This window comes from Peptoclostridium sp. AF21-18 (assembly GCF_003478825.1).
Taxonomy (GTDB): Bacteria; Bacillota; Clostridia; order Peptostreptococcales; family Peptostreptococcaceae; genus Peptacetobacter.
On the sequence record NZ_QUGE01000009.1, the window covers coordinates 756 to 58,426 of the forward strand.

Here is a 57,671-nt window from a genome sequence, read left to right on the forward strand (position 1 = left end):
TTATTGGATAATGATGTTTTTCATGTACTTCTTTTATAGCTGTGTATATATAATTATTTCGTACTCTCTGCAAACTCACCTCCTCTCTATTTCCTGTATTTTTTTTAATAAAGCTATCTCCATTTCAGCCTGTCTTTTTTCATTTTCTAATCGTTTTATTTCTCTGCGAAGATGCTCTACTTCTGTTAATTGATCTTCAGATTTTCTTTTTCCTCTTTTATCTTTTAGAGCATCCTTGCCAGATTCTTTATATTTAAGAGCGTAGCTACGTGCTTGTGTATATGATATGTTATATTTTTCAGCAGCTTCGCTGTAACTATGTCCAAATTTAATGCAATATTGAGCAATTTCAACTCTTTCTTCAAAGCTAGTTTTTTTATTTTTAGTCATAATAGTTCCTCCAATAGATTTAGAAGATTTTAGTTCTTTATTACTATTATACTCCTTTATCCATTGTTCAAGTGGACTTCTTGAATTAAGTCCATAAATTCTACAAATTTCATTTTGTGAACCATCACCATTTAAATATGCTTTAACTGCTGCTTCTTTAACTTCCTTTGAATATTCAACTTTTTGAAATTTATCACTAAAAGCTTTTTCTCCTTTTATTTGATATTTTAAAATCCATTCTTCGACAGAAGAATGAGCTACACCATAAATCTGCCGAATATGTCTTCGACTTTCTTCGCCAGAAAGAATCTTTTTTACTGCATCTAATTTTTGTTTTGCGGTTACATTACTTCTAGGCATAAAAATTGCTCCCTTCTAAGTTTAAAGTGAATTTATTTATTTCACTTGTCCACTCAGAGGGGAGCAATTCATTCTATGGTTGTAGATTTAACAGCAAAAGATAAATTGAGCCGAAGAATTGAATTTTTTATAGGTTCAGGAATTGATATAAAAGAAATTATAAAAAATTATTCAATTCAGATTTTCCGTTTTTCAGGGCTTATACCTTTCTTTATTTTTATGAGTTGTTATTATTTCATAAATTGGAAAATTGACTTTGGAACTATTGTATTTGTTTATCTTAGTACTATTATTCTCAGCTTTTGTGAAATTTTAACTTTGAATATAATCGTCCTTGATGTAAAACGCGTAAAATTATTTAAAAATATTCTATTCTTCTGTAATTTTGCACTCGTTTATTTAATTTCTATGTTATCTGAAAAAATTATCTTATTTGTAAATCAGTATCATATCGGTGTTGAATATTTTATTATTGCAATAAACTTTATACTTTGCATAATATTTATAATAATTAGCTACCTAAAGCTTCACAATATAAACAACGAGACTATTATTAGGAGTGATAGCGAATGGATTTAATAGTTTTAAATATTAGAAAGATATTAAATTGGAATTTTATATTTATGAGTTTAATAGCAACTTTCTTTGGAACACTTTCTTTAATGAACTTAAATGATTTTTCAAAAGAAATTTTATTTAATATTAATATAGAATACCTTCTACTTGATGGATATATATGTTTATTTATATTCTTTGCCAGTGAAATAAGCAAATCTATGCTGCAAGAAGAAAAAATTACAAGGAGAATAGAATGGAAACTTGCCAATGGTATAAAACTTAAAAGTATAATAATTGAAAATACTCTATCTTTATTACTAGCAACTATTCTCCTTTTATTTCCACTTCTTTTTATAGTTTGTATTAACATGCCAAATATTATATTATTATTAAACACTTATTTCCTGATGCTTTGTATGTTATATTCTTTATTCATAAATATTATTATCCTTTGGATCAGAAATATGAATTGGTTTAAAACTATTCCTGTATTTGCAACACTAGTTCATATTCTTATAACTATTTTAAAATATATTTTATTTATAAAAACTGAAAATGCATTGGTCTTGCTATTATTTTCTTTAGTGAGTATAATATTTTTGACTATATGTATTTTATGTTTATTAAATAAAGAGCATATTGTATCATCATACTTTTAAACAACGAATTTTAGTAGAGAGGAGAAATATTAAATGAAAGATAAGCACTTTTATACATACTTATTTCTTCATGCAGGAATTATTACTTTATGGGTTATACTTGATAAAATGAATAAAGTAATTACACATGATGGAACGATTAATTTATTATCAATTGCTATATTACTTTATTATTTCAATTTACTCTACCTTCATGTAATGGCATCCAGACAAGAAACAACAATATTTGAATATAGTTGGAATGTTCTTTCTATATCATTTATTGCATCTTTAATGTATAGTAGCTTTTCTAATTTATATGCTTGTGTATTTCTATTTTTCGAATTACTTTTAGGTATAATGATAATAAAAACTAACTCAAGTAAAGGAAGGATAATTAGTTTTTTATTTGGAAGTTTGGCTATTACAATGTCATTTTTTAATCTAAAAATTCTTTCTACTATAACTATATTATTAGGCATATTCTTAGGAATTTTTATTGATTATAGATATATAAATCTTAAACAAATTAATATTCTTCCAATTACTCAAACAAAAGCAAAATATATTCTTGTTTTTATAATTCCATTATTCACAGTTGTATTCTTCTGCTTTGGTTTATCTACACTGCAAATCAATGTATTTTTTCAACTTATAATGCTGTTATTTGAAACTTTTGCTATTATTCATCTCGATGACATGGAGGATCATTATAATGAATTAACAAAGTACTATGAATTAACTAATTATATTGCAAATGAAAGGGATGATTTTTCAAGAATACTCCATAATGATGTTATTCAAGATATTTGCGCTGCCAAAAATCTTTTGTCACTTCGTTCACCAGATATTAATAATACAAAAGTTATATTATCTGATTTAGAGGTTAGAGTTAGAAACATGATGAATTTCTATTCTTCTAATATATTTGATGGGTACTCTTCATGGGAGCATATTGAATACATATTTACCTCTATAAAAAAACTATATCCAGATAAAAATATATTCCTAGATTTTAATATTGATAAGGAATCAATGATTGCTTTAAAAAAATATAATAACTTAAATCAAACTATGCAGATAATTAAGGAACTTGTAAATAATATTTATAAACACGCTAATGCAACTTTTATCTATTTAGAAATATCTCTAAATGAAGATGATAATATCGTAATTACTTGTGAAAATGATGGTGTAAAACCAGGTGATATTGAAAGCATCCGTTCTTCAAAAGGAGGTCTATTATTTTTAACGCTCTTAATAAAAGGTACTGGCGGTAATATTAATTACTTAGAAAATAATGGAATTCTAACCACAATAGTTGTTTTAGGAGGATAAAAAATGAAAATATTGTTATTTGATGATCACAAAATATTTGGAGAAAGTCTAAGTAGACTTTTAGAAGATAGTAATGAAATCTCTGTCTGCTACTATGTAAGTAATGAATCAGACTTTTGGGATATTCTTTCTAAAGATATGTGGGATATTTTATTGCTTGATGTCAATCTACGAGAAAAATCAAATTGTTCTGGTATTGATTTAATAGAAAGTATATATAATAAACAGCCAGATTTGAAAATTGTTATGCTTTCCTCATATGATATGCCAATTTATAAACAAGAAGCCATTAAAAAGGGTGCCGTAAGCTATATTGACAAATCCACTTCTTCTGACGATTTAATAAAAAAGCTTATTAATATTAATAGTGGTTATAAAACTACTTTATCCCCTCTAATAGATTCACTAACTGAGCGTGAAGTAGAAATTATTAAAGCCATTGGAACCGGAAAAAGTAGGCATGAAATAGCTAAAAATTTATATATTAGCGAAAGAACTCTTTATAATCACCTCCAAAATATTTATGAAAAGTTAGGAGCTACAAATTCTATTGAAGCTTATAATAAGGCTATTACTTTAGGATATATTGATCCTTTTATATAACTTTCTATTAAATTTTTCTAAATATTCTAAAGATAAAATAAATATTTCAGTATATTTATTGTCTACTGGATTATTTGTGATTATAATGTAAGTAAATAAAAATAATTTTTAACTTAGGAGGTGTTCCTAAATGAGTAAAAAAGATAGATTTGAAGTTATTTATCAAGAAACAGGTTTAAAAAGCGAAAAAACAATATTAGTTGACAAAGAAACAGGAGTAAACTATCTCTTCATCGCAAGTGGCTTTGGTGGAGGATTAACACCTCTATTGGATAAAGATGGCAAACCTATTATCACAAAATAAAGAAAATTTAATAAAATAGGCTATTGCATTTATATCAATTAATGTGATAGCCTATTTTTATACAAGTGTAATTCAAAATTTCATATTAAATATTATTTAATCATTAGATAATACACAAAATTGGAGGATATTTATGTCTAATTATAAAATTGATACAATAACTGAAATTGATATAGATAAAATTTTAGATATTTATAATTCTAATACACATTTTTTAGAAAATCATATGGGTATTACCGAAGTTTCTAGAGAATTTATAACTAATGAAATTAAAGAAATGAAAAATATTGGATTTAATTCTCTAGTTATAAAAGATTGTATGAGTAATATAATTGGAATATGTGATTTTAAAATATCAGAAGAAGTTTATTTATCTTTGCTAATGATTGATGCTAATCAACAAGGAAAAGGTCTTGGTAGTATAGTATATAATCAGTTAGAAAAGCTTTTTAAAGAGAATCATGCCAATAAAGTTAGAATTGATGTTGTGTATAATTATGATCATAACGCAGTTGATTTTTGGAAAAAACAAGGTTTTATCCCTTGTGAAAAAATAAAATTAGAATGGAATGGATATAAAACTAATGCTATCAAAATGTTAAAATTTATTTGATGCCTATTAGTAAAATATTTCAATAGGTTTTCCTTCAAAATTTGCGAGTGTAAATAAAAACTGATAAAAAGGGAGGATGTATATGCAGATATACTCCTCCCTTTCTGTGAGTAGTAAATATATGGAAAGATAAAAAAAAGACCATTTCCGTCAACAATCTGCAAGCGAAGGCAAAAAGCCGTAGCTGAAGCCTGTAGACGAAATGGTCTTTTTTATCTTTCCCCGTATTTACTTATCACTTATAATTTTCCCATCACTAATAGTCACTATTCTATCCGCAGTTTCCGCAATTTCCTGGTTATGAGTTATCATCACAAGTGTCCGACCAAAATCATTGACAGTATCTCTAAGCACCTGCATAACTTCATCAGTTGTCTTGCTATCAAGATTTCCAGTAGGCTCATCAGCAAATATAACTGATGGTCTATTAGAAAGTGCCCTAGCTATTGCAACCCTCTGCTGCTGACCACCTGAAAGCTCATTTGGAAACTTCTTCACCTGCTCCTCAAGTCCCATACTCTTGATAATACTATCAATATAGATTGGATCCTCCTTTGAGCCATCCAAAAGAATTGGTAACACAATATTGTCGTATACACTAAGCACAGGAATTAAGTTAAAACTCTGGAATATAAACCCAAATTCCTTTCTTCTTATCTTAGAAAGCTCGCTATCACTCAACTTGTATAAATCTTCATCCCCTAGAAAAACTTTCCCATCTGTAGGCTTATCAAGTCCAGCTATACAGTGAAGAAGTGTACTCTTTCCTGATCCAGATGTCCCTATTATCGCTGTAAATTTTCCATTTTCAATCTCTAAATCTATTCCGTCTACAGCTTTAACAAGGCTCTCATCTTTTCCGTAGTATTTTTTCAAACCTTCTATCTTTAACGTCTTTTTCATAAAATATCATCTCCTCTATATTCACCAAAATTTATTTAGCGAATAAAATTTATCTGCCATTTATTTACGATTAGATTAACATTTTAAATATTTACCTTCAATACATACTGCCTAAACGGTATAAAAATCGGTACAAATGGCAATATAAAGTCTAAAATCAATTTATTCTATCAAAATTTAATCATCTAAATCCCTAATTCCATCTGCTATTTCCTTATTTGCAAATTCTCTATTTGCTAGAGAAACTGCAACCAAACAAGCTATAATTGTAGTTATTACAAATACAAGCGCTCCTCCAGTTGGAAATGTAAAGTCCATAAAATGCTCTATTCCAAAGTTTACATACGCATCGTTGTGCCATTTAACCATTTTCAAAAGACTTACAACAGCTATTGCTATTCCCACAATTGAGCTAAGTACACCATAAGTTAATGCTTCAAACCTATTCATTTTCTTCATACCTGAAACATCCATTCCAAGTGCTCTCATTGTGAATATCTCTTTTCTTCTAATTATTAAATTAGCTCTAACTGTGCAGAATATATTTAAAATAGATATAAGAACGATAAGAATTAAACTTATTATCGCTTCTTTTCTCATTTCTAACTCTGCCATCCTTTGCTCTTTTTCAAAATTAAATCTATTACTTATCCGCGCTGGTATATTATCTTCAACATAGTCTATGACCTTTTTATTTTCTGCATCAGTATTTGAATCTTTAAGGTTTATTCCTATTTTATTAAATGTTTCTTTTCCAAATATAGCTTTCATATTTCTATCAGATGTTATCAGCTCCACCCTAGATGGAAGTAGCTGATCTCCATAACCTAACCAGCTTTGAGATATAAGCGCACCTACTCTGATATTTATTGTCTTTCTCTCTATTTTATCTCCATTGTGATAATTTACATTTATTGGGATTATATCGCCAACCTTAAGCCCTTTTATAACCTCGTGATATGTATGCGTGTCTATAGGATCATAGAAATAATTTAAAACTGCAACATTTACATATCCATCTTTTGTATGTTTTATACTGTCAAGAGATCCATCTTTTATATAATCCTTCATTCTTTCGTCAATTGCATCATTAGTGTAAAATCTCATGTGACTTAAAAGGTCTATGTTATCTGTTTCCTTTATTCCGTAGTATTTTAAAGCTCTCTTATTTGCACTTTCCTTTTTAAGCTGCACATTTGCCTCTCCGTCAAATCTTGCATTTATAGATTCTACCTCATTCATTCCATTCAAACTTTCGACATATTTCTTATCAATTCCAAAAGTATCTATATCGTTGCTTACTCCAGGAGTTGCTTCTATATCGTATTTATAATATATATCAGTTATATTATTGTCTATTTCTCCCATCATAGATGTGAATGTGTTCATTATCATATATCCGCCAAGTGCTATCGAGATAACAGAAATCAATGTTCTGCTTTTTTTAAGAGTTAGATTTCTCATTCCCATGTATCCATATATTCCAAATACTTTCTGTAAAAATCTACCAAATACACCCTGTTTTTCTCTTCTCTTATGTGTTGAAATATCTCTAACTGCATTTAAGCTAGATACTCTTCCTATTTTTATAATCGGCGGAATAGTTGCTATTACTACAGAAATCAGAGATACAACTACTGTCTGGACTAGTATTCCACTTTCTATGTATAGCTTAGGTTTTATTTTAAGTGCCGTTAAACTAGCATCCTTAAACACCATTAATCCAACTTTTGAAAATACTATTCCAACTAATATCCCAAGAATTGTTCCTATTACCGCAATTATCGCCGACTGATACATTATCATCATTCTAACTTTGTTCTTAGTAGCTCCAACCAGTCTAAGTAGGCTAACTTCTTTTATAATTTCTCCCCACATTATGTTGAATATATTAAATATAAGAAGTATTACAGTTAGTATTATAATCATATTATTTTTGTCGTACATATTTTCAAGTAAAAACTGTATATTTGAAAGTTCACTTATATAATTGCTGTTTGGATAGAATGTAGGTCTTCCTATTCCATTTCTCATAGCAACTTGTTCTACTTTGTTTCCAACTGCTATACTTTCTCTAAATGACTTAGCTTTATCAGTTTTAAATTTTACTATAGAGTCGTAAGTTACCGCCTCATCTGGAATTATTCTCTGATTTTTTGTAAATGAAATTCCCTGTAATTCATCGCTGCCATTTCCATAAGTGTACGCTATCCGGCGACTCATCTCTGCACCTACTTCAACAGCTCCTCTTATATTGTCCTCATATTTTCTTTTTACAATTCCCACAACCTTGAATTTTTTATTCTCTGTAAATAACTGCTCTTTCCCATTTTTATCTGTATATTCTTTTTTAAGAGTTACAGTTATTTCTTTTCCAAGCTTGTCCTTTATTCCAAAAATCTTTGCTGCTTCTTCATCTAGCACAATCTCATTGTTGTTTCTAGCCTTTCTCCCAACAAGCTCCTGAGATTTCATAGAGAAGTAGTATGGTGCTGAGACATATTTTCCTTCAAAAGACTTTAGCTCTGTTTTTAAACCATTGTCTGTTACTATCTCACCTAGGTTTTGAACATCGTCTATTGATGCAATATCTTCATCTCCCATTAGTTTATTCAACTGATCTAAAGTTATTCCAACGTATTCTGTGTGATAGCTTCCGTATACTTTTTTCAGTGCATTTGCTTTGTTCATACTCTGAGAAATTTTTACTGTGTTTAGCCCAAATATCAAAGCAATCGCAGCAATTACCCCTAAAAACATCATCACAGTTCTGTTCTTGTTTTTAGTAAGGTATTTGATTGATAGTTTAGAGTATATATTTTTCATGTTCTCACCTCTTTTTTCTTGTGTATACGGCGTAAATTATTTCAACTACAGCCAATATTGCCAGTATTACAATAATTATTTTTCCTTTATTGCACAATTTTTCTGAATCAATGCTTATTTTTGAAAGTTTATTTATGTAGTTACTATTTGGATATATTTTATCTTTTCCTATTTTACTTCTAGCACCTACCTGCTCAACTTTCTTTTCAAGATTTACATTTGAGCCAATATGATTTTCTTTTCCTGTTTTAAATCTTAATATCACATCGTATGTAACAGCCTCATCTGGAATTAGCTCTTGTCCTTTATTCCATATAAGACCTTGCACGTTTTCATTACCATTTCCGTAAGTGTAAGCTATCCGTCTATTTATGTTGGACTCAACTTTTGTATTGTCCTCGTATCTTTTCTTTACAAATCCGACAACTTTGAATTTCTTATTCTCTTTAAATGTCTTCTTTTCTCCGTTTTTATCTGTGTATTCTTTTTCAAGATTTACATTAATTTCTTTTCCAAGATCGTCACCTACTCCCAAAATCTTTGCTGCTTCTTCATCTAGTACAATCTCGTTGTTGTTTCTAGCCTGTTTCCCAACAAGCTTTTGAGATTTCATAGCAAAATACTGTGTAGTTGCGTAGTATCTTCCTTCAAATGACTTTAATTCAACTTTTGAACCATCAGCTGTAGAAATTTCTCCCAAGTTTTGAATGTTGTCTATTCTTTCAATATCTTTTTCTTTGAAAAGACTCAAAATCTGTTCCTCAGTTATACCAACATATTCTGTGTGGTAGATTCCATATGACTTTTGTATTTCATCTGCTTCATCTTTACTCTTTGAAATTTTTACCGCATCTACTCCAAGTATTAGTACAACCGCTATTAAAGCAAATATAAATACCATAAGCATTTTGCTTTTGGTAAGTTTTTTTAAGTTTGTATTTTTCATATTCTCACCTCTTTTTTAGAAAAATTTTTTATAATTTATTTGTGTGATTGATTAATTAAATAATATCATTTTATTTTTTATATATTATAAATTTGGTCTGAATGGTATAAAAATGTGCCTGAATGGTAGTTTTATATACCTTTTTTTATCATTTCATTTATCATTGAGTCAAACCCCGAACTATTAAACATAAACAATACTATATCTGCATCGCTCTCTTTTATAATCTCTGTATAATTTTTTTTGATATCTGATATATTTCTAGAATCAATTAACTCTGTTTCTTTGAAAAAATCTCTAAACAACCAAGTAGTCGCTCCTTGCATAGAATCTCTAATTACCAATATCTTTTTATCCGAAAATGCATCTTTATTCTTTATTTTTAATATATTCATCTGTGCTCCACGAGAATACGCTCCTCCATAATCCCATTCTTCTTCATGTCTACTCGTAGCAATTACATCTTCTTCCTTAACATTTTCTCCATTTAAAAAGTATTCAACATCGTTATTTTTATTTTCTTTAATAGTTAAATAATCTGGGTACTCTTTTTCTCTTACAACCATACATATATTTTTGTTATAACTTCCATTAAATTTTTTACTATCTACAGTTACTTCTTTATACTTACTAAAGATATTTTTTAAATTTTCTGAACTTATATCCAAATCCATCTCTTCTATAATTTTTTTAAATCCTTCAAATGCTCCTTTTCCATTCCAATGGTGATCAGTTTTAAAATACATACTTTCCAATTCTTTTTTACTAAATTTGTTCATCATATAATCATCCATCTCTATATAATTTATAACTTCCTTATTAAGTTTATCCTCAAATCCCTTAATATTCTTATCTATGCTGCTTGTTTCTATGTACTTTGGATAAATATGTTTAAGTACATTAGTTTTGTGCGGTGTCATAGCAAAATAAACATCCTTACCTTCACTTTTTCCAACCTTAGCCAATTTATTTATAGCATTTGAATATCTATTAAGTCGCTTTTCATTAAATACATTTGGAAATTTTCCCAAAATCCAGTTATTATCTACAACATAGTAATTCCCAACCTCTGTCTTGTTTAGAATATAGTCTGTAACTGTATTTACACCTATTAAAAAATCTCTAAATACAAATTGGTCATTATAATAGTCTTCATATTCTTTTGAAAAATTTTCTCCTCCTACTTTTTCTAAGCTAGGTCTTTTACTCAACGTTCTATTCTCTACTTTACTGTATTCTTTATCTGGAGAAATAGTATTAAATACAAAAAATGTAACTATTATAACCAAAAAAGGAATTATTATGTATCTATTCTTTTTCATTTTCTATTCTTCTCCCTTCAATATTTTTTAAAATCTAAAATATAGAAACGGATTGTATGTAGAACTACAAAGCATTATTGTAGATACTAATACACACATACTCAGACTTAGCCCGTATAAAATCTGTAAACTCTTACTTTCATTTACATCTATTTTTGAATTTATATATTCTTTTGCTATTTTTACTACTGGAGTTGATAGTATCATAGCTGCTATTATCACATACCAGTAGTCTATAATATATATGTATAATTGATTACTTACTATTGGATTATTTGATAATCCAAACATAACTTTATAAAAGTCTAGTGCATCTCCAATTGTTAAAGATCTAAATATTACAAACAATAATGTTACTGTAGATAATACGTATATATGTCTGAAAGCATTAGACCTCTTTTCCAGCCATTCATTCAAAAAGGCTCTCTCCATTGCTATTATCAATCCATATAAAAGTCCCCATATTACAAATGTCCATTCTGCTCCATGCCACATTCCTGTCAAGAACCAAACTATAAATATATTTCTATATATCTTTAACTTTGATACTCTACTTCCACCTAATGGTATATAAACATAATCTCTAAACCAACTTCCTAAAGATATATGCCATCTTCTCCAAAATTCTGAAATACTTTTAGATATGTATGGATAATTGAAGTTCTCTAAAAAATCAAATCCAAACATTTTCCCAAGACCGATAGCCATATCTGAATATCCACTAAAATCAAAATATATTTGTAATGTATAACAGATTATTCCTAACCACGATTCCAATACCGATATATTTCCAATAGCTGCATTAAACACTCCATCTGCCACAACAGCTAATTGATTAGACAATATGACTTTTTTTCCTAAACCTATACAAAATCTATTTACACCATCAGCAAATTTTTCTTCTGAGTGAATTCTTTGATTTATTTGGTCGGCTACAGTCTGATAGCGTACTATAGGACCTGCTACAAGCTGAGGGAATAGTGCAACATAAGTTCCAAAATCTATTATGCTTTTTTGAGCTTTTGCATCTCCTCTGTAAATATCTATTGTGTATGACATTGTCTGGAATGTATAGAAAGATATTCCTATTGGAAGAGGTAAATGAAGTAAAGGAATATTTGTATTGAATACAATATTTACATTAGATACTATAAAATCAGCATATTTGAAAAATCCAAGCAAACTTAGATTAATAATCGCCGAAGATATTACATATCTAAATGCTTTTTTTCTATTTCCTTTATTTAAATTTTCTTCTACTTTCATTCCATGTGTATAATCCACAATTGTTGAAAATATCATAAGTAAGACATACACAGGCTCTCCCCACGCATAAAAAAGTAAACTCATTATAAAAAGAACTATATTTTTCCACTTATCTTTTGCCCCATAATACATTAAAAGTGTTATCGGTAAAAATAAAAATATAAAAAGCAAGCTACTAAATACCATATTTATTCACACTCCTCATTTAACTATTCGATAAAATCATATTATCATTTTATTTTCTTAAATAATTAAATTGTGCGCGAATGGTATGAAAATGTGCCTAAACGGTAAAAAAACTGTATAAAATCAAATTTTATACGTTAATATCTCTCGGGGATTGAAGTCATAGACAAACTCCTCTCCAGGCAATCAAGTTGCATTGTCGAGTTCGTTTTGTCTATGACCTTCAATCTACCAAGTTAGCTATTATCCCTATAAATTTTGATTTTATACAGTTTTTATATAGTAAATTCATAAATAAACTTGATGTTGAACAATCTTGTAACTGTTATAGTATATTGTATTACAGTACATTTTTATTATTTAATCTTTTATAAATTTACTAACTAAAAAAGTGGATAAAATCAAAATTTGCTAAAACTATTAATGGTATCTAGCATATGAGTTATATAGACAAAACTCTCTCGACAATCTGCAAGCGTGTATTTTATTCACAACAATACATATTACTTACACGCACGCTGAAGCCTGGAGAGAAGTTTGTCTATATCTCATATGCTTTCATAATAACAAAGGATTAGCAAATTTTGATTTATCCACTCTTGCATATAGTAAATTTATAAAAGATTATAATAATAAAAAGACTGCTGCAATTTATGCAACAGTCCCTCTATTTCCATTAGTTTAAAGGTATTAATATTTTTATCATAAATTTATCATCATCATAGTCTATCACAACATCTCCATCATAAGCCTTTGCAGATGTTTCAATACTTCTAATTCCTATTCCATGGACAAAGTCGTCCTTTTTCTCCGTGATAAATCTACTTCCTGCTCTTTTTATCTTATTTGTTTTACTGTTTTCACAGTATATTACATAGTACCGCTTTATTTTATACACCTCAAGTTTAATATATTTCTCTCCATTCTCAATCTTTTGACAAGCTTCAATCGCATTGTTTAACACATTTGAGAAAATGTTAGATATATCTGCATTCTTCATAAAGCTCAATTCCTTAGAGTTTACATTGGTTTCAAAATCTATACCTTCTTTGATACAAACTTTTTTCTTTTCGTTTAAAATTATATCTACTATAGCATTTCCAGTGCTTTTTACATCGTTGCTATTATTTAATTGTTCCTTCAATTCATCTATATACTGCCTTGATTCTTCGCTGTTTTGATTGAGATTACTTATATTTTCAAGATGATTTTTCATATCGTGGTACAATTTTCTCACCTGCATCTGAGATTCTTCAAGGCTAGAATAGTATTCTTCTTGAAGTTTTAGTTTGCTATTCATCAAATCTTGCTTTGCTCTTTCATCATTTTCCTTTTTAATCATAATAACTAGATATATGGTCATTATTAGATTTAAGAAAATTAAATCTGGAAGTACCTGTATTTGTAGTAGATGCCTTTCTGATGTCAATAATTTTCCATATATAAAACCTATCTTCCCTATAGAAATTACGTTTAAAAACTCTAAAACGAATAATATTATTACGTTCATCAATAGTATATTTATCCCATACACATATACTCTATTATTGTTTACCAGTTTTTTTATAATCTTCACAATTCCAAGCATAAATAGAAATACAAGAAAAGCGATTAATATAACAGAAAAATCAAACCAGTTCCATTCTTGCAAGCTCAATTTTGTAACCATGTCTGAAGAAATAGAGTCCTTTTTCCAAATTATAAATAGTATTCTTGGAATTACCACATCGCATATTAGTGAAAGGTATTTTGTAGTCATTACGAATAAAAATGCTGATTTTATGCAACTTATATTGTATTCTTTCTTATATACTTTTGCTAAAAGTAGTAAAAATGGTATGTTGAACATCCACCTTACTACAATATATCCCTTAATTTCACCCATTGAAAGAAATCTTATCAAGAAATCTCTAAATACCATTTTTCTATACGGTATAAATCCACTTCCTGTATATATTTCCCATATTCTGATTTCCCTTACTAGTATGTATGTAATAGCTATCATAAAAAGCTGCACAGTTATATTTCTTTTTTTAGATATTTGCGCATCTCTTTTGTACTCGACTACGGTGTTAAATACAAAAAATACATTAACTACACTAAATAGATATATAAATTCTCTAAATATTTTTCCCACTAATTACCACCGCCTAAGCGCCAGAAGAATTTTTCTTTGAGATCTTTATATTTAGTTCTTCCAATAGGTATGTCTTCACCGTTGTCTAAAACAGCCGTATAACCTTTGATTTTGTTTATATAATCGAGATTTACAATGAAGCTCTTTTGACATTGGTAGAACATATCCAAATCTAGGCTGCTTTTTATCTCAGATAATGTCTGTCTCGTTTCGCTGTTTCCCTTTTCTGAATGTATGATTACTTTTCTGTTTAAAACTTCAATATAAAGTATATCTCGCTGATATATTTTCTTAATCCCATCATCAGATTTTACAACTAAATACTTTCCCTTGCTCTCCTCTACATCTTTGATACACGATTTTAAATGTTTTGCTACTATATCTTCATCTACTGGCTTTAATAGATACCTATACGCTCTCACTTCATAGCCATCAGATATATAATCAACTAAAGATGTGATAAAAATTATCTCCATATTTTTATCATTTTCTCTAATTTTTCTAGCGGTATCCATTCCATTTATATCGCCCATAATTATATCCAAAAATAGTATATCTATTTCACCGACATTCTCCTGTAGCAGCTCCTCACCAGAAGAAAATGTCTTTATTTTATAATCTCTGTCGTCGTCAAACATAGTCTTTTCGACGACATTTTTTATTTTTTCCCTTATTTCTTTTTCGTCATCGCAAATTCCTATCGTAAGCATAAAATCCTCCTTTCAATTTAAAGAATTCTATTATTACATTAACAAAAATTTTTCTATTTGCAAAGGTATCTTCTCTTTCCTACGCTTTTCTTTCCGTATTCTATAGCTTCAACAGGACAATTACAGATACATGCCATACAATGTGTGCAGTCACTTCCCCAAACTGGCTTATTATCCACTAATTTTATATTGTTTAGCATACAAAGTTTCTCGCATTTTCCACAACCTATACAATTATCTTTAGCATAGAATTTATCTGCCTTTACAAATTTTTTGTAGAATATATTATTTACAAATCCACTCTTTGCTTTGTCAAATACTCTTAGTTTTCTCTCTTCAAATTTTTTACATTCTTTTATCTCATCGCCTGCTTTTTCTATAATAGGATCAGCTTTTTGTATTATTGCTTTTGATTCTTCTTCGCTTGGAACTGGGAACATTGCTATGTAGTTTTCAGGCATTATAATTTCTTTGATACCCATAAATTCAAAACCTTTTTCTTTACATAATATTGATATTGTTTCTTCTGCGTTTCCTATATCGCTTCCACAGTTCATAACAAAGTATGCTTTTTTATTTCCTTCAAAGTTTGATTTTCTTATAAATTCATCAAATACCCTCGGAATTCTCCAACCGTACGTTGGACAGACAAATACAAGTGGTTTTTCTGAGCTAAAAGTAGGATTTTCGTTGTTTTTTATATATTTTGTAGAGTCTATCAGTTCATCTTCTGTTATTTTTGCTATTTTTTCTGCTATATATTTGCTATTTCCAGTACCTGTAAAGTATACTATCATTCCTCTTCCCCCTTTAGTTATAAATATGGTGCTGCCAAAGAATGTGTAAAACACTCTTAAAACAGCACCACTTTTTTATTTCATATTAAATTTTTTCGTTTATTCTTTATAAGATTTTTTATTTATCTTCGTAAGCTATTCTTCCGTTGCATATAGTGTATTTTACTTTACCTGTCATTTCCACTCCTGTAAATGGAGTGTTTTCTGCTTTTGAAGCGTAGTCACCTGCTATCCATTTTTCATTAGGATCAAAGATTACTATATCTGCTGGTTTTCCTTCTGCTATGTTTGCAGTATCTAAGTTGTATAATTCTGCTGGTTTTACAGACATTTTTTCCATTAACTGAAGGTATGTAAGATGTCCTGCATTTACTAAAGACATTATTCCTAATGCTAAAGAAGTTTCTAGTCCTATTATTCCACTTGGGCAATTCTGGAATTCGCCAGTTTTTTCCTCAGTTGTGTGAGGTGCGTGGTCTGTAGCTATTATTTCTATTGTGTTGTCTTTTAAACCTTCTATTATTTTATCTCTATCCCAAGCTGTTCTTAGAGGTGGGTTCATTTTTGCAAATGTTTTGTGCTCTCTAACAGCGTCTTCTGTTAATGTGAAGTGGTGTGGAGATGCTTCAGCGTACACTCTTGCACCATGCTGTTTTGCAAATCTAACCATATCAACAGAATTTCCTGAGCTTATATGCTGTATGTCTACTTTTGCTCCTGTTTTCATTGCCATCATACAATCTCTTGCAACCATTACGTCTTCTGCTACATTTGGAGCACCTACAAGTCCTAATTCTTTTGCAACTTCGCCTGCATTTACACCAGGGTTTCCTATTAATGAAGGATCTTCTTCATGGAAGCTTAGTGGCACATCTAATTCTTTTGCCATTTCCATAGCTTTCATTACAAGAGCTGTATCATTTATTGGAAGTCCATCATCAGTAAATCCTAGTGCTCCAGCTTCTTTAAGAGTTTTCATATCTACTAATTCTTTTCCTAAGAATCCTTTTGTTATTGCAGCAGCCTGAACTATATTTATCGGAACTAATTCCGCTTTGTTCTGTACATAGTTTAATACTTCTACACTATCTACAACAGGTTTAGTATTTGCCATGCATACAACTGTAGTAAATCCACCTTTTGCAGCTGATGCAGAACCTGTTAATAAGTCTTCTTTATGCTCAAATCCTGGATCTCTAAAGTGAACGTGAACATCTATAAGTCCTGGAGCAACTATTTTTCCAGTTGCATCTATTACTTTTTCAAATCCATTCTCTTCAATTCCTTTTCCTACTTTTAATATTTTTCCATTTTCTATTGCGACATCCATTACTTCATCTGTGTTTGTCGCTGGGTTTACAAGTCTACCATTCTTTATAAGTATCATCAAACCAATCCTTTCTGATTTAAAATTATCGCCAATATTATACAATTTTTATTTCAACTTTCATCGTCAATGAAGTATTAATTGTTAATTACAATTATACACTATTTTCGTTGACTTTATAGTAAAAATACGATAAACTTATACTTAGCTTTTGAAAGTTTTTTCAAAGGCTTTTTTAATGTAATTTAAATTTGTTTATTATAGTCTAAAAGAGATTTATTTTAAAAAGATAATATTACTTTTAGAATATTTATTAATAAAAATTAAATTTCATAAAAATATTTAAAATCTAAGTTCTTAGGAGGGATTATTTTGAGTAATAACACGAATGAAAAATCCATAACAGCTGCTGGATTTTTCAAATTCTTTATTCCGTCGCTATTTGGTATGATTCTTTTCATAATACCACTGCCATACGGAAGCATGTTCCCTATTGAAGGTCTTTCATCGGTAAATATAGGGATAGGTTTTTTAGCTGAACTTATAAAAATTTTACTTGCCGATTATATGAACTACATCGCACTTGTAGTAATCATAGCATCTGCTATTTTCTCAATTATGAGTAAATTTATAAAAGTTAAAAATGATTTTTTAAGAGGTGTTCTTGAGGTTTCACCATTCTGGTTAACATTTAGAATACTTGGTGCAATATTTATTTTCATGACAATATTCAAAGTAGGTCCAGAATTTATACATTCTGATGTGACAGGAGGTACTATGATAGGTGTGCTTCCAAGCTTACTTGCTATATTCTTAGTATCAGGTTTCTTACTTCCTTTAGTTGTTGACTTTGGGTTAATGGATTTATTTGGTACTTTAATATCTAAATTTATGTATAAGCTGTTCAAAGTTCCCGGAAGATCAGCAATAGACGCAATATCTTCTTGGCTTGGAGATGGTACACTTGGAATTATGATAACTGATACTCAGTACAAACAGGGATTCTACACTGCTAAAGAAGCGTCAATAATAGCAGTTTGTTTCTCACTTGTTTCACTTCCATTCTCTACAGTAATAGCTGACCAGCTTGGATTTATGGATATATTTGTTCCATTCTACGGTACAGTTTGTTTAGCTTCATTAGCTTGTGCACTTATAATGCCTAGAATATATCCTCTTAGCAAGTTTAAGGATACTACTTATATGGGTGTTGAACATCTTAAGGAAGAAGTTATACCTAAGGGAGAAAATGTTTTTGCATTCGGTCTTAAAAAAGCAGTTGAAAGAGCTGAAACTTCTCCTTCTTTTGGAGATATAATATTAAACGGATGTAAGACTGTTATAGATATGTACTTTGGATTACTTCCACTTGTTATGGCTTGGGGTACTCTAGCGCTTATCGTTGCTGAATACACTCCATTTTTTACAATAATATCTTATCCAATAGTATTTATACTTAAATTATTAGCTATACCAAATGCAGTAGAAGCTGCTCCAGCAGTTTTAGTAGGATTTACAGATATGTTCCTACCTTCTATAATGGTATCAGTTGATGGAATAGCTGAGGTTACTAAGTTTATAATCGGTGTTTTATCAATATCTCAGCTGATATATTTAACAGAAACAGGTGCAGTTGTTCTTAAATCAGATATACCATTAAATCTAAAAGATTTACTTGTAGTATTCTTGGTTAGAACAGCGATAAGTTTACCTATAATAACATTAGTAGCGAAATTTGTAATCTTCGCATAAATAAACAGGACAAGAGTATAACTGCTCTTTGCTCCAGGCTTCAGCGCCCCCACCCCGTTAGAGTAACACATTTAGCGGTTGTGGGGCGCTTGCAGTATTGTAGTCTAAATCAAAATTTGCCAACCCTTTGTTACTATGCTAAGCATATGAGATATAGACAAACTCCTCTCCAGCTTCGATGCGTGATTAAGAAATAATTTTGTTGCAACTAAAATACGCGTCTCCAGATTGTCGAAAGAGTTTTGTCTATATAACTCATATGCTACATAATATCAATAGCTTTGCCAAATTTTGATTTAAGCTGATTTTACACAAATAAAAAAGGATGTTGATTACAACAATGTCATTAAGTTAGCATTGTTAATGAGGTTATCTAAAAGAAAAATAGCAGGAAAGATTTTTGCTTTCCTGCTATTTTTATATTTTAAACACACAAATAAGACAGATAAAAATCTGTCTAAAAAATTTTATGACATTTTAGCTGATTTATGCTACCCTATATATGAAACCATGAAATACTTCTACTGTGAGCTTTCGCTCACGATGCCTATCGGGTCTTATAGGTATGATATTTCTTGCTATGATGGTTTCTAAATTAGGTGATGTTGTTTTTCCATGATAGAACAGTCGACACATACGCGTAGCGACTGAAAAATTTGCTTTATAAGTATATTTTCTTTGCTTTTTTTCAATGACTACGTGAGAGGTAATCATTTCTGCAAAGTTATACATTATAAGATGTGCATAAATTTCTTGATGAATACACATCACCTTTTTTGAATGAAAATTCAACATACCAATTGTATATTTCAAATCTCTAAATGATGTTTCAATTCCCCATCTTGAAGCATATAGTTCTTTTAGTTTTTCTGGAGGATATTCTTCACTATCTAAGTTTGTAAGTACTGTTTCATAAAGATTATCCATTACCTTAAAGCGAACTATTCTAAAACTAAGATTATAGAATTCTAATGGGTCATGTTTTCTTTGTTTTGTTTTAAGATAATCAAATTCTGAATTTGCTGGTAAAAACTTGTACTGATTTTTGGCTTTGAACAGTTCTTTTGTTTGTTTTGTCTGCCTACGGCTCAGTTTAAGATTTATTTTTTCGTCAAATTCATTAGTTTTAGGAAGATTTAAACCTGCTTTAATACCGTTTTTACCATCCTTTATTCTGATTAAGAAATACCATCCTTTTTCTTGTATATGTGCCATGTTATTGTATGATTCATAACCTCTATCTGCGATAACTAATGCATTTTTTATATTTGATTCGTCTATCATTTTTTGTAATGCTCTATGTTCATTATAATTTATTTTTCCTTGTATAACTGCATCTGTATAAATATGATTTTTTATATCATATAGAGCATTTAAATGAATAAGATTATAACCTTTTCTACCATTAATTCCTTGATGAAATGATGATAAATCATTAGGATTAGTAGCTATTTGAACATCAGTACCATCAACAGCTAGAATACGAAGATTTTCATCACTTTCATTAACTAAATTTGAAGAAAAATTATTAAAAATATCTTTAAATGCTTCCGGCTTAATTTTGCATCTTTGTTGAACAAATGCAGAAGCCGAAGGCATATTTGGATTAGCATCAAAAATATTAATAAGTTCATTAGTCATACTTTTACTTTCCATACCTATAATTGTTTTTATAACTGTTTCAAATGGAAGCTTTCGCTTTCTAGTAAAATCCTTTCCTGATGATATACAGTAATCATCTGATTTTTTTGAAACAGAATTTATTTCTGAAAATAATAGTTTTTTTATATCTTTAGGTTTCATATGTGACCTCCTTGTAATTAAGATTTCCCTAATTACAAGGGTCGCTTTCACTCTTTCATTAACATTTAATAGCGAAAGCGACCACACATTTTTTAATTCTTGTCAACATTTTTATAAAATAAAAAGACCCCATATTATTTCTAATATTGAGGTCTTTATGTTTTTCTACTAACTTAATGACATTGGGCTCTTGACAGGGCTTTTTCTTTTCTGTGGTGGGTAATCAAGAGGCAAAAAAGGATAAAAGTTGATTTGTGGTAAATCAGACAAAAGCAACACAAGTATCGCAGTATGAACTGACGCTTCATAAAGATAGCAACTGGAGGATTGTATAAACAAAATAATTTAGCCGTAGCCACTTATGTAGTTACGGCTAAATTTCTATACGAATTTCTATATTGACTAGGCGAAATGGAATGATACTTTTTAAATATTCGACTAAAATAATTGCTGTTTTCAAATCCACACATTAAAGCAATTTCTGTGATATTATAATCTGTTTGTTTCAAATAGTAGATTGATTTATCTAAGCGTATATTGTTTATATAATCAGTTGTAGTTTTTCCTGTTAATTGTTTGAAACTACGGCAAAAATGATGAACACTTAATCCCACTATATTTGCAAGTTCGGATAATGTTATTTTTTCATTATACTTATGCTCAATCATTTCAAATACAGGTTGAAATCTTATAAGGGTAGCTTCTTTTTCAACTAACTCTGATTGTGTAAGAATGCACTGAACATGGTTTCTTAATAGTATAACTACCAAATAATAAATACATGCTTTTATTGCCAATTCGTAACCTGTTTTTTTATTGAAGTATTCCATTAGGACTTTTTTTACTAACTCTATTAGCTCTGTATCATCTCGAATTAAATTGTTAAATTCAATCCTATTTAAAGTAATAGGAGTTAAATATTTTGTTTGCAATAAATCTACATGATTACTAAAAAGGAAAGAGGGTTCAAACCTTATGGTATAAAAAACCAAATTATTTGATGTACTTTCTAAATAATGTAACTCATTAGGATTTACAATGACTAAATCATTAGCTTGTACTTTAAAATTACTTTTACCACACTCTAATTTAGCTGTTCCACTGATAAAGTAATAAATTTGTAAATGTTCATGCCAATGTCTAGGGAAGTTTTGTCCATTTTTAATATCTGCTTTTTTAAAAATATCAACAAAGCTCTCTTGTCCTACCCTGTTAAAATAATTATCTTTATTATTCATAACGACCTCGTATATCAAAATTGTGCTAATATATAGCAATGTAGTTGTTGAAATTATATGCATATATATCTATTATATTATATGTGGCTTGCATTGTAAATCACAAAATAATACTAATAAGGAGAATTGTTATGAATAATAAATCAATTCATAGTGAAACGACAAAAAGAAAAATTGTTCTAATCGCTGTAATTGCAATGACTTTTATGGCTACGTTAGACTCAAGTATTGTTAATGTAGCACTGCCTGTCCTTTCAGAAAAACTGAATGTAACTATATCGGCTGTTGAATGGGTAATCGCCAGTTATTCTATTATTATTTGTTCAACGATATTATTTTGGGGGCGCTTGGGAGATATTTGTGGAAAATCAAAAATATTTCAACTTGGAACTGTCCTTTTTACCGTCTCATCTTTGTTATGCGGTTTAAGTAATTCTTTTGTTGTCCTGATTATATGTCGATTCTTACAAGGGATAGGAGCTTCGGCATATATGGCGAATAACCACGGTATCATTACTGAACTATTTCCGAAAGAAAGTAGAGGAAAAGCCTTAGGTATTTTAGTAACTGCTGTTGCAATAGGAAATATGGTCGGACCGTCAATAGGAGGAATGATTTTGTCTGTATTTGAATGGAATTATATTTTCTATATCAATGTTCCATTTGGTATCAGCGTATTTATATTGGGATTAAAGTTCCTACCAAGAGGGGAGAAAAAACATGAACATTTGGATGTACTAGGGGCTATTTTACAGTTTGCTGTTACACTTTTGTTCTTTGGCTCATTGATTTTATCGCAACAGACAGAACAATTAAATCCGTATATTATGGTTTGTATCGGCATATCTATCATCTTGGCAATACTTTTTATTCATGTGGAAAAGAAACAACATCAACCACTTTTGGATTTGGATATATTCAGAAACTTAAAATTTTCAATCAATCTAGGGTGTGCATTAACATCTTTTATCTGCATAGCTTCATCTAGTATTTTAATACCATTCTATTTGCAAAATACTTTGAAGTTAAGCCCATTCCATGCGGGCTTGTTTATGATGCTATCCCCTTTGGTTTTGGCAATTTGTTCCCCAATATTTGGAAGTATTTCTGATAGAGTAACGTCTGAAAAGGTTATTTTTACTGGACTGTTAGTATTGAGTTTAGGGTTCTTTTTAATGTCAAGGCTGACAGAAACCTCTCCTACTATTTTATTCGCTATATTTGTTGCAATTATGGCAGTTGGACAGGCAATCTTTCAGCCTGCTAACAATGCTCTTATCATGTCAACGTGTCCTAAAAGTAAACTCGGTATTGTCGGAAGCGTAAATTCCTTAGTGAGAAATTTAGGACAGACTGTTGGAATAACTTTATCTACTACTCTACTGTACTTTTTTATGAGCAATATTGCAGGTTACAGAGTATCAGACTATGTAGCTGGGCATGATGAGTTCTTTATTTATGGTATGCAACACGTTTATATAATTTTAGTAGTGATATGCTTATTAGGAGCTTGTTTAACAGGGTTTAGGTTGATTAAAAAAATGTATAAAGATAAAAACGAAAATAATATTTGATTAAGGATATGAAAAATGAGAGGACTAAAAAATGAGAGATAAAAGAAAATTTGAAATCTGATAAAAAGGAATAGCGTTATAAGATAAAGAGTAATATTACAGTATTTAAGGCTCGCACAAATATATGTTTTGTGTGGGCTTTTTTCTTACCATTTTTTTGTATTTCTAAATGGTATAGGCGGTATTCCGTTTATATATTTCAGCATTAGCAGAAAGGGGGGTGAGATTATGAGGACATCTTCTTTCGAGCATATCGTCAGATTACAGTTTAATTCTTTAATGTTGATTGTCATTAAGAACAAATTAAAAAGTCGACACAGACAGCTTGCAAGATGTTCTAAACGTGAAGTATTGTTTTGTGAAATGGCAGAAACGAAACAAGTTGAACGTGGAACGAACGATACCTGTTTTTATGATTGTATATCATTTAAAGTCTTGCACTTTACTATTTATGTATCTGATGAAACACTCGGTACAGCTTTACATAGACTGTCAGAAAAACAGCGTAGTGCGATTTTATTGCGTTATTTTCAAGGCATGAACGACAGAAAAATTTCAGAACTGTACTATGTGTCACGTTCTGCTATTTTTAGCAGAAGAAGTAGAGGACTAAAGAAGTTAAAAACGCTTTTAAGCGAAAGGAAGTTAAAAGAATGAGCAAAGATTATGGCTATCCCTCTCTTGAATTGATTTGCAGAGCGTCAAGCGGAGATGAAGTGGCAATCAGAGAAATTTTGAAGTTTTATGACGCTTATATTTCTAAGTTATGCTTGCGTCCTTTTTACCACTCTGAAAGTGGTAAAATCATTATGCAGGTTGATGAAGAACTAAAGGGAGAAATTTATACAGACATGATGAAAGCAATCTTGAAATTTGAAATACGAGTGAAGTAATCAGCTGTATAAAAGAAAATCGGGAGATACACAGTTATTTGTGCTATCTCCCATAGTAATTTTATTGTCATATCAAGGCTCATTCAATCGTGGTAAATTCGTGGTAAAATGAGTGTTTTTCTATACCTCAAAATGCTTGAATGTATAGTGTTTATGCGGATGATTGAAAATTAGATATAAAATTTATATTAATATATCTTTTTTTACTTTAATTTATTATTATTTTTTTGCTCCATACTGTTTGTAGTATTCGTCTATAGCAGCTTTTATTTCGTCGTTTATTACTATTTCACCGTTGCATGGTTTGTTGTATAAGTATTCTACAACTTCTGCCATTGTTACTATAGCATTTGTGTCGAATCCATATAATTCTTTTACTTCATCTAAAGCGCATTTTACTCCGCCTTTTCCTATTTCCATACGGTCTAGAGATACCATAAGTCCTACTATTTCAACGTTTGCTGCACCTCTTACTTTTGGAACTGTTTCTTCCATAGATTTTCCAGATGTAGTTACGTCTTCTATCATTATTACTCTATCGCCATCCTGAAGTTCACTTCCAAGGAATCCACCTTTGTCAGCACCATGATCTTTAACTTCTTTTCTATCTGAGCAGTAACGTACTTCTTTTCCGTATAATTCACTATATGCAATTGCTGTTACTACACCTAGTGGTATACCTTTGTAAGCTGGTCCGAACAGCACATCGAAATCATCTCCATATTTATCATGTATAGCTTTAGCATAGTATTCTCCAAGTCTTTTTAACTGTGAACCTGTTACATAAGCACCAGCATTCATGAAGAATGGTGATTTTCTTCCACTCTTTAATGTAAATTCTCCAAATTTTAATACTTTGCTTTCAACCATAAAGTCTATAAATTGTTCTTTATATGCTTCCATATTTACAACCTCCGTATCTGTAGCTTTTTAAATCTTTTTAATTTTACCACAGATTTGCGATTATTTCAATTGTCTAACTTTGGCTGTTAATGGACCCTTTCTTTTTTCATTCCTTTAAACTGACCTCTTTTAACCTCAAAATAAAATCCTAACTGTTCATATATCTCATTTAACTCGTATAAAGTAACTTCTCCGTGTTCTAAATTTGAAAAAGTTATTTCTCTTAATGTTCTTTCTCTTTCCATGATAAAATCCTCTCCTCAAAAAAAATTTTATGTATGTTAATATTCCCAATTTAATATATTTGCAAACATTTTTTAGTAAAATTGTTCTGTTCTTCTATAGAACGTCTGTTCCTTTTGTTAATTCTATTATACCATACATATGTTCGATTTCAAGATTTTTGTTCGATTTTTTGATAAGAATTTTATTAAATTTGTATAAATTTTTTCTGCTTAACTTTTCAACAATTTCCTATAAATATACTTGATATATTTTTGAATAAGTTATAAAGTATTTTATAATACTAAAAAATATTTGGAGGTTTCCGATGGACAAAGATAACAAAAATTCGAAAACAATAGACTTCAATTCTATAGATAGAGAAAAAAGAGATAAAAAACTAAACGAATCCATGACTGTAAACATATACGAAGGCAAGAAAAAAACTACGAACGACGGAAAAATAATAGAATTCGAACAAGCTAAAAAAGAACAAAAAACAAAAGCTCGCAAACAAAAAATAAAAAACGCCGCTCCCAAAGGAAGAAGCGGATACATAAAAATATTCTATGCTGTACTACTTATACTTATAATCTTTGTAGTATTCTCAAAACTGATCTAACTTTGCAATAACCAAACAAAACTACAAAATTTTACGTCTTGTACTTAAAGATATACTTATGCCTATAACTATAAATATAAATACAAGTAGGACTATTTATGATTAAAATAAATTAAAATAAAAAAAGAGTGGTTTAAATTTGTATGATGTAAGTAAACCACTCTTTTTATTTAATTATTTAACCATAAATAGTCCTACTGTAGATAATATCATAGTTATAGTCATAAGTATTCTTGCTTTTCCAAAATCCTTATCCTTCATAACAAACGCTATTACACCTGGAACAAATAATGCTGCTGAAACTAGCTTAAACACTATATTTGAACTAGGCACTACTGAGAATAAAAGCACACATAGAACAAACATATATAGCCCTATTGCATTAAAAACAAGCTTATTTGATCCAAGATTTTTCAATAAGAACATAATTCCTATTGATAAAACATCCAACCCTAAAAATACATACATAATAGTTGTTAAATTTTCCATTTTAAAATTCCACCTTCCCAATTAAAACTACTCAAAATGAGCTAAAAACATTTTATAAGATTTTTCAAGAAATTCATCTGCTTTACCGTTGTTTACTCCGCCACCCTGAGCTGAGTATCTATTTCCGCCACCTTTTCCTTCTATAATAGAGATATTACCTCTCAATATATCAGACATACTAGGTCCGTCTATATCTTCAGTGTATGCAAATACAACATTTATCCTATTTCCGACTTCATTTAAAAACATAACAGCCATTTTTTCATTTTCTGTAATTTTCTTGACCATCTTGTTTAAATATCTACTGTCTTTATCTTTAAATACAGCTTTTATAAGTTTTATATCACCTATTATTTCAGCTTTTTCAACTAATTCCTTAATTCTATAATCTAATAACTCATCTTCTAGCATATTTTTCTGATGTATAATTTCATCGCATTTTTCTTCAATATTTTTAACGCATTTTTCTATATTTTCTTCATTGCAGCTAAGATGTTTACAAAGACTTGTCATAACGGCATCTCTTTTTAATACATAGTCAACTGCTCTTTTTCCAGCCAAGAACTCTACTCTTGTAGCATTTCTACATTTTTCTGTTCTTTTTATTTTTAAAAGTTTTAGTTCTCCTGTGTACTCTGGATGGCATCCACAACAAGCATTAGTATCTAAATCGCCTATTCTAACAATTCTTATCTCCTCAGCTGTATCTGGAAGCTTTCTTCTAGTCCATGTATCCTCCAGCTCATCTTTTGAAGGAACAAATATATCGACATGTATATTTTGACGAATTACATCATTTGCCATTTTTTCAACTTCTAAAAGCATCTCATCTGTAAACTCACCCTCTATATCAACTGTGCTTATATCCTCACCTAAATGGAAGCCACAAGTGTTTCTATTGTATTTTGTAAAGAAGCATCCAGAAAGAACATGCTGCCCAAAATGCTGGTGCATTCCATCTTCTCTTCTATCCCAGTCTATAGCTCCTTTTACCTGATTTTCAGATAAATTTTCTTCTATTATATGGTATACCTTTCCATTTTCCTCAAGCATATCTACAACTTCTATTCCGTTTAACGTACCTCTATCACAAAACTGTCCGCCACCACCTGGGAAAAATGCAGTCTGATCTAATTCTACTAGGTATTTTCCTTCTCTTTCTATTACATCGACAACTTTTGCATCAAATTCTTTTTTATATCTATCTGTGTAGTATAATTTTTCCATATTTCCATCTCTTTCTTTTGCAATTTCTAATTTTATACTATTTTAAAAAAGTTTATTCTTTTTTCATAGTTTTCTGTAATTTCAATAATAATATTATATCATTTATTAAAAATAAAAACATCTTTATTTAAAGAAGATAAAATTTAAACAATTTCTATTTTTCCTGTTTAAAAACATTTTCATTGGGAATATATCTTATATAAGATAATTTTAAAGTTTTCAAGATAAATTACAATTTATCTTGTATATTAATAATTACGATTACAAAGGATGTGTAAATATATGATAAAAAAAGCTACATTTGCAGGAGGATGTTTTTGGTGTATGGTCAAACCATTCTCTAAATATGATGGAATAATTGAGGTCGTTTCTGGATACACTGGTGGTGAAACAGAAAACCCTACATACAAAGAAGTGTGCAGCGGAACTACAGGACATTACGAAGCTATTGAAATAACTTATGATGATTCTCTAATAGATTATGCTGACATATTAGATGTGTTCTGGAAACAGATAGATCCAACTGATTCTAATGGTCAGTTTGTCGACAGAGGTCCTCAGTACAGACCAGCTATATTTGTTCACGATGAAGAACAGAGAAAAATAGCTGAACAGTCTAAAAAAGAATTAGATGAAAGCAAAAGATTTGATAGACCTATATCAGTTGAAATAATTGATGCTACTACATTCTACAATGCAGAACCAGAGCATCAGAATTACTACAAAAAACAGCCTAAACATTATAATATGTACTACAAAAATTCTGGAAGATACAATTTTGTTAAAGCATTTTGGGATGGAAGTAGACCTGATAGAGATGAGTTAAAAGAAAAACTTACTGATATTCAGTTTGAAGTTACTCAGAATGATATGACTGAGTGTCCATTTGAAAATGACTACTTCAATAACTTTGAAGAAGGAATATATGTAGATGTCATTGGTGGAGAAGTATTATTCTCTTCTAAAGATAAATTTGAAAGCGGTTGTGGTTGGCCAGCATTCTCTAAACCTGTAGAAAACAATTCTCTATCAGAAAGAACTGACTTCTCTATGGGAATGCTTAGAACTGAAGTAAGAAGTAGAGTATCAAACTCTCACTTAGGACACGTATTTGATGACGGTCCAGAAGAACTTGGCGGACTTAGATACTGCATAAACTCTGCATCACTTAAATTCATACCTAAAGAAGATATGGAAAAAGAAGGATACGGAGAATATTTAAAAATATTTGAATAAAATTCAAACATTAAACTTGTTAGTAGGTATTCTCACATACTTAACTATAAAACCAATTAATTATATCCCTAAAGAAAGGGACTGTTACGTATCTTGTAACAGTCCCTTTTATTATTTCTTTCCTATTAAATCACTTTTATAAATACTTCTAAATATTAGTACTCCTATCACATACAGTACAACAGTTACGAAATATGGCGCATTGTATGAAATATGCTCCATTATAAATCCACCGGCAGTAATACCAATTGCTCTACTAAGATTTTGAACAACTGCAGCCAAGCTACTTAAGTTTGTTCTTTCATCCTCTTCAATAAGGTCCATCTCAAGATTTTGCATAACAGGTGTAGCCATATTCATAAGACCATTTCTCATAAAGAAAGCTATTGTAAGCATTATAAGCCCTTGAGGGAACATTATTGATAGTAGAAACGGTATTGATATAAGCTGGCAGAATATAACCGTTCTGGCTCTTCCCATTCTCGATACTAAAAATGGTATAATCATACCACCAACGATGCATCCAAACTGGGATATAGATAAAATACTACCTACAACTGCATCACTTATATTCATACTGTATTTTAGATATATACTGAAGAATGGAACAACAAGACCTGCTCCAACTCCAATAATTCCGTAATAAATCATAAATGCTATTACATTTTTCTTCATTATATTTTTATAAGCCTTAAAACATCCCTTCATGTCTCTAGGAACATGATTTTTAGGATCTTTCATAAGCGCTATAGGAATTATCGCTATTAAAGACATAAATGTAGATATTACGAAAATTATCTGAACTGCTGTTTTTGAGTCTACAACGTGAGCCATATAAGATGAAATTACTCCACCTAAAAACGTAGCCAAAACATATCCTAAGTTGTAGATTACATAACTAAGGCTGAAAACAGCAACCCTATTTTCCTCAGGAGTATTTTCGGTTATAAACATTCCCTCTGCAGTCGCTCTTACACTAAGACCAAACCCTACAGCAACAGACATAAAAAGTATCAGTATCTTGCTATGAACAAAGATAATTCCTATACTACCAGCTGCAGTAAATAAAAATCCTAGCATAAAACTGTATCTTCTACCTATTTTTTCCAATAGATATGCACTAAAAACAGAGCCAAACGCAATAACCAACGTATTTATGGATAATACATATCCTACAAAATGTTCTCCATATCCAATTTCTTTCAGATATATTCCGACAAATGTATTGAAAACTCCCATAACAAAACATTCAATCAGATTTACAATCAAGAACATTTTCATATTTCTATTTAGCTTTTTTATTACTCTTATAGTTTCCATATTTTCCGCCTTTTAAAAAATTAAAGACATATCCCCTATTTATATCTTCCCAAAGCTTAATTATCTATCTTTAAAAGATTCGTGTATTCTCTTCATACATTCTTCTAATATACATCTTGGGCAAGCTATGTTTATTCTTTCAAATCCGCTTCCTTCTTCACCGAACATTGTACCTTCGTCGAATATTAATCCAGCTTCTTCAAGCATTATTGTTTCTAATTCGTCAGCACTTATTCCGTATTCATTGAAGTCTAACCACATTAAATATGTTCCTTCTAATGGAATTACTTTAACTTTTGGAAGGTTTTCTTTAACGAATTCTTCTACATATTTAGCATTTGAATCTAAGTATTCTATTAATTCGTCTAACCAATCTTCACTTTCATTGTATGCAGCGATTACTGCTTCTATTGAGAATGGGTTAGGATTGTGCTGTGCTCCACTCTTTGGAACTTCTTTTAACCAAGCTTCTCTAAGATCTGGAGTGTTTATTATTATATTTGACATCTGCATACCAGCAAGGTTGAATGTCTTACTAGCTGCTAGACAAGTAACTATATGTTCTTTATATTCTGGGCATAATTTCTGTAGATTTATGTGTTTATGTCCTTTTCTTACTAAATCATTGTGTATTTCGTCAGCTATTATAAACACATCATGTTTTTTACATATTTCAACAACTTTTTTAAGCTCTTCTTCAGTCCATACTCTACCTACTGGGTTGTGAGGTGAGCAAAGTATCATTAATTTATTATTAGGATCTGCTGCTTTTTCTTCTAAATCTTCAAAGTTCATAGTGTATTTACCATTTTTGTATATAAGAGGGTTATTTACAATTTTTCTATTATTCTCTTTTATCTTATTTGTAAATGGGTAGTAAACTGGTCTCTGTATAATTACACCATTTCCTTCTTCAGTTAATAATCTTATTAAAAGTGCTACTGCAGGAACTACTCCTCCACAGAACATTATAGATTCTCTGTCTAATTCCCAGTCGAATCTTCTCTTGTACCAACCTAAAACAGCATTATAAAATTCATCTGTTTCTCTTGTGCTGTATCCAAATACTTTTCTATCAGCTACTCTATGCACTGATTCAATTATAGGATCTGCAACAGCAAAGTCCATATCTGCTATCCACATAGGTATAGAATCTTTTTTAGCTCTTGGGAAAGTCTTATCTAGATTGTCCCATTTTGTACAGTTTGTATTTCTTCTTTCTACATATTCGTCAAAATTATATTTTCCCATTTTTTCCATCTCCCCATATTTTTATTTTATAAATTTTTTGACTTTTCTCTTATTATTATAATTCATGTGTGATAATTTTGTTAAGGTTTTTAAAAAAATTTATTGATAAACAATTTCTATTTATTTTATAGATTTTATCAATAGCATTATAAATTTTATTAAAAATATGCTTTAAAAAAGGAGATTTTCTTTTGTTTAAGAATATCTCCCTTTTATAAAAATTAATTCTTATATTTTATTTGTAGCAAATTTCTTCTGCTAATTCTACATTAGCTATTATTGAATCTAACTGTACTTCATAGATTTGTTCTCAAGTTTTGCTCTTTCTTCTCTATCAAGCTTTCTATTATACATAAACATATAAAGCGCAGCAGCAAATACTATACAGTATCCTAAAATACTCCATCTATCTGGATACGCACCAAATATAACTATACTTAAAATTGCTGAGAATATTATATTTGTATAATCGAATATAGAAATCTCTTTCGCTGGAGCAAATCTATATGCCAGTGTTATCCCAAACTGACCTATACTAGCACATACACCAGCCATAAGCATATATACAAGCTGCATTAATGTCATCGGCTCATAAACCATAACCACTATTGGCAGTATAGAAACTATAGAAAATACTGAGAAGAAGAATACTATTGTGTAATAGTCTTCTTTGTTTCCTATAGCTCTAAGGCAAGTGTATGCAGATGCTGCACAAATTGCTCCAAGTATACCAGCTAAATAAGGTACTATTTGCACGCTAAATGTAGGCTTTATTATAAATAACGCACCTACAAATGCAATCATTATCATCGAAATCTGTTTTGTGTTTATTTTTTCTTTTAAGAATATAGCACTTAAAATAACCACTAAGAATGGGCTTATCTTGTTTAACATATTAGCATCTGATAGTATAAGCTTGTCTATCGCATAGAAGTTGAATATCACTCCTAAAGTTCCGAATAGTGATCTCATAAGTAAAAGCTTTCTATTTTCCTTCTTCCCTGTAAAACTTCCTTTATGTTTTATTATTAAATAAAGTGCCATTACTGTAGACACTAAATTTCTGAAAAATACTTTCTGAAAACTTGGTAAATCTCCTGCTAATTTTACAAAAGCAGACATTCCCGCAAACCCAGCTGCAGATAGTATTATAAAGAATACACCTTTTAATCTGTTACTTGATTCCATACTTTTCCTCCCTTTTAAAATTATATATTAATTCCCTTAAATAATCTCAAATCTAACTAGTTTGATATTATAATTTATTATTTTGAAATAAAATTATAAATTATTCTTTTAAAATAATAAAACTATATATTAAAATCAAACTCCTTTATTAGTTTATATTTTACCCTCTTTAATGTCAAGTTACACAATTTTTTAAACTTTTAAGATTTATGCGCTAAATATTGTCAAACATCGTTTTCCACGATAATTTTTCTCAATTAAATACAATTTTAATTTATTTTTCTCAATTATTTTTTGTTTATTAGTTTATTATTTTTTATTCTTGGACTAGATTATTTTTTACATATATATTATAATTTTATAGCATATTATTTTAAGGAGGACGAAATTATGTCAATAAAAAGATTTGAAGGCACTGGAAGAATGAGCAGAGTTGTGAAACACAAAGATACTATATATCTATGCGGACAGACTTGCGGAGAAGGAGATATAATAGAACAGACTAAAGGTGTTCTTGCTAAAGTTGAAGAATTATTAGAAAACTACGGATCAGATAAAAATCATATCCTTTCTGTAACAATATACTTAAGAGATATGAAAGACTTCGAACAGATGAACTCTGTTTGGGATGCATGGGTAGAAGAAGGACACGAACCAGCTAGAGCTTGTGTTGAAGCTAGACTTGCTAGAGAACATCTACTTGTTGAAATGAGTGTAGTTGCTGCTGAAAAATAGTATATACTCTAAACTATTGAACATTTAAATATTAATTTTTTGAAGGCGATTTAATACGAATTTTTTACATTTTCTATTATTTCGCCTTTTTTATTTTAAAATATTTACATAGTTACATTTTTATTTGTTACCAATAGCTAGACAAATTTGTTAAAATATTATAAAATAGAAGTATTATAATTATTTAAAAGTGGGTGATTTAATGGATAGTAATTACACAATGCCGATATATCAGAAAATCGCTCTAGATATAGCAAATAAGATATATACAGGTGAAGTAGAAGAAAATTCAATTTTATATGGTCGTTCTGTTCTAGCTGGAAAATACAATGTATCTCCAGAAACAGTTAGACGTTCTGTGAAAATACTTGAAGACATAGGAGTTGTCAAAAGTATTAAAGGAAAGGGTGTTATAGTACTTTCATCTGCTAAAGCATCTTCTTTTATTAAAAAATATCAGGACCTTACAAATATCTCATCTTATAAGTCAGACTTGTACGATCTTCTAGATGCAAAATCTAAAATCGAAGATAATATTCTAGATACAATAAATAAAATCTTAGATTATTCAAACAGACTAGAGATAATAAATCCTCTTGTTCCTGCTCAGTTTGTGCTTACTAAAGAATGTAAGTATATCGGTCAGGATGCTGGAAAAACTAAGTTCTGGCAAAATACTGGTGGTACAATAGTAGCAATCAAGAGAAACGACGAACTTATAATTTCTCCTGGTCCATATATAGAATTTATGGAGGAAGATACTTTACTAGTAGTTGGAGATAAACATATATTCAACTCTGTACCTATGTTCCTATATGGAAATGACGACAAAGAAGAACAAAAATAAAAAAATGCCTCCTTTGACCAATGTCTTAGGAGGCTTATTTTTTATTTTTCTAAAATATTCTTTAAAAATTCTACTGCTTCATCTAAATCTTCCAACTTTGCAACTAACATCTCTTCCACTTCTTCTGGTGCATCAGCCAACAAATCTGGAATCATTATAGGATTCATTCCCGCTGCATATGCTGATCTTATCCCATTTGGAGAATCTTCAAATGCTATACAACTTGCATAATCAACGCTTAAACCATCACATGCCATCTTATATATCTGGGGATCTGGTTTTGACTTAGTAACCATATCTCCACAAATTATCGTATCAAAATATCCTTCAATACCCACATCGCATATTTTTGACATAGCATACTTTCTGCTAGAAGATGTAGCAACAGCCATCTTTATTCCATTCTCTTTTAAAAACTCTAAAATATTAATTAACCCCTTCTTAACCGGAGTTCCATTTTTTGCTAAATAATCGGCTGATACCTCTCTATATCTATCCGTAAAACCTTCAAAATCAAAGTCTTTTCCGTATTTATCTAAAAAATACTCTCTTCTTCTGTTGTAGTTCATACCTAAAGTATTGTATATATTATCTCCAAAGTTATCATATCCCATTTCTTTTCCTGTAACATCCCAACAATACTTTATAAGCCACTCTGTATTAAACATAAGACCGTCCATATCAAACACCACGGCCTTTAAATTCCCATTTAATTCCTCAGTTCTCTGTTTATTAAATTCATTTAACTTCATTTATAATACTTTACCTCTCAAATACTTATTTTGCCCAAACATCGGCATATTCTTCTCTTTTCTCAAAAGTATGCTCAACATAAGAGCACTCAGGTACTATTTTAACACCTTTTTCCCTAGCTTGCTTAACTATTTCAGCTAATAAAAGACCTGCTATTCCCTGACCTTTATAATCTGGACGAACAAAAGTACTATTCACTACCCAATTTCCGTCCTGCTCAACATATTTTATCTTTCCTGCTCTCTTATCTTCTCTATCTGTATCTAAAGCAACTGCTCTCTTTTTATCTGCTTGATATTCTATTCTTATCATAACGATCTCTCCTTTTTTATTTTTATTCTATTCTTTCTTTATCTTTATTCTATTTTTTAATTAATATTCTAACTTTTCTTTTATAAATATACCCTTATTTAGCTCATCTAAAGCTTCTTTAATTTCTTCTTTAGAATTCATAACTATAGGTCCAGCCCAAGATATAGGTTCATTTAAAGCCTTTGAACTTATATAAAGAACTTGTGCTTTTTTATCTTCATTTTTTATAGAAAGGCTACTTCCTTCTGTCAATTTAACAGCTGTTTTTTCTTCAACAAACTCACCTTCTACATACACATCTCCTAGAAGTGTAAATAACATCACAGATTCATTTGCATCCATATTTAAAATTATTTCAGCACCTTCATCTAAATGTATATCGTAGTAATTTAAAGGTAGGTGTTTTCCTCTATAGCCACTTACATCTTTGTAATCTCCAGCTAAAAGTCTTATCTTTCCACCATCTATCTCAACCTCTTTTATGTCTTCTTTTTTTATACTGTTATAACTTGGTTTGCTCATTTTATCGTCTTTAGGTAAATTCAACCAAAGCTGCACTCCTAAAAGCCTATCTACTTCTGGAATTCGCTCCTCATGAAGTATACCAGAACCTGAGTTCATCCATTGAACTTCTCCACTAGACACTGTATCTTCATTACCTAAACTATCTCTATGCATCATCTTTCCACTAGATACATAACTTATAGTTTCAATACCTCTATGTGGGTGCATTGGAAAACCTGCTATATAATCTTCCGGATTTATACTATCAAACGAATCCAACATCAATATCGGATCAAACTCATCAACAGTATCCCTTCCTAATACTCTTACCAAACTCACCCCTGCGCCATCTATAGCTCTAAATCCTTTTACTGTAGTCTTAACTTTTCTTTTCATTACACTATCCCCTTTTTAATATATATATTCCCAATAAAAATACAATTACTCATTTTAAACGAAAATATTTATATTTATCCACCTCTCCAATCTCCAAGCGGAGGTATTCGCCGTAGCTATATTAAAAACGTTTGAAGGTTCTTATTTATGTATATTTATAATATAAGGGTTGTCTATTTCTTCTTTTAAATATATCGTATCCCCTCGACAATCTGCAGGCGGAGGCAAAATTGCCGTATCTGAAGCCTGGAGAGGTGAATGATATATTTAAAGAAGAATGACAACCCTCATACTATAAATATACATAAAAAGAACCGATAGAGTTCCCAGTTCTATCGGTTCCTTTTGGTTAGTGAATCATTTATTTTTAAATTTCTTAATCAATAAATCAATTAAAAAATTGCAACAAGCTTATTAACAATCAAACTCTCATCAACTTTAATCTTATCTGAATTCAATCGTATATCTAATCGTGGTTTTATTCTACATAAGTTCCATTAGCTTTTTCTCTACTTCTTATAAATGCTAATGTTCCTAAAACTGCTATAACTCCAAATCCTAATGATATAACTGCTGATTTTGTAAATCCTGCTATTACATAAGTTATACAAGATATTGCAGCTACTGTCATAGCATATGGTAACTGAGTTGAAACGTGGTTAACATGGTCACTCTGAGATCCAGCAGATGCCATTATTGTAGTATCTGATATTGGTGAACAATGGTCTCCACATACAGCCCCAGCCATACAAGCTGATATAGCTATTATCATCATCTGATGGTCATTAGCAAATACACCAACAACTATTGGTATAAGTATACCAAATGTTCCCCAAGATGTACCTGTAGCAAATGCTAAGAAACATCCAACTAAGAATATAACTGCTGGTAAGAAGTTCATTAGAGCTTCTGCATTACCTTTCATTATTCCTTCAACAAATGGAGCTGCTCCTAAACTATCTGTCATAGCTTTTAAAGCCCAAGCAAATGTTAATATCATTATTGCTGGAACCATTGATTTAAATCCTTCTGGTATACAATCCATACATTCTTTAAATGTAAGAGCTTTTCTAAGTACATAAAGTAATATTGTAACAACTAGTGCGAAGAAACTTCCTAGTGCTAGACCAACTGAAGCATCTGCATTTGAGAATGCTGTTACTATACTTTCTCCTGAGAAGAATCCTCCTGTGTATATCATACCGATTACACAGAATACTATAAGAGAGAATATTGGTATAAGAAGATCTAAAACATGACCTTTAGTATTTTCTTTTTTACCATCATCTTCATTGTAAGCATATGGTCTTGCTCCTGTTGTGAATATGTCTCCTTTTTTAGCATTATCTTCGTGTAATTTCATTGGGCCATAGTCCACTTTTAAAAGAACTAAACCTAACATCATTAATATTGTAAATAATGCATAGAAGTTAAATGGTATCGCCTGAACGAATACTGAAAGACCATCTTCACCAGGAACAAATCCAGTTACTGCAGCTGCCCAAGATGATATTGGTGCGATTATACATATTGGAGCGGCAGTTGAATCTATTAAGTAAGCTAATTTAGCTCTAGATACATTGTGTTTATCTGTTATAGGTCTCATAACACTACCTACTGTTAAACAGTTGAAGTAGTCATCTATGAATATTAAACATCCTAATATTATAGTAGTTATCTGAGCACCAACTCTTGTTTTTATATGCTGTCCTGCCCATCTACCAAATGCAGCAGAACCACCTGCTCTGTTCATTAAACTTACCATAGCCCCTAATATAACTAGGAATATTAATATACCAACATTGTATGGATCTGAAAGAACTCCTATAAGTCCGTCGTTTAATACATGTGTTATTGTTCTTTCAAAATTTCCACCTCCGTAGAATATACCACCAACTGCTATACCTACGAATAATGAACTATAAACTTCTTTTGTTATAAGTGCTAGTGTTATTGCAACTACTGGCGGAACAAGTGCCCAAACTGTAGAGTATAATTTTGGTACATACTCAGTTGCTTCTCCTTCCGCAAATACTGTTACTGACATCATCATGACAATCATAAGACACATCGTCATGATTCTAAATAATTTTTTCGAATTTCTCATTTATAAATCCTCCCCTTTTAAAACAATAAAAAAACCACAAATGATATATCACAAAGAATATAGCATTTATGGCTGTATTTACAATCTAAAAAGGAAAGTCCTTTTATTTAACCAAGATAGCGCTCCACTCGATGTGACAGTGTATCGCATATTCTACGATACCCCAGAACAGATTTCGGTGCAAAATCTGAACTTCGGCGGTATTTCCTTTCGATAATAACAGCTGCCCTGCTTAAGTTATTATGTACTGATAAGTACCGCGCCTCTATCATTTAATGATAATATTAAGTTGATGATTAAACTTTATCATCTAAAAACTTCACTGTCAATAGTAAATTTAAAATTTTGTAACTTTTATATCTCCATATAATTTTTCTATCATCTCTTTTGATGATGGTTTTGTACCTATTGTCATAACAGCACCAACAGACATAGCAGTAGCTAATTTAGCAGTTTTTTCAAACTCTAATCTATTTTCTATACCATAAACTAGTCCTGCTAAAAGTGCATCACTAGCACCTACTGTGGAATGAGTCTTAACTTTTGCAAAGTTGCATTTGAAAACTTCATCTCTATTTGCAAAAATTGCTCCTCTTTCACCCATAGATATAGCAGCATATTTTATTCCGTCGTTTATGTATTTTTTTGCTACTTCTACTATTTCTTCGTCGTTCATATTTTCTTTTTTATAAACTCTCTCTATGTCTTTAAGCTTCACTTTTATAATCTCTGGCTTTTCTTCAACAGCTTTAGCAAATAATGCACCTGCTGAGTCTACTGCCACCTTAGAACCTCTATTATGAGCTAATTTGATAATATTCTTAAACACATTTGCATCTACTCCTGGAGGAACCTTTCCAGAAATCACAAATAATGTATTTTCTGTAGCGTATCCATCTATTTTTATCATAAGCTCATTAATACGATCTTGTAAAATTTCTGGACCAACTGCATTAAACTCAGTTATCTTTCCATTTTCCTCTATAATTTTAGTATTAATTCTAGTTTCTCCATAGATATAAGTAAAATCATTTCTTATCTGTAGATTACTAATCATCTCTTTAAACGTATGACCAGTTCTACCTCCAATAAATCCGAGAGCTATGGGCTCCTCCCCTAAAATCTTTAAGTTTTTAGCTACGTTAATTCCTTTTCCACCCGCATCTACTTCAAAATGCTCAATTCTGTTCATTCCTGCATACTCGTAATTTTTGACATCAATTGTCTGGTCAATAGCAGGATTAAAAGATACTGTTATTATCATTTTTCTTCTCCTTATAAAATAAAAAAAATAAAAATTATTATAATTCCACTTAATATAAAGTATAACATAATTCATATTATTTTCATCAACAAGAAATGCCGCCTCAAAAACTTTTTTCGAAGCGGCATCATTTAGATAGAATTTTGACTATGAACAAAACAACAAAACTCACAGTCTATTTATAAAAATTTGAATAGAGGCTTAATATTCTACACCAAAGTGATCAAATAATATTTTTTCTGCTTCTGCATTCCATAACCCTCTATGAGCTTTACAACTTGCATCAAGTTTAGCAAATAGTGGATCAGTTTTTCCTAATTCTTCAAAATCATCTATTGCAGTAAGAGGCATGTCTATCTGAGTATAAGTAAGTTTTTTACCACCTGGTATGTTTGGTAAGTTAAGAGTAGCATCTGCTATACTATCTATTCCACCTACATGAGTAACCATAACTGCTGGTTCTATTAAACCTTTAGCTGCTAAGTCATTAGCTTCTATAAGGTCGTCATTGTTTCCACCTGTTGTACCTAATATATGAGTACTTGTGTAGTGGCAGTTGTATAAGTTTATTTCAGCACTGAACTGGTTGTTTGTTGGTCCAGCGAAGAAGTTCATACATCCGTCAAATGCTAATAATTTATCTCCCATTTCTGCAACTTCTTTTATTGGAACATATACGAATACATCATCAAATCCATGTCCATCAGTTAAATCCATTAATTCTTTTATTGGATCTTCCATTTTAGCAGTGTTTACATATTTTAATTCTATTCCTTTTTCTGCACCTTTTTCCTCAGGTATAACTGATTTTGCTCTTGCTATTCTATCGTCACTTATATCAGTAACTACTATTTTTTTAGGTTTATTTTCAAACTGTAGTCCGTAGCTAACTGCACCAAGTCCCATTGGACCACATCCACCCATTATTAATATATTACCGTCTACTTTTGTACCCATAGCGTGGTTGTAGTTTTTCTTATTTGTGTGGTAATTTGCATGGTATCCACCTATTATACAGCTCATTGGTTCTCCTAATGATGCTTCAAAGAATGAATCTCCATCGTAGTTAAGAAGGCATCCAAGTTCCATAACTTCGTGTGGCATTATGCAGTAAGTACAAGCTCCACCACAGAATTCATAAGAATATCCTGGAGAATCTAATCTTCCTTTGTAGTTTAATGCTGGCTGCTGAGCAAATTTCTGACCTGGTTTAAACTGATCTTTCCATTTTTCACCAACTTCAACTATAACCCCTGCAAATTCATGTCCAACTATTACCGGGTTTGTATCTATATTCTGAGGAGCTCTTTTATGTTTTTTACCCTGTTCAACTAATTTATATGTAGACATACATATACTGTCACTCATCACTTTAACTAATATTTCATCGTCTTTTATTTTAGGTAATTCAAACTCTTCTAATCTTAAATCTTCTTTTCCATACATACGTACTGCTCTTGTTTTCATTTTTAAATTCCTCCTAATTGTCTATCTATAATTTTTTATTATTAATATGCTATATTTCTTCACATTCAACCTGTACTAAAAGTTCATCTACAACTTCTCTTGTAGGTGGTTTTGTTCCTATAGTAGTAACGGCACCTGTAGAAGTTGCAACACCTAGTTTTGCTGCTTCTCTATAAGAAAGTCCCTTCTCTACTCCATAAGAAATAGCTGCAACCATTGCATCTCCAGCACCTACTGTAGAATGTGCTTTAACCTTTAATCCCTTGCATTTGAATTTTTCTTCATTAGATACAAATACTGCACCATCTTTTCCCATAGATACAGCTATATGCTCAATTCCTCTAGCCATTAACTTTTCAGCCATACCTACAGTATCTTCAACTGTTATATCTCCTTCTACACCGAAGAATTCTGCAAGTTCTACATTATTAGGTTTTATATAATCTGGTTTAGAATCCAGAGATTTTACAAATAATTCTCCATCAGCGTCTATAAACGCTTTTGCACCTTTTTTGTGAACTGCATCTGCTATTTTTCCATATATTCCTTTATCAACACTAGCTGGAACACTTCCCGCAAGTACGAATAAAGTTTCTTCAGATGCATATCCTTCTAACTTAGTTAAAAGCTCTTTCATAGCCTCGTCTGTTATAACTGGTCCAGGCTCATTTAACTCTGTAACTATTCCACCTTCTTCAACTAGTTTTGTATTTGTTCTAGTTGGGCTTTCTATTTTTACAAAGTCGTTTTTTATACCCATTTCATTAAGTACGTTTTCTATTAACTGACCTGTAGTACCACCTATAAACCCTGTTGCTATTGTTTCTCCACCAAGCTCTTTTATTGTTTTTGAAACATTTATTCCTTTTCCACCAGCATCGATTTCAACATTTTTTATTCTATTAAGCCCACCATGTTCAAATTTTCCAATGTCGACAGTTTTATCTATCGCTGGATTCATTGTAACTGTAACTATCATCGATTAGTCCTCCTTCATAAATGTATCGTATATTAGATCCACACTGTTTCCGTTAACTAATTTGTCAACTTCTTCCATGCTTACTAATTTAGTAGCTATATTTGCTAGTATCTCTAAGTGTTCATCTCCAACACCAGCTATACCAATTACTAACTTAACATCTTCTCCACCCCAGTCTGTTCCTTCTGGGAATGTAAGAACTGCTATCCCAGATGCTAAAACTTCTTTCTTAACATTGTTTGTTCCATGAGGAAGTGCTATACAGTTCCCCATATTAGTTGAGAAAGTAAGCTCTCTTGCTATCATCCCTTCTATGTAGTCTTCTTTGACATATCCAGAATCTACAAGTATCTGACCAACTTTTCTTATCGTGTCGTTTTTTTCCATTCTTTCACAGTTTAGCACTATGTTTTCCTTCATTAATAATGGTTTCTTTTCAACAACTTCTTTTTTTATATCTTTAGCTTCCTGCTCTGCTTTTTTCTTTTTTCCAAATCCAAATAACATTTTTATTTCCTCCATTAATTTTATATTTAGTCTAAGTTTCCGTTTTCTTTATTTTTTATTTTATTTTTTTGTTTCCCTTATCTCTATGTCTATATTATAATTCCACGAGGATAACATTTTCAATTCAAACAAAGTCCTTATTTGGCACTATGGATAAGTGCCAAATTTAATGATATACTTTTAAGCAAGTAAATTACTTTTATTGGTATAATTATAGAAGAAAGATAATTGATTAAACTTAATAGATTTATAAATTAAAGCTAAAGGATGTGAATTTATTGAACGAGAGTAATAATTTAAAAAGACTTCTCTCTAAGGGAGTTAAATTTTATAGTAGTATAATCGCTGCAAATCTTCCATTGTTTATAATGCTTGGATTTATTTCGCTAGCCTTTTCAAACTCTGGACTCTTTCCAAATGAAAAAATGGCACTAGTAAGCCAGTCTTGTTATAGTTATCTACTTCCTACTATTTTAGCCTACTATTCAGGTAAAAAAATCGGTGGTGATTCAGGTGCATTTACTGGAGCTGTGTGCGGACTTTCTATATCTATTTTTTCTGCATATACGTCTTTTATCGCATCTATATTTATGGGGACATTGTGTGGAGTCTTATGTAGATTTTTAAAAGAAAAGATTAAATTTGATAAGTTTACTGGCTTTGAAATGATAAGCAAGAATATATTTTTCGGTGCTGTTGGTGTTATAACAGTTTCGCTTACATATTTTGTGTTCGCACCTATTTTTTCATATATAGATTTGTTTTTTGCAAATTTAATTGAATATTTAACTGATGTAAAAACACTTCCTATAACAACTTCGATTATAGAAACACTTAAAGTTTTTTCATTAAATAATAGTATAAATCATGGGTTCCTAATACCTGCAGGTGTTGAAAATGCTACTAAGTTTGGAAAATCTGTATTCTTCTTATTAGAAACAAATCCTGGCCCTGGTCTTGGAATTCTTTTAGCCCTTTATATTTTAAATAAGGATAGAAGAAAATACTTTGCGTCTTGTATGACAGTACAAGCAATAGGTGGAATACATGAAATCTACTTCCCTATAATATTGTCAAACTTAAAGCTACTAATAGCCTTGATTTTAGGGGCAATATCTGGAAACTTGGTATTTTACCTACTTCATGTAGGTGCAAGAGGAGCTATTTCTCCAGGATCAATAATTACTATTTTCTTGATGTGTTCGCCTTCTGATTGGCTTGCAATCTTACTTGGAATAGCTACTTCTGCTGTAGTTAGTTGCATATCAGCTTGCTTAATATTAGAATTTGATGCACATAAATCCAAAGAAATAGAATCTGATGATAATACATCTGAACGTATTGAAACTACTAGTGAGCCACTATTTAATTTGCCAGATTTTGGATATGTTGAAGATATAGTCTTTGTATGCGATGCGGGAATAGGATCTAGTGTAATGGCTGCATCTATGTTTAAAAAGATACTGATTGAAAACGGATTAGGTGGTATCTCTGTTTCATCATCTCCTGTTGATGAAATTCCAGAAGATGCAGATTTACTAATATGCCAAAAGATAATATCTACAAAAGCTAGGGATTACAACGAATATGCTACAATAATAGAAGTTGAAAATTTCATGGATTCAAATATGTATAAAGCTATAATAGAAAAAATTAAAAACAATGACTAAATAAAAGTAAGCCTAATTTTTATTATAACAAATAAATAATTTACAATATTTAAAAGAAAGGATTGATTGCTTATGATTTCTGATTTTTCTCCAAGACTTGGACAAATTACCTTAAATCTACTAATGCAAGACTCTCCCGTTTCAGTTAAATATCTCGCCGATTCAGTTGGTGTCAGCAAGAGAACTGTACAAAGGGAGCTTGAATATATAGAATCATCGTTAAAAAAATACAATTTATCATTCCAATCTAAAGCTGGCACTGGTGTTTGGATTGAAGGTGATAAGTCTGACAAAGAAAAATTAACTGCCCTACTTATGGCTGATGATACTTTAGACGTTTCAAACAAGGATGAACGTATTAAAAAACTAATACTAGAATTATTAAAAGAAAGCGAGTCACAAAAACTATTCTACTATGCAAATATGTTAGGTGTAAGTGAGGCAACTGTCAGCAATGACCTTGATGAGGTTGCAAAGTGGTTTGATAAGTTTAAGTTATCGTTAGTTAGAAAACAAGGATTTGGAATTTACCTTGAAGGTAAAGAAAAAGCGTATAGAAAAGCATTAACCGCTTTCATAGATGAGTACACATCATCATACAAACTAACTCAAAATGATAAAAACAGCATGAGAGAGAGCAATTTAATCAAATTAATAGAAAACAAGAGCAGCAAAAATATATATAGTTTGCTCGACACAGATATTATGAAGAGGGTTATCTCTTGCTTAATAAATTTAAACAATGAACAGATTGCAAACCTTACAGACAGCTCTTATGCTGGGCTTGTAATTCACATAACTATTGCAATCAATAGAATAATGCACAATGAGATAATTGAGCCAGATAGTAGACTAGATGAAGATATCGAGCACGATAGAGATTACTCTCTTGCTGTAATAATCGCATCTTCTCTTGAAAAAGAATTTGACATAGAAATACCAGAAATAGAGGTTACATATATATGCCTTCATATTAGAGCATCTAAAATGCAAAATACTTCTAATTCTAAAAACTCTAAAAGAAATAATACTCTAATTTCTCTTGTTTATGAAATGATTGAGGCATACGATCCAGATATTTCATACATTCTTGAGCAAGATGACGCGTTTATAGACGGACTTATAGCACATATGCAGCCAACATTAGTTAGATTGACAAATGGTTTAGCTATAAGAAACCCTCTACTAGACCAAATTAAAAGCGACTATCCAGACATATTTAAAAAATGTAAAAAAGTAACCGCTATGCTAGAAGAAAAATTAAATTTAAAAGTTCCAGAATCTGAAACAGGATTCTTGGCTGTTCACTTTGGAGCTGCAGTTGTAAGACTTGAACAGAATAATCTATCTAAAAGAACTGTTTATGTCGGTGTAGTTTGTGCAAGTGGTATAGGTATTTCAAGATTTATAAAAACAAAGTTAGAAAAAGTATTTGGAAATAGAATATCAATAGAAACATACGGAAAGGGAGATCTTGATTCAAATACAATAAGAAAAACAGATTTCTTTGTATCAAATATAAATATGGAAGTCCCTGATGGAGCCGATATTATTTTCATAAATCCATTGATAACTGATTCAGATATAAAAAATATAGATGCAAATATAAGAAGATATGAAATCACTCCTGATAAATCAGAAGATAGGTTAGACTTTTACAATCAATTAGATTTAATTCACAACCTAACTGCGCAAATGAAGATGATTTTAGAAAACTTCAATATAATATCTATTTATAGAGATATAAATTTTGAGAAATATTTAGATGTTTTAAGAGATAAATTAATTGACTCTGATGATAATTCAGAAATAATACTATCAGATATAGTTGCTAGAGAAAAAATAGCTACTCAGGTATTCCCTGAAATGGGCTTTGCTCTATTCCACACAAAAACATCTGGTACTAAACATATTAGAATGTCGGTTTGTATTTCTGATAGTGAAACTTTTGAAAATGAGTATTTTAAAGGGATTAGTTGTATAATTACGATGCTTCTTCCTGATGATGAACACCTTAATATGAATAGGAAACTGTTAGGATTTATAAGTGAGATGCTAATAGAAGATCCGGCTTTCCTTGAAGTGCTTAACAGTGGAGATGTTTCTGTAGGAAAAGATTATTTGAGTAAGATACTTAAAAAATACTTAAAATCAATAATAAATTAAAATTTACTAACTAAAAAAGTGGATAAAATCAAAATTTATAGGGATAATAGCTAACTTGGTAGATTGAAGGCCATAGACAAAACGAACTCGACAATGCAACTTGATTGCCTGGAGAGGAGTTTGTCTATGACTTCAATCCCCGAGAGTTATTAACGTATAAATTTTGATTTATTCACTCTTTTTTAGTAGCAAATTTATATTGTGTTTTTCTTCCTAAATGGTTTTGATTTTATAAAGTAAGCTACCATTAATATAGCACCTATTAACCAAGATATTGGATAAAGTACATATACATAATCTATACTAGTCATTGGTATTACATATAATATACAAATAACCCTAAACAGACATAATGATATAAATATAATTATCATCGGCGGAACAGTTTTTCCTAAACCTCTTACTGTTCCTGCTAGTGAATGTAGTATTCCTAAGAACATATAGAATGGGCAGAAATATTTCATAGCTCTTACTCCTGCTTCTATTACATCCTTTTCTTGTGAGAATAACCGTATAACTTGATTATCAAACTCCAACAATAATACACCCGTTAATATAGTATAAATTATCGACATTACTAATGTGAGCCACATTCCTTTTTTTACACGATCCATTTTTCCTGCACCGTAGTTTTGACCTGTAAATGTAGTACTTGCCATACTGAAACTTAAAACAGGCAATATATTGAATCCATCTATTTTTAAATATGCACTAAATCCCGCCATTGCAATAGGTCCAAACACATTTATACTAGACTGAATTAACACATTTGAAAGTGATATCATCATATTTTGTATCCCTGTTGGAAGTCCTACTTTTATCAGTCTTTTTGCAACACTTTTGTGCATTTTTATTTTTGAAAGAGTTACCTTATAGTTTGCATTTACTCTCATTAAATATACTAATGTTATTATAAAAGCTATTGCCTGGCTGATATTTGTAGCTATTGCAGCTCCTTCTACTCCCCAACCTAAACCTCTTATAAAAATTAAATCTAATACGATATTTATTGATGAAGCTATTCCTAAGTATAATAATGAACGCTTTGAATTACCTACTGAATTTAAAATACCAGCTTCCATATTGTAAATAATATTAAATACAAGTCCTATTGAATACAATCTCAAATATTTTACTGACTCTACCATAACTTCTGCTGGAGTATTCATCATTTTTAATAACTGTGGTGTGAAAATAAATCCTAAAATAGATAATATAACACCTAAAATAACTGATATCGCTAAAGATGTATGAACTGATAACTGAATATCTTTTTTATTATTTGCACCTATAGCTTGAGAAACTATTACCCCTGAACCTACTGATATACCTTGTCCAAATGCAATTAACAAGAATATCAAAGGCGAACTCGATCCTACTGCTGCTAGTGCATTCTTTCCTACATAGTTACCAACGATTATAGAATCGACTGTGTTGTACATCTGCTGAAGCAGATTTCCAAGTATCAACGGAATTGAAAATACTAGTATCGTTTTAAGAATACTTCCCTCCGTCATTAGATTTTTATTTTCTTTAGATTGTGCTACTGTGGTGGCTTCCTTAGTTTCTAATCCTTCTGTATTTTTTAAATCCATTATATCCCTCCTAACCAAATTTTCTCCCGTTACTATTATAGTTAATTTCTTCAGATATAACAAATTTTTTTACAATACATTTTTAAAATAAAATCTTATATTTTATGAGAAAATTCTATTTTGCTTCCTTTTTCTACATTAAATATTTTTATTTCTCCACCTAAAATCTCGCATAACTGTTTTGAAATATATAACCCTAGTCCAGAGTGTACACCTTGTCTAGCTTTGTCACCACGATAAAATTTATCAAAAGCTTTATCTATATCTTCCTTATCAAATCCTACTCCATCATCAATTACAGAATAAATAATTTTATCATTTTCAAAACGAGCACTTACTTCTACTTTTCCACCAAAATCTATATATTGAATACTATTTGATACTACATTATCCAATATTCTCTCAAGCTTTTCTACATCTACATTAATTACTTCTGGTACATCCGTACTTACACACAAACTAACACTCGCCTTCTTTTGATTTGCTTTCAATTTATATTCCTCTATTTTTTCTTCCAAAAATTCTCTTATATTAATTTCTAATTCTTTTATCTCTAATTTGGAATTATCTATTTCCGAAGTGTACTGCATTTGCTGGACTAGAGATATACTCTTATCTATATTTTTTTCTATAACCTCAATATACTCTTTTGTATCATCGTTTATATTGTTATCATCCAATATCGCTTCAAAATAAATTTTTATAATAGACAGTGGAGATTTTAAATCATGAGCCAATGAAGATACCATTTCTACTCTATCCTGTTCAAGTTGCCATTGCTTTGATAAAGAATCCTTTAACTCATCCTTCATATCCGAAAATGCCTTACACAAATCTCCAAGCTCATCATCTTCGTCGTAATCAAGATCAAAATCTAGATTCTTTTCTTTTATCTTATTTGTCCCATCGACCAAAATATTTATTGGCCTTGAAATTTTCTTAGCAATTCTTTTAGATAGGATAATAGTGAATAAAATAATGTATAAAAATGGAACTAATATTATAAATATACTAATAAATCTTAGGATAATTTTATTGCTATTAGCTGCAATCAAGCTGATTTTATACATTATCAAAACAGCACCCTCTAATTTTCCTTCCTTATCAAATATAGGAATACTATTTACATAATAATTATTTTTTGAAATTGTCTTATTAATTGATTTCTGAAATTCACTCTTATCATTGAATACTTTCTTATCAAAATTTGTATATTTTTCTTTATTATTTATATCTACAACTTGATAGAAAAAATCATATCCTTTTACAATATTCTTTAATTCCGTTTCGCTATCCCTTTTTAAAACATCTATTCCATTAGACTCTACATATTTCTCAATGACTGGAATCTTATTTTCATAATAGTTAGCTGGATTTATTTTTTCTGAATTAAGAGCAAAATTAAACAATAACATAGATAACAGATATGTGATTATTGTTGAAATTAAGCTAAACACTACTATAAGTACAAATGAGCGTCTAAATGTAGCTGCTAATGATTTTCTCTTTTTTGTTGAATTATCTAATGCACTATTTATCATATTTTTCACCTTTTATTCCATTTATATCCTATTCCCCATACTGTAGATATATACTGCTCTGTATCATCTATTGTAGAGAATTTTCTTCTTATCTTTTTTATCATCTCAACAACTGTTGTATTATCTCCGTCCTTATCATAACCCCAAACTTTTTCATAAATCTGCTCTTTTGTGAATACTTGTCCCGCATTTAATGCCAATAGCTCTACAATTTCATACTCTGTCTTTGTAAGAGGAATATCTTTACCACAAACTTCAACCACTCTATCTTTTATATCTAAAGATAAATTCCCAAAGTATAGCTTCCTTCTTTTATTTTCTTCATTCAAATATTGAGATCTTTTTTCTCTTCTTAAATTTGCCTCTATTTTTGCTAATAGTTCTCTAAGTCCAAATGGTTTTGTAATATAATCATCTCCACCTAGATTAAATCCCCTTATCTTATCTGTTTCGCTTTGTCTTGCACTCAAAAATATAATTGGGCAAACAACATTATCTCTTATTTTCTGACACACCTCAAATCCGTCTATCTTTGGCATCATTATATCTAAAAGGATTAAATCTGGATTTAACTTTGATTTTTCTATACCTTCTTCTCCATCAAATGCTACAAGTACTTCATGACCATTTTCTTTTATCTTTTTTTCCAATAATTTAACTAAATCTTTTTCATCATCTATAATTAAAATTGTACTCAATTTAGTCACCTCGATTATCTCTTATTTCACAATTATTATACCAAATAACACCGACTATTAAGAATATTGCACTTAAAATTATACTCAATAAAAATAATAAATTTATTTGACTCTGTATTTGTGCTAATAGTTCCGTATTATTCATTTGTAATATATAAGGAATCATACTCATTTTTACAGGATAAGACCAGGGTACAAACATCCAAATATTATCTCCTATAGCTGTTGTTCCAATTAAAGTTGCTACTAAAAAGCCACATATTCCAGCTCCAATAGATGCTCCCATCCCAAATATAAAGCTTATTATTAAATGTATTGCCATAATTGGCAGAGTTCCTATAATGCTGAATAGACTTGCTTTTAAAAATAAAGCTATATCTAAATTATTAGAATTTAATACATTCATTCCCAAGCATAGTATAATTACAGCTAAAAATGTACACACAGCCTGTGCAATAATTGAAAATAAAAATTTCGCCAAGTAAAATTTTTTTCTATTTATCCCATTGCTAAGTATTATATTAAAACTATTAGATAAATTTTCTTCGTATATTAGGTATCCAGTGATAATCCCTACTCCAATCGGAATTATACATGCAGACCATATAGAAAAGAAACTTTGATAGATAGTATAGTTTGAAATATCTTTTCTGTATATTAGATATGATACTGCACATCCAGAGATAATTATTGGAGATAAAAATACAATCCACCTTATCAAACTTCTTTTTGTTTTTAACCATTCAACCTCTAAAAAACTAATCATTTTTTCTCTCCTTTTGTACCTTATCTAAATTCCTTTTTCTCAAATAATTTTCCAGTTATAAATAATAGTATAGAAAAACTTATCATAGAAAGGATAATCCCTATTCCAACTACATCACCATTCAATAACGGATCTCCTTGATTTAATACTATCCCATTTGGATGAACTCCTATCAATGGACACATCAGTCTAGTTGCCCATGAGTAAGGATTAAGTATCCAATACTTTTCAGGAGCCATTAATACACCACTTAACATTCCAACAAATCCCACAGCTAAATTTATAATCATTCCAAAATTTGTAGCAAAGAATAATTGTATTGATAAAATTGATATTGATACTAAAAAACAAGCTATTGCAGCTACTAATATTTTTATAAACGATATATTTCCTACAGCACTTATTGAACCTGCTACTACTTCTACTGCTATAAATATTATTGTTGCAATTAGCATATACACTACCATCCCCATTATCTTATAGAACCAAATTTTTAAAGGTCTAATCTCATGACAACAAAGTGCTCTGTAATTTCCTACTTTCTTTTCTTGATTTGCAACCAATCCTGCCAAAAGAGCTGATATCATAGGAATAAATATAAAAGACCAAAAGTTAAATGATAATGTCAAAAACATCTTCCAACTCTCTTTTGAAGCCATATCTAATTTAATTCCTGGATTTTCAGAAATTATTATTTGCACTACCATGGAAAAAACTGCGAAAAATATAGGTATAATCAATATTAGTTTTGACATCATAGTTTTTTTATACTTTAATAGTTCTGCTTCTATTCTATTCATAATAAATCTCCTTTATTTACATATTTTTATTTTTTACTATTGTATTTGTGAAGAACTCTTCTAAATTCTCATCCTTATCTGGCATTCCTTCAAAAAGTAACTTTCCTTCGTTTATTATTGCTATTTTATCCACAACTTGAGATACTTCAGAAAGTATATGACTTGATAATATAACTGTTATCCCCTTTTTAGGAAAAGAAGATATAAGATTTCTAAGTTCCTGTATTCCAAATGGATCCAAGCCATTTGTTGGTTCATCTAAGATTAATAATTTTGGATTATTTAAAAGAGCTATTGCTATCCCTAATCGCTGCTTCATTCCCATCGAAAACTGAGAAGCTCTTTTTTTACCTGTATTTTTCAAATCTACAATATCTAAAACTTCTTTTATTCTAGTTTTAGGTATACCGAGTAATTTTGTATATACCGTAAGATTTTCTTCTGCTGTTAAATTCCCATAAAGTGCTGGCGACTCTATTAATGAACCTATATATTTTAAATCTTTTCTTTCCAATATATTTCCATTAAAAATTATTTCTCCATCTGTAGGCTTTAATAAACCAACAATCATTTTTAAAATTGTAGACTTTCCTGCTCCATTTGGTCCTAATAAACCGTATATTGTATTTCTTTCTATGTTTAGCGAAACGTTGTCTACCGCTTTTTGATTTTTATATTCTTTTGATAAGTTTTTTGTTTCTAATATTAATTCTTTCATATATACCATCCTTTCAAAATTTTATATCTTTTATTTGATTAGATAGTATCAATAAAAAATAACCAAATTATAACAAAATAAAAAAATACTGCTGCAAAATATTAATTATTAATGCAACAGTATTTCCATATTTTAAAGTTTTATAAAATTTTTTTAATCATTTTGCATCCATGATGATATATAGATATCCTATGTTTCTTTCCTATATCCATGAAATACCCTTCTCCCGTAGTTTTATCTACTGCGACAACTATATAATTTTCCCGCAGATGAGGATTTAGAACATTTTCATGTACGATATACTTTTTACCAATATCCTTGAGATCTTGTAAATCTCTGTCAGTTAATCCATCTAAACATGCAAATAAACAAAGACAGCTTGTTCTTTCTTTTTTATGAATTTTTTTAAATGCATTTACCTCTCGTTTTGCACATCCACTTACTGTTTTTGTATCTACAAATCTAAAATAATATGTAATAGAGTCATTTAAAAAGCTAAACTTCTTTCTTTTATAGTATCCGTTATACGGCTTAAATTTTTTATTTATTAATTTTTCTTCTAATGTATTTCTATTTACAAAGCTTATTTTATATAATTCCTTTTGCTCGTATTCATTCCATACTCTATCGCTTTCATACAATAGAATTAGAGGAAATGCTTTTATCATTACAATTACAGAAGCTACACCAAATCCTAAAAATCCAACAATCCCAATTATATCGCTATTTTTTACATTCTTGTCTTGAACTATTGCAGCCCAAAGTATAAATCCAAATGCTATTAAAAAGCAAATTATCGCTATTATAAATAGTCTTTTTCCTTTTTTAGCTTCATCTGCTAAACCATTTTCTTTAAATTCATTATTTTTATTCATAAATCTTCCTCACATTGTATCTTTATAGTTATATTGCTATTCTAGTTATCCAGAATCTTCTTTATCCACTTACATCCATAAGAATAAAGTCATATTTTTTCATGAATATCACCACCTTATTGTTAATTTTCTATAGATTTATAGAAAACCCTTCTTTTTAATCTGCTTTATTGTTTAATAATTTTTTCAAGTATATAATAAAATCATTAATAAATATTTAGGAGGAATTTTTATGAGTAAAATTTTCTTTGTTGAAGATGATTTAAGCCTTATTAGTGGATTATCCTTTGCGCTTAAAAAACAAGGATATGAAGTTGACAATGCTAGAACTATAGATGAAGCTGAAAAATTATGGCAAAACAATAAATACGACTTAGCAATTCTTGATGTTTCTCTTCCAGACGGTTCTGGATATCAGTTATGTGAAAAAATACGACTTAATTCAAAAATACCGATAATTTTTTTAACAGCTGCTGATGAAGAAACAGATATAATAATGGGACTTGATATGGGTGCCGACGATTACATTACAAAACCCTTTAAATTAGCAGTTTTCCTATCAAAAGTAAATGCTATACTACGTAGGAGCAATGACTTCAATCAGAAAAATACCGTACTTAATTCAAATGGAATTTCTGTAAATTTATTAAATGGAGATGTTACAAAAAACGGAGAAACTTTAAATTTGACTTCTGGAGAATATAAATTACTTTGCTTGTTTATGGAAAATCCAAATATTATCCTATCTCAAGAGCAAATACTTGGTAAACTTTGGGATTCAAACAACGATTATATAGACAATAGTACTCTTACAGTTTATATAAGAAGGCTTAGAAAAAAGATTGAGGATGATCCTTCAAATCCTACAAATATCGTAACCATAAGAAGAATGGGATATAAATGGAATGTAGGTGATTAAATTATGGATAAGAAACAAAATATGATGAATATATTATCAGACAGAGATGTGCTTTCTCTTTTTAAAAAACTTATTTTCACTCTAATTGTATTTAATGTAACTGCTCTTTTTATATTATTTAGCATTAAATCAAATACTTATCTATTTATAATGGCTGATTATTTGGTTATGGGCTTACTTATGATATATCTCATTTATAAATATTTTGTAAAACAGAATAAAATTATAAATAATGCAAGCAAACAGATTCAATCTTATATAAATGGAAACCAAGATGCTAGAATAGATTGCAATTATGAAGGCAGCATATACAAATTATTTCATGAGATAAATTCAATAGTATCAATATTAAATGCAAATGTTAAAAATGAAGAAAAGTCCAAAGTATTTTTGAAGAATACAATTTCTGATATATCTCATCAGCTAAAAACCCCTATTGCTAGTTTAAATATTTATAATGGAATAATTCAAGGTGAAGCAGATGGACTTGATACAATTCAAGAGTTTTCAAATCTATCAGAAAAAGAATTAGACAGAATAGAAAACCTAGTACAAAACTTGCTTAAAATAACTAAACTTGATGCTGGTACACTATCCTTTGAAAAAAACTCTGAAAATCTTTCTGATATAATGTACTCCATAGAAAATGACTTCTCATATAGAGCTAAATCAGAGAATAAATACCTAACATTTACCGGAGATGATATGGAAATCTTATGTGATAAGTCTTGGATAATTGAAGCGTTGGAAAATATTATAAAAAATTCCTTTGACCATACAAAATCCGAAAACAGTATCAATGTTGAATGGAGAAAATTACCAACTATAATACAAATTATTATAAAGGACAATGGAAGTGGAATTCACCCAGAAGATTTACATCACATATTTAAGAGATTTTATAGAAGTAGATTTTCTAAGGATACTCAAGGCATAGGACTTGGTCTACCCCTTGCAAAATCTATAATTGAAGAACATAATGGGACTATTGAGGTTGATAGTAGCTTAGGTCACTACACTAAATTCACTATTAATTTTTCAATTCCTACAAAATTGTAGGATTTAAGTAATATCTGAGTAATGTTTAGATGTTAAACTTTCAGTATCAAATAAAGAGAGGTGTTGATAAATATGGATTTATTAGAAGTTAAATCAATCTCTAAAACTTATGGTGCTGGAGATACAAAAGTAGAAGCTTTAAAAGATGCTACATTCTCTGTTTCTAAGGGAGAGTTTGTCGCAATAGTTGGAGAGTCTGGATCTGGTAAAAGTACTCTTTTAAATATACTTGGTGGAATAGATACTCCTACATCTGGAAAAGTCTTTATAGATGGAAACGATATATTTAATATGGATAATGAAAAGCTAACTGTTTTTAGAAGAAGAAATATAGGTTTTGTTTTCCAAAATTTCAATTTGATTCCAGAGCTAACTGTAGAACAGAATATAATCTTCCCTATTTTATTGGACTATAAAAAGCCAGATATGGACTACCTTGAGGAAATACTTTCTGTGTTAAATTTGACCGAGAGAAGAAATCATCTTCCTAGTCAGTTATCTGGTGGGCAACAACAGAGAGTTGCTATTGGGAGGGCTTTAATAACTAGACCTGCTTTAATACTCGCTGATGAGCCAACTGGAAACTTGGACTCTAAAAACAGCAGCGAAGTTATTACTTTATTAAAAAATGCTGCTAAAAAATACAAACAGACAATTATTATGATTACCCACAGTAATGGAATTGCACAAGCTGCAAATAGAATAATTGAAGTATCTGACGGTGTTCTTACAGATTTTGGGAGGTATTAATTATGAAAAGTTATCTTAGTTTAATACCTATATCTTCTAAAATTCACAAAAGAGAAAACAGACTTACAATAATGTGTATTACCTGCTCTGTTTTCTTGGTTACAGCTATTTTTAGTATGGCTGAAATGGGTGTAAGAATGGAATATGAAAATCTCGCTTCTACTCATGCCGATTTTAGTATGGATTATCTATTGCAAAATAGCTCAACTGTTCAAAATCTATTCTCTGTAGCTATTTTCCTATTCATATTAGTTTCTTTAGCTAGTATACTTATGATTTCAAGCAGTATAAATAGTACAGTTGTGAGAAGAATAAAGTTCTTTGGAATGATGAGCTGCATAGGAATGAGTAAAAAGCAGATAAAAACATTTGTAAGATTAGAAGCTTTAAACTGGTGTAAGGTAGGTATTCCAATAGGTTTAGTACTTGGGATATTGTGTACTTGGGTACTATGTGGGATATTGAAATACTTTGTAGGTTTTGAGTTTTCTACAATACCAATGTTTAAAATTAGCTATATTGGGATAATAAGTGGAGTTGTTTTAGGGCTTGTAACGGTGTTGATTTCTTCAAACTCACCTGCTAAAAAAGCATCTAAAATCTCACCTATTACCGCTGTTAATACAAATTCATCCAATTTAGAAAACAAACCTAAATCTATTAATAGTGGTTTCTTAAAAATCGAAACAGCTTTAGGTGTTAATCATGCTACATCTGGAAAGAAAAATATGTGGCTTATGTCTGGATCTTTTGCATTGAGCATTATTTTATTCTTATCATTTTCTGTTTTAATAGATTTTGTAGAACATTTAGTTCCACAGTTCTCAAATTCATATAATTTATCTATTTCAAGTGAAGATGGAACTAATTCAGTAGATAGAAATCTTATCTCAAAATTAGAAAAGATAAACGGCGTTGAAAAGGTATTTGCTCGTAGGAGTGTGTTTGATGTTCCTACAAATTTAGGTGAAAATCTCGATGTAGATGATAAAGTTGATTTAATTTCATACGGTGATTTTGACCTAGAATGTCTTGAAAAAGACGATTTACTAGAAAAAGGCAGTGATTTATCTAAAATGTTTACAAATGGCAACTATGTCCTTGTAATATCAGATGATAAAAATAACGTAAATATTGGAGATAAGGTATATCTTGACGGTAAAGATTTTGAGATAGCTGGTAGGTTAAAGCTTAATCCATTTTCTCAAGATGGAGCTTCAGACGGAAAAGTTACATTTATCACATCTGATAAAACTTTTGAAAATATCACAGGCATGTCAGATTATTCTTTGGTTATGATT

The 57,671-nt window shown here is 30.1% G+C and carries 54 protein-coding genes, 1 pseudogene and 1 riboswitch (1 of these 56 only partly in view); of the genes and pseudogenes, 21 read left to right on the top strand and 34 right to left on the bottom strand.

Translation table 11 applies throughout. The features are described 5' to 3' along the window. Positions 1-75 precede the first annotated feature (75 nt). Entirely contained in the window at positions 76-750 is a 675-nt protein-coding gene (locus tag DWX74_RS05590; protein ID WP_006439901.1) for a helix-turn-helix domain-containing protein, read from the bottom strand. A gap of 75 nt (positions 751-825) precedes the next feature. Between DWX74_RS05590 and DWX74_RS05595 the strand changes: the two genes are divergently transcribed. From DWX74_RS05595 to DWX74_RS05620, 6 genes are all read left to right on the top strand, one after another. Further along, positions 826-1,329, top strand: coding sequence for a hypothetical protein (locus DWX74_RS05595; RefSeq protein ID WP_118549089.1), 504 nt, complete (start codon positions 826-828; stop codon positions 1,327-1,329). Continuing rightward, on the top strand, positions 1,320-1,967 hold the full coding sequence (locus DWX74_RS05600) for a hypothetical protein (RefSeq protein ID WP_118549090.1): 648 nt from the start codon (positions 1,320-1,322) through the stop codon (positions 1,965-1,967). Before DWX74_RS05595 ends, DWX74_RS05600 begins: the two co-directional genes overlap by 10 nt. Before the next feature lie 33 nt (positions 1,968-2,000). Beyond that, positions 2,001-3,284, top strand: coding sequence for a hypothetical protein (locus tag DWX74_RS05605; RefSeq protein ID WP_118549091.1), 1,284 nt, complete (start codon positions 2,001-2,003; stop codon positions 3,282-3,284). Between the two features lie 3 nt (positions 3,285-3,287). Continuing rightward, positions 3,288-3,887 carry a response regulator transcription factor gene (locus tag DWX74_RS05610; protein WP_118549092.1) on the top strand — a complete coding sequence of 200 codons (600 nt, stop codon included), beginning with the start codon at positions 3,288-3,290 and terminating at the stop codon, positions 3,885-3,887. 130 nt (positions 3,888-4,017) lie between these two features. After that, positions 4,018-4,191 carry a DUF6440 family protein gene (locus DWX74_RS05615; protein WP_118549093.1) on the top strand — a complete coding sequence of 58 codons (174 nt, stop codon included), beginning with the start codon at positions 4,018-4,020 and terminating at the stop codon, positions 4,189-4,191. A gap of 133 nt (positions 4,192-4,324) precedes the next feature. Beyond that, positions 4,325-4,804: a GNAT family N-acetyltransferase gene (locus DWX74_RS05620; protein ID WP_118549094.1), complete on the top strand. Its 480-nt coding sequence runs from the start codon at positions 4,325-4,327 to the stop codon at positions 4,802-4,804. A gap of 228 nt (positions 4,805-5,032) precedes the next feature. On the opposite strand, the gene DWX74_RS05625 is transcribed toward DWX74_RS05620, so the two are convergent. The 9 genes from DWX74_RS05625 to DWX74_RS05665 form a co-directional block, all read right to left on the bottom strand. After that, on the bottom strand, positions 5,033-5,707 hold the full coding sequence (locus DWX74_RS05625; RefSeq protein WP_118549095.1) for an ABC transporter ATP-binding protein: 675 nt from the start codon (positions 5,705-5,707) through the stop codon (positions 5,033-5,035). Positions 5,708-5,884: 177 nt separating this feature from the next. After that, positions 5,885-8,533: an FtsX-like permease family protein gene (locus tag DWX74_RS05630; RefSeq protein WP_118549096.1), complete on the bottom strand. Its 2,649-nt coding sequence runs from the start codon at positions 8,531-8,533 to the stop codon at positions 5,885-5,887. Positions 8,534-8,537: 4 nt separating this feature from the next. Beyond that, on the bottom strand, positions 8,538-9,479 hold the full coding sequence (locus tag DWX74_RS05635; protein ID WP_118549097.1) for an ABC transporter permease: 942 nt from the start codon (positions 9,477-9,479) through the stop codon (positions 8,538-8,540). Positions 9,480-9,610: 131 nt separating this feature from the next. Then, on the bottom strand, positions 9,611-10,801 hold the full coding sequence (locus tag DWX74_RS05640) for a DHHW family protein (RefSeq protein ID WP_118549098.1): 1,191 nt from the start codon (positions 10,799-10,801) through the stop codon (positions 9,611-9,613). Between the two features lie 27 nt (positions 10,802-10,828). Continuing rightward, entirely contained in the window at positions 10,829-12,118 is a 1,290-nt protein-coding gene (locus DWX74_RS05645; protein ID WP_330415635.1) for an MBOAT family O-acyltransferase, read from the bottom strand. Between the two features lie 811 nt (positions 12,119-12,929). Next, positions 12,930-14,390: a sensor histidine kinase gene (locus DWX74_RS05650; RefSeq protein WP_118549100.1), complete on the bottom strand. Its 1,461-nt coding sequence runs from the start codon at positions 14,388-14,390 to the stop codon at positions 12,930-12,932. Then, a complete protein-coding gene (locus tag DWX74_RS05655; RefSeq protein ID WP_118549101.1) occupies positions 14,390-15,100 on the bottom strand; it encodes a LytR/AlgR family response regulator transcription factor in 711 nt (236 codons plus the stop codon). The genes DWX74_RS05650 and DWX74_RS05655 overlap by 1 nt, the downstream gene beginning before the upstream one ends. Positions 15,101-15,153: 53 nt before the next feature. After that, positions 15,154-15,897 (bottom strand): EFR1 family ferrodoxin, encoded by a 744-nt coding sequence (locus DWX74_RS05660; RefSeq protein ID WP_118549102.1) that lies wholly within the window; start codon positions 15,895-15,897, stop codon positions 15,154-15,156. Positions 15,898-16,015: 118 nt separating this feature from the next. After that, positions 16,016-17,284, bottom strand: a complete 1,269-nt coding sequence (locus DWX74_RS05665) for a dihydroorotase (protein ID WP_118549103.1) — start codon at positions 17,282-17,284, stop codon at positions 16,016-16,018. A 312-nt stretch (positions 17,285-17,596) separates the two neighbouring features. Between DWX74_RS05665 and DWX74_RS05670 the strand changes: the two genes are divergently transcribed. Continuing rightward, positions 17,597-18,976 carry a YjiH family protein gene (locus DWX74_RS05670; protein ID WP_286164228.1) on the top strand — a complete coding sequence of 460 codons (1,380 nt, stop codon included), beginning with the start codon at positions 17,597-17,599 and terminating at the stop codon, positions 18,974-18,976. 486 nt (positions 18,977-19,462) lie between these two features. On the opposite strand, the gene DWX74_RS05675 is transcribed toward DWX74_RS05670, so the two are convergent. Beyond that, a complete protein-coding gene (locus DWX74_RS05675) occupies positions 19,463-20,779 on the bottom strand; it encodes an IS4 family transposase (protein WP_118549104.1) in 1,317 nt (438 codons plus the stop codon). Between the two features lie 251 nt (positions 20,780-21,030). Here DWX74_RS05675 and DWX74_RS11420 point away from each other — a divergent pair. Continuing rightward, positions 21,031-21,114, top strand: a pseudogene (locus tag DWX74_RS11420) (conjugal transfer protein); the annotation flags it as partial. Between the two features lie 24 nt (positions 21,115-21,138). Here DWX74_RS11420 and DWX74_RS05685 read toward each other — a convergent pair. Beyond that, positions 21,139-22,017, bottom strand: coding sequence for a helix-turn-helix domain-containing protein (locus DWX74_RS05685; protein WP_118549105.1), 879 nt, complete (start codon positions 22,015-22,017; stop codon positions 21,139-21,141). Positions 22,018-22,148: 131 nt separating this feature from the next. Between DWX74_RS05685 and DWX74_RS05690 the strand changes: the two genes are divergently transcribed. From DWX74_RS05690 to DWX74_RS05700, 3 genes are all read left to right on the top strand, one after another. Next, the gene (locus tag DWX74_RS05690; protein ID WP_118549106.1) at positions 22,149-23,591 is read left to right on the top strand and encodes an MFS transporter; all 1,443 of its coding nucleotides are present in this window, start codon (positions 22,149-22,151) and stop codon (positions 23,589-23,591) included. 228 nt (positions 23,592-23,819) lie between these two features. Beyond that, on the top strand, positions 23,820-24,248 hold the full coding sequence (locus DWX74_RS05695) for a sigma factor-like helix-turn-helix DNA-binding protein (protein WP_118549107.1): 429 nt from the start codon (positions 23,820-23,822) through the stop codon (positions 24,246-24,248). Continuing rightward, positions 24,245-24,484: a helix-turn-helix domain-containing protein gene (locus DWX74_RS05700; RefSeq protein ID WP_118549108.1), complete on the top strand. Its 240-nt coding sequence runs from the start codon at positions 24,245-24,247 to the stop codon at positions 24,482-24,484. Before DWX74_RS05695 ends, DWX74_RS05700 begins: the two co-directional genes overlap by 4 nt. 219 nt (positions 24,485-24,703) lie before the next feature. On the opposite strand, the gene pyrE is transcribed toward DWX74_RS05700, so the two are convergent. Both pyrE and DWX74_RS11190 read right to left on the bottom strand, forming a co-directional pair. Then, on the bottom strand, positions 24,704-25,387 hold the full coding sequence (gene pyrE / locus DWX74_RS05705) for an orotate phosphoribosyltransferase (protein ID WP_006440274.1): 684 nt from the start codon (positions 25,385-25,387) through the stop codon (positions 24,704-24,706). An 86-nt stretch (positions 25,388-25,473) separates the two neighbouring features. Beyond that, positions 25,474-25,632, bottom strand: a complete 159-nt coding sequence (locus DWX74_RS11190; protein WP_006440273.1) for a hypothetical protein — start codon at positions 25,630-25,632, stop codon at positions 25,474-25,476. Positions 25,633-25,937: 305 nt separating this feature from the next. On the opposite strand from DWX74_RS11190, the gene DWX74_RS05710 reads away from it, so the two are divergent. Further along, complete coding sequence (locus DWX74_RS05710) at positions 25,938-26,231, top strand: hypothetical protein (RefSeq protein WP_118549109.1); 294 nt, start codon at positions 25,938-25,940, stop codon at positions 26,229-26,231. A gap of 174 nt (positions 26,232-26,405) precedes the next feature. On the opposite strand, the gene DWX74_RS05715 is transcribed toward DWX74_RS05710, so the two are convergent. Continuing rightward, positions 26,406-26,720 carry a hypothetical protein gene (locus DWX74_RS05715; RefSeq protein ID WP_118549110.1) on the bottom strand — a complete coding sequence of 105 codons (315 nt, stop codon included), beginning with the start codon at positions 26,718-26,720 and terminating at the stop codon, positions 26,406-26,408. A 27-nt stretch (positions 26,721-26,747) separates the two neighbouring features. Beyond that, the gene (locus tag DWX74_RS05720) at positions 26,748-27,947 is read right to left on the bottom strand and encodes an alanyl-tRNA editing protein (RefSeq protein WP_118549111.1); all 1,200 of its coding nucleotides are present in this window, start codon (positions 27,945-27,947) and stop codon (positions 26,748-26,750) included. A gap of 282 nt (positions 27,948-28,229) precedes the next feature. Between DWX74_RS05720 and msrA the strand changes: the two genes are divergently transcribed. Beyond that, positions 28,230-29,183 (top strand): peptide-methionine (S)-S-oxide reductase MsrA, encoded by a 954-nt coding sequence (msrA, locus tag DWX74_RS05725; RefSeq protein WP_118549112.1) that lies wholly within the window; start codon positions 28,230-28,232, stop codon positions 29,181-29,183. 111 nt (positions 29,184-29,294) lie between these two features. Here msrA and DWX74_RS05730 read toward each other — a convergent pair whose 3' ends face one another. The 3 genes from DWX74_RS05730 to DWX74_RS05740 form a co-directional block, all read right to left on the bottom strand. Continuing rightward, positions 29,295-30,503, bottom strand: a complete 1,209-nt coding sequence (locus tag DWX74_RS05730) for an MFS transporter (RefSeq protein WP_118549113.1) — start codon at positions 30,501-30,503, stop codon at positions 29,295-29,297. Between the two features lie 60 nt (positions 30,504-30,563). Next, positions 30,564-31,754 (bottom strand): MalY/PatB family protein, encoded by a 1,191-nt coding sequence (locus tag DWX74_RS05735; protein WP_286164230.1) that lies wholly within the window; start codon positions 31,752-31,754, stop codon positions 30,564-30,566. 285 nt (positions 31,755-32,039) lie between these two features. Beyond that, positions 32,040-32,942, bottom strand: a complete 903-nt coding sequence (locus DWX74_RS05740; RefSeq protein WP_118549115.1) for a DMT family transporter — start codon at positions 32,940-32,942, stop codon at positions 32,040-32,042. A 390-nt stretch (positions 32,943-33,332) separates the two neighbouring features. On the opposite strand from DWX74_RS05740, the gene DWX74_RS05745 reads away from it, so the two are divergent. Continuing rightward, positions 33,333-33,677 carry a RidA family protein gene (locus tag DWX74_RS05745; RefSeq protein ID WP_118549116.1) on the top strand — a complete coding sequence of 115 codons (345 nt, stop codon included), beginning with the start codon at positions 33,333-33,335 and terminating at the stop codon, positions 33,675-33,677. 202 nt (positions 33,678-33,879) lie between these two features. Further along, positions 33,880-34,524 carry a TrkA C-terminal domain-containing protein gene (locus DWX74_RS05750; RefSeq protein ID WP_118549117.1) on the top strand — a complete coding sequence of 215 codons (645 nt, stop codon included), beginning with the start codon at positions 33,880-33,882 and terminating at the stop codon, positions 34,522-34,524. Positions 34,525-34,565: 41 nt separating this feature from the next. Here the strand turns inward: DWX74_RS05750 and DWX74_RS05755 are convergent, their stop codons facing one another. The 8 genes from DWX74_RS05755 to DWX74_RS05790 all read right to left on the bottom strand — a co-directional run bounded on the left by DWX74_RS05755 (position 34,566) and on the right by DWX74_RS05790 (position 42,813). After that, complete coding sequence (locus DWX74_RS05755) at positions 34,566-35,276, bottom strand: HAD family hydrolase (protein ID WP_118549118.1); 711 nt, start codon at positions 35,274-35,276, stop codon at positions 34,566-34,568. A 25-nt stretch (positions 35,277-35,301) separates the two neighbouring features. Beyond that, positions 35,302-35,589 carry a GNAT family N-acetyltransferase gene (locus DWX74_RS05760; protein ID WP_118549119.1) on the bottom strand — a complete coding sequence of 96 codons (288 nt, stop codon included), beginning with the start codon at positions 35,587-35,589 and terminating at the stop codon, positions 35,302-35,304. A 60-nt stretch (positions 35,590-35,649) separates the two neighbouring features. Continuing rightward, a complete protein-coding gene (locus tag DWX74_RS05765; RefSeq protein ID WP_118549120.1) occupies positions 35,650-36,489 on the bottom strand; it encodes a pirin family protein in 840 nt (279 codons plus the stop codon). A gap of 478 nt (positions 36,490-36,967) precedes the next feature. Beyond that, a complete protein-coding gene (locus tag DWX74_RS05770) occupies positions 36,968-38,596 on the bottom strand; it encodes a Na+/H+ antiporter NhaC family protein (RefSeq protein WP_118549121.1) in 1,629 nt (542 codons plus the stop codon). Positions 38,597-38,705: 109 nt separating this feature from the next. After that, positions 38,706-38,872: riboswitch (Lysine riboswitch) on the bottom strand. 61 nt (positions 38,873-38,933) lie between these two features. Further along, a complete protein-coding gene (locus DWX74_RS05775) occupies positions 38,934-39,860 on the bottom strand; it encodes a 1-phosphofructokinase family hexose kinase (RefSeq protein WP_158573239.1) in 927 nt (308 codons plus the stop codon). 201 nt (positions 39,861-40,061) lie between these two features. Continuing rightward, positions 40,062-41,327, bottom strand: coding sequence for a zinc-binding dehydrogenase (locus tag DWX74_RS05780; RefSeq protein WP_118549123.1), 1,266 nt, complete (start codon positions 41,325-41,327; stop codon positions 40,062-40,064). 49 nt (positions 41,328-41,376) lie between these two features. Then, complete coding sequence (gene pfkB / locus DWX74_RS05785) at positions 41,377-42,306, bottom strand: 1-phosphofructokinase (protein WP_118549124.1); 930 nt, start codon at positions 42,304-42,306, stop codon at positions 41,377-41,379. A 3-nt stretch (positions 42,307-42,309) separates the two neighbouring features. Further along, positions 42,310-42,813 carry a PTS sugar transporter subunit IIA gene (locus tag DWX74_RS05790; RefSeq protein WP_286164232.1) on the bottom strand — a complete coding sequence of 168 codons (504 nt, stop codon included), beginning with the start codon at positions 42,811-42,813 and terminating at the stop codon, positions 42,310-42,312. Between the two features lie 278 nt (positions 42,814-43,091). On the opposite strand from DWX74_RS05790, the gene DWX74_RS05795 reads away from it, so the two are divergent. Both DWX74_RS05795 and DWX74_RS05800 read left to right on the top strand, forming a co-directional pair. After that, positions 43,092-44,483: a PTS mannitol transporter subunit IICB gene (locus DWX74_RS05795; RefSeq protein ID WP_118549126.1), complete on the top strand. Its 1,392-nt coding sequence runs from the start codon at positions 43,092-43,094 to the stop codon at positions 44,481-44,483. A 72-nt stretch (positions 44,484-44,555) separates the two neighbouring features. Continuing rightward, positions 44,556-46,649: a BglG family transcription antiterminator gene (locus DWX74_RS05800; RefSeq protein WP_118549127.1), complete on the top strand. Its 2,094-nt coding sequence runs from the start codon at positions 44,556-44,558 to the stop codon at positions 46,647-46,649. Positions 46,650-46,843: 194 nt separating this feature from the next. On the opposite strand, the gene DWX74_RS05805 is transcribed toward DWX74_RS05800, so the two are convergent. The 7 genes from DWX74_RS05805 to DWX74_RS05835 form a co-directional block, all read right to left on the bottom strand. Beyond that, entirely contained in the window at positions 46,844-48,244 is a 1,401-nt protein-coding gene (locus DWX74_RS05805) for an MATE family efflux transporter (RefSeq protein ID WP_118549128.1), read from the bottom strand. 95 nt (positions 48,245-48,339) lie between these two features. Next, on the bottom strand, positions 48,340-49,785 hold the full coding sequence (locus DWX74_RS05810) for a HAMP domain-containing sensor histidine kinase (protein ID WP_118549129.1): 1,446 nt from the start codon (positions 49,783-49,785) through the stop codon (positions 48,340-48,342). 5 nt (positions 49,786-49,790) lie between these two features. Then, positions 49,791-50,492, bottom strand: a complete 702-nt coding sequence (locus DWX74_RS05815; RefSeq protein WP_442952065.1) for a response regulator transcription factor — start codon at positions 50,490-50,492, stop codon at positions 49,791-49,793. Then, positions 50,485-51,249, bottom strand: a complete 765-nt coding sequence (locus DWX74_RS05820) for a lantibiotic immunity ABC transporter MutG family permease subunit (RefSeq protein WP_118549131.1) — start codon at positions 51,247-51,249, stop codon at positions 50,485-50,487. The genes DWX74_RS05815 and DWX74_RS05820 overlap by 8 nt, the downstream gene beginning before the upstream one ends. Positions 51,250-51,269: 20 nt before the next feature. Then, positions 51,270-52,049 carry a lantibiotic immunity ABC transporter MutE/EpiE family permease subunit gene (locus DWX74_RS05825; RefSeq protein WP_118549132.1) on the bottom strand — a complete coding sequence of 260 codons (780 nt, stop codon included), beginning with the start codon at positions 52,047-52,049 and terminating at the stop codon, positions 51,270-51,272. Between the two features lie 16 nt (positions 52,050-52,065). Further along, positions 52,066-52,767 carry a lantibiotic protection ABC transporter ATP-binding protein gene (locus tag DWX74_RS05830; RefSeq protein ID WP_118549133.1) on the bottom strand — a complete coding sequence of 234 codons (702 nt, stop codon included), beginning with the start codon at positions 52,765-52,767 and terminating at the stop codon, positions 52,066-52,068. 140 nt (positions 52,768-52,907) lie between these two features. Beyond that, positions 52,908-53,642 carry a hypothetical protein gene (locus DWX74_RS05835; RefSeq protein WP_118549134.1) on the bottom strand — a complete coding sequence of 245 codons (735 nt, stop codon included), beginning with the start codon at positions 53,640-53,642 and terminating at the stop codon, positions 52,908-52,910. 232 nt (positions 53,643-53,874) lie between these two features. Here DWX74_RS05835 and DWX74_RS05840 point away from each other — a divergent pair, with 232 nt between their 5' ends. From DWX74_RS05840 to DWX74_RS05855, 4 genes are all read left to right on the top strand, one after another. Then, a complete protein-coding gene (locus tag DWX74_RS05840; RefSeq protein ID WP_118549135.1) occupies positions 53,875-54,561 on the top strand; it encodes a response regulator transcription factor in 687 nt (228 codons plus the stop codon). 3 nt (positions 54,562-54,564) lie between these two features. Then, positions 54,565-55,620: a sensor histidine kinase gene (locus tag DWX74_RS05845; RefSeq protein WP_330415638.1), complete on the top strand. Its 1,056-nt coding sequence runs from the start codon at positions 54,565-54,567 to the stop codon at positions 55,618-55,620. A 72-nt stretch (positions 55,621-55,692) separates the two neighbouring features. Continuing rightward, positions 55,693-56,370, top strand: coding sequence for an ABC transporter ATP-binding protein (locus tag DWX74_RS05850; RefSeq protein ID WP_118549136.1), 678 nt, complete (start codon positions 55,693-55,695; stop codon positions 56,368-56,370). 2 nt (positions 56,371-56,372) lie between these two features. Beyond that, on the top strand, positions 56,373-57,671 hold the 5' portion of the coding sequence (locus DWX74_RS05855) for an ABC transporter permease (RefSeq protein WP_118549137.1). The gene runs 516 nt beyond the window's last position; the window shows 1,299 of its 1,815 coding nt (coding positions 1-1,299); its start codon is at positions 56,373-56,375; the stop codon falls past the right edge of the window.

Bases quoted from the DNA above. Each gene is read 5' to 3' on its own strand.
- DWX74_RS05840 (WP_118549135.1), top strand. From the start codon at position 53,875: ATGAGTAAAATTTTCTTTGTTGAAGATGATTTAAGCCTTATTAGTGGA.
- DWX74_RS05700 (WP_118549108.1), top strand. From the start codon at position 24,245: ATGAGCAAAGATTATGGCTATCCCTCTCTTGAATTGATTTGCAGAGCG.
- DWX74_RS05720 (WP_118549111.1), bottom strand. From the start codon at position 27,947: ATGGAAAAATTATACTACACAGATAGATATAAAAAAGAATTTGATGCA.
- DWX74_RS05790 (WP_286164232.1), bottom strand. From the start codon at position 42,813: ATGTTATTTGGATTTGGAAAAAAGAAAAAAGCAGAGCAGGAAGCTAAA.
- DWX74_RS05665 (WP_118549103.1), bottom strand. From the start codon at position 17,284: ATGATACTTATAAAGAATGGTAGACTTGTAAACCCAGCGACAAACACA.
- DWX74_RS05800 (WP_118549127.1), top strand. From the start codon at position 44,556: ATGATTTCTGATTTTTCTCCAAGACTTGGACAAATTACCTTAAATCTA.
- DWX74_RS05690 (WP_118549106.1), top strand. From the start codon at position 22,149: ATGAATAATAAATCAATTCATAGTGAAACGACAAAAAGAAAAATTGTT.
- DWX74_RS05845 (WP_330415638.1), top strand. From the start codon at position 54,565: ATGGATAAGAAACAAAATATGATGAATATATTATCAGACAGAGATGTG.
- DWX74_RS05830 (WP_118549133.1), bottom strand. From the start codon at position 52,767: ATGAAAGAATTAATATTAGAAACAAAAAACTTATCAAAAGAATATAAA.
- DWX74_RS05775 (WP_158573239.1), bottom strand. From the start codon at position 39,860: ATGATAATAACAGTATCTTTTAATCCTGCTATTGACCAGACAATTGAT.
- DWX74_RS05780 (WP_118549123.1), bottom strand. From the start codon at position 41,327: ATGAAAACAAGAGCAGTACGTATGTATGGAAAAGAAGATTTAAGATTA.
- DWX74_RS05745 (WP_118549116.1), top strand. From the start codon at position 33,333: ATGTCAATAAAAAGATTTGAAGGCACTGGAAGAATGAGCAGAGTTGTG.
- DWX74_RS05695 (WP_118549107.1), top strand. From the start codon at position 23,820: ATGAGGACATCTTCTTTCGAGCATATCGTCAGATTACAGTTTAATTCT.
- DWX74_RS05630 (WP_118549096.1), bottom strand. From the start codon at position 8,533: ATGAAAAATATATACTCTAAACTATCAATCAAATACCTTACTAAAAAC.
- DWX74_RS05715 (WP_118549110.1), bottom strand. From the start codon at position 26,720: ATGGAAAATTTAACAACTATTATGTATGTATTTTTAGGGTTGGATGTT.
- DWX74_RS05615 (WP_118549093.1), top strand. From the start codon at position 4,018: ATGAGTAAAAAAGATAGATTTGAAGTTATTTATCAAGAAACAGGTTTA.
- DWX74_RS05805 (WP_118549128.1), bottom strand. From the start codon at position 48,244: ATGGATTTAAAAAATACAGAAGGATTAGAAACTAAGGAAGCCACCACA.
- DWX74_RS05770 (WP_118549121.1), bottom strand. From the start codon at position 38,596: ATGAGAAATTCGAAAAAATTATTTAGAATCATGACGATGTGTCTTATG.
- DWX74_RS05730 (WP_118549113.1), bottom strand. From the start codon at position 30,503: ATGGAAACTATAAGAGTAATAAAAAAGCTAAATAGAAATATGAAAATG.
- DWX74_RS05595 (WP_118549089.1), top strand. From the start codon at position 826: ATGGTTGTAGATTTAACAGCAAAAGATAAATTGAGCCGAAGAATTGAA.
- DWX74_RS05635 (WP_118549097.1), bottom strand. From the start codon at position 9,479: ATGAAAAATACAAACTTAAAAAAACTTACCAAAAGCAAAATGCTTATG.
- DWX74_RS05735 (WP_286164230.1), bottom strand. From the start codon at position 31,754: ATGGGAAAATATAATTTTGACGAATATGTAGAAAGAAGAAATACAAAC.
- DWX74_RS05820 (WP_118549131.1), bottom strand. From the start codon at position 51,249: ATGATTAGTTTTTTAGAGGTTGAATGGTTAAAAACAAAAAGAAGTTTG.
- DWX74_RS05660 (WP_118549102.1), bottom strand. From the start codon at position 15,897: ATGATAGTATACTTTACAGGTACTGGAAATAGCAAATATATAGCAGAA.
- DWX74_RS05825 (WP_118549132.1), bottom strand. From the start codon at position 52,049: ATGAATAGAATAGAAGCAGAACTATTAAAGTATAAAAAAACTATGATG.
- DWX74_RS05760 (WP_118549119.1), bottom strand. From the start codon at position 35,589: ATGATAAGAATAGAATATCAAGCAGATAAAAAGAGAGCAGTTGCTTTA.
- DWX74_RS05610 (WP_118549092.1), top strand. From the start codon at position 3,288: ATGAAAATATTGTTATTTGATGATCACAAAATATTTGGAGAAAGTCTA.
- DWX74_RS05765 (WP_118549120.1), bottom strand. From the start codon at position 36,489: ATGAAAAGAAAAGTTAAGACTACAGTAAAAGGATTTAGAGCTATAGAT.
- DWX74_RS05810 (WP_118549129.1), bottom strand. From the start codon at position 49,785: ATGATAAATAGTGCATTAGATAATTCAACAAAAAAGAGAAAATCATTA.
- DWX74_RS05755 (WP_118549118.1), bottom strand. From the start codon at position 35,276: ATGAAGTTAAATGAATTTAATAAACAGAGAACTGAGGAATTAAATGGG.
- pfkB (WP_118549124.1), bottom strand. From the start codon at position 42,306: ATGATAGTTACAGTTACAATGAATCCAGCGATAGATAAAACTGTCGAC.
- DWX74_RS05600 (WP_118549090.1), top strand. From the start codon at position 1,320: ATGGATTTAATAGTTTTAAATATTAGAAAGATATTAAATTGGAATTTT.
- DWX74_RS05835 (WP_118549134.1), bottom strand. From the start codon at position 53,642: ATGAATAAAAATAATGAATTTAAAGAAAATGGTTTAGCAGATGAAGCT.
- DWX74_RS11190 (WP_006440273.1), bottom strand. From the start codon at position 25,632: ATGGAAAGAGAAAGAACATTAAGAGAAATAACTTTTTCAAATTTAGAA.
- DWX74_RS05750 (WP_118549117.1), top strand. From the start codon at position 33,880: ATGGATAGTAATTACACAATGCCGATATATCAGAAAATCGCTCTAGAT.
- DWX74_RS05685 (WP_118549105.1), bottom strand. From the start codon at position 22,017: ATGAATAATAAAGATAATTATTTTAACAGGGTAGGACAAGAGAGCTTT.
- DWX74_RS05625 (WP_118549095.1), bottom strand. From the start codon at position 5,707: ATGAAAAAGACGTTAAAGATAGAAGGTTTGAAAAAATACTACGGAAAA.
- msrA (WP_118549112.1), top strand. From the start codon at position 28,230: ATGATAAAAAAAGCTACATTTGCAGGAGGATGTTTTTGGTGTATGGTC.
- DWX74_RS05655 (WP_118549101.1), bottom strand. From the start codon at position 15,100: ATGCTTACGATAGGAATTTGCGATGACGAAAAAGAAATAAGGGAAAAA.
- DWX74_RS05620 (WP_118549094.1), top strand. From the start codon at position 4,325: ATGTCTAATTATAAAATTGATACAATAACTGAAATTGATATAGATAAA.
- DWX74_RS05850 (WP_118549136.1), top strand. From the start codon at position 55,693: ATGGATTTATTAGAAGTTAAATCAATCTCTAAAACTTATGGTGCTGGA.
- DWX74_RS05675 (WP_118549104.1), bottom strand. From the start codon at position 20,779: ATGAAACCTAAAGATATAAAAAAACTATTATTTTCAGAAATAAATTCT.
- DWX74_RS05640 (WP_118549098.1), bottom strand. From the start codon at position 10,801: ATGAAAAAGAATAGATACATAATAATTCCTTTTTTGGTTATAATAGTT.
- DWX74_RS05740 (WP_118549115.1), bottom strand. From the start codon at position 32,942: ATGGAATCAAGTAACAGATTAAAAGGTGTATTCTTTATAATACTATCT.
- DWX74_RS05605 (WP_118549091.1), top strand. From the start codon at position 2,001: ATGAAAGATAAGCACTTTTATACATACTTATTTCTTCATGCAGGAATT.
- pyrE (WP_006440274.1), bottom strand. From the start codon at position 25,387: ATGGAAGCATATAAAGAACAATTTATAGACTTTATGGTTGAAAGCAAA.
- DWX74_RS05710 (WP_118549109.1), top strand. From the start codon at position 25,938: ATGGACAAAGATAACAAAAATTCGAAAACAATAGACTTCAATTCTATA.
- DWX74_RS05590 (WP_006439901.1), bottom strand. From the start codon at position 750: ATGCCTAGAAGTAATGTAACCGCAAAACAAAAATTAGATGCAGTAAAA.